The sequence below is a fragment of the Variovorax sp. WDL1 genome, from assembly GCF_001541225.1.
Taxonomy (GTDB): domain Bacteria; phylum Pseudomonadota; class Gammaproteobacteria; order Burkholderiales; family Burkholderiaceae_C; genus Variovorax.
In genome coordinates, this window is record NZ_LMTS01000087.1 from 52700 (window position 1) to 99717 (window position 47018).

General features: G+C 62.4%; 49 protein-coding genes (1 of these 49 cut by a window edge). 32 read left to right on the forward strand and 17 right to left on the reverse strand.

The genetic code is table 11. From position 1 onward, the window contains the following. Positions 1-1342 carry the 5' portion of a phosphoadenosine phosphosulfate reductase domain-containing protein gene (locus APY03_RS12575; RefSeq protein ID WP_162487204.1) on the reverse strand. It extends 398 nt beyond the left edge of the window, so 1342 of the gene's 1740 nt are visible here — the first part of the coding sequence; it begins with the start codon at positions 1340-1342; its stop codon lies beyond the left edge, outside the window. 272 nt (positions 1343-1614) lie between these two features. On the opposite strand from APY03_RS12575, the gene APY03_RS12580 reads away from it, so the two are divergent. Further along, a complete protein-coding gene (locus APY03_RS12580; RefSeq protein WP_068677311.1) occupies positions 1615-2274 on the forward strand; it encodes an HD domain-containing protein in 660 nt (219 codons plus the stop codon). Between the two features lie 112 nt (positions 2275-2386). On the opposite strand, the gene APY03_RS12585 is transcribed toward APY03_RS12580, so the two are convergent. Beyond that, positions 2387-2932, reverse strand: a complete 546-nt coding sequence (locus tag APY03_RS12585; RefSeq protein ID WP_146039500.1) for a hypothetical protein — start codon at positions 2930-2932, stop codon at positions 2387-2389. Positions 2933-3232: 300 nt separating this feature from the next. On the opposite strand from APY03_RS12585, the gene APY03_RS12590 reads away from it, so the two are divergent. After that, positions 3233-3817, forward strand: coding sequence for a hypothetical protein (locus APY03_RS12590; protein WP_146039501.1), 585 nt, complete (start codon positions 3233-3235; stop codon positions 3815-3817). Between the two features lie 45 nt (positions 3818-3862). Here the strand turns inward: APY03_RS12590 and APY03_RS12595 are convergent, their stop codons facing one another. Next, positions 3863-4195 carry a hypothetical protein gene (locus APY03_RS12595; RefSeq protein ID WP_068677317.1) on the reverse strand — a complete coding sequence of 111 codons (333 nt, stop codon included), beginning with the start codon at positions 4193-4195 and terminating at the stop codon, positions 3863-3865. A gap of 11 nt (positions 4196-4206) precedes the next feature. Further along, on the reverse strand, positions 4207-4722 hold the full coding sequence (locus APY03_RS12600; RefSeq protein WP_102905919.1) for a hypothetical protein: 516 nt from the start codon (positions 4720-4722) through the stop codon (positions 4207-4209). Positions 4723-4945: 223 nt separating this feature from the next. On the opposite strand from APY03_RS12600, the gene APY03_RS41405 reads away from it, so the two are divergent. From APY03_RS41405 to APY03_RS12620, 5 genes are all read left to right on the forward strand, one after another. Further along, on the forward strand, positions 4946-5377 hold the full coding sequence (locus tag APY03_RS41405; protein ID WP_146039502.1) for a hypothetical protein: 432 nt from the start codon (positions 4946-4948) through the stop codon (positions 5375-5377). A 147-nt stretch (positions 5378-5524) separates the two neighbouring features. Next, positions 5525-5908: a hypothetical protein gene (locus APY03_RS12605; RefSeq protein WP_068677320.1), complete on the forward strand. Its 384-nt coding sequence runs from the start codon at positions 5525-5527 to the stop codon at positions 5906-5908. Between the two features lie 162 nt (positions 5909-6070). Beyond that, positions 6071-6895 (forward strand): AAA family ATPase, encoded by an 825-nt coding sequence (locus APY03_RS12610; protein WP_068677322.1) that lies wholly within the window; start codon positions 6071-6073, stop codon positions 6893-6895. 525 nt (positions 6896-7420) lie between these two features. After that, positions 7421-7759 (forward strand): hypothetical protein, encoded by a 339-nt coding sequence (locus tag APY03_RS12615; RefSeq protein WP_068677323.1) that lies wholly within the window; start codon positions 7421-7423, stop codon positions 7757-7759. 115 nt (positions 7760-7874) lie between these two features. After that, entirely contained in the window at positions 7875-8981 is a 1107-nt protein-coding gene (locus APY03_RS12620) for a hypothetical protein (protein ID WP_068677326.1), read from the forward strand. A 500-nt stretch (positions 8982-9481) separates the two neighbouring features. Here APY03_RS12620 and APY03_RS12625 read toward each other — a convergent pair whose 3' ends face one another. Further along, positions 9482-9871 carry a thiol-disulfide oxidoreductase DCC family protein gene (locus tag APY03_RS12625; RefSeq protein ID WP_068677328.1) on the reverse strand — a complete coding sequence of 130 codons (390 nt, stop codon included), beginning with the start codon at positions 9869-9871 and terminating at the stop codon, positions 9482-9484. Beyond that, positions 9868-10398, reverse strand: coding sequence for a DUF4166 domain-containing protein (locus APY03_RS12630; RefSeq protein ID WP_068677329.1), 531 nt, complete (start codon positions 10396-10398; stop codon positions 9868-9870). Before APY03_RS12630 ends, APY03_RS12625 begins: the two co-directional genes overlap by 4 nt. A gap of 167 nt (positions 10399-10565) precedes the next feature. Here APY03_RS12630 and APY03_RS12635 point away from each other — a divergent pair, with 167 nt between their 5' ends. Continuing rightward, the gene (locus tag APY03_RS12635) at positions 10566-11318 is read left to right on the forward strand and encodes a DUF3223 domain-containing protein (protein WP_068677331.1); all 753 of its coding nucleotides are present in this window, start codon (positions 10566-10568) and stop codon (positions 11316-11318) included. A gap of 275 nt (positions 11319-11593) precedes the next feature. Here APY03_RS12635 and APY03_RS12640 read toward each other — a convergent pair whose 3' ends face one another. Then, positions 11594-11998, reverse strand: a complete 405-nt coding sequence (locus APY03_RS12640; RefSeq protein WP_068677333.1) for a DoxX family protein — start codon at positions 11996-11998, stop codon at positions 11594-11596. A gap of 2652 nt (positions 11999-14650) precedes the next feature. Between APY03_RS12640 and APY03_RS12655 the strand changes: the two genes are divergently transcribed. The 6 genes from APY03_RS12655 to APY03_RS12680 all read left to right on the forward strand — a co-directional run bounded on the left by APY03_RS12655 (position 14651) and on the right by APY03_RS12680 (position 21091). Beyond that, positions 14651-15106, forward strand: coding sequence for a hypothetical protein (locus APY03_RS12655; RefSeq protein ID WP_068677340.1), 456 nt, complete (start codon positions 14651-14653; stop codon positions 15104-15106). A gap of 136 nt (positions 15107-15242) precedes the next feature. Next, positions 15243-15758, forward strand: coding sequence for a hypothetical protein (locus APY03_RS12660; protein ID WP_068677341.1), 516 nt, complete (start codon positions 15243-15245; stop codon positions 15756-15758). Positions 15759-15834: 76 nt separating this feature from the next. After that, complete coding sequence (locus APY03_RS12665; RefSeq protein ID WP_068677343.1) at positions 15835-16245, forward strand: hypothetical protein; 411 nt, start codon at positions 15835-15837, stop codon at positions 16243-16245. Between the two features lie 264 nt (positions 16246-16509). Next, on the forward strand, positions 16510-17793 hold the full coding sequence (locus APY03_RS12670; RefSeq protein WP_068677345.1) for a hypothetical protein: 1284 nt from the start codon (positions 16510-16512) through the stop codon (positions 17791-17793). A gap of 425 nt (positions 17794-18218) precedes the next feature. After that, a complete protein-coding gene (locus APY03_RS12675) occupies positions 18219-19112 on the forward strand; it encodes a hypothetical protein (protein ID WP_068677347.1) in 894 nt (297 codons plus the stop codon). 503 nt (positions 19113-19615) lie between these two features. Beyond that, on the forward strand, positions 19616-21091 hold the full coding sequence (locus tag APY03_RS12680; RefSeq protein WP_068677349.1) for a Fic family protein: 1476 nt from the start codon (positions 19616-19618) through the stop codon (positions 21089-21091). A 141-nt stretch (positions 21092-21232) separates the two neighbouring features. On the opposite strand, the gene APY03_RS42460 is transcribed toward APY03_RS12680, so the two are convergent. Beyond that, complete coding sequence (locus APY03_RS42460; RefSeq protein ID WP_180988656.1) at positions 21233-21688, reverse strand: hypothetical protein; 456 nt, start codon at positions 21686-21688, stop codon at positions 21233-21235. 436 nt (positions 21689-22124) lie between these two features. Here APY03_RS42460 and APY03_RS12690 point away from each other — a divergent pair, with 436 nt between their 5' ends. From APY03_RS12690 to APY03_RS12715, 6 genes are all read left to right on the forward strand, one after another. Beyond that, complete coding sequence (locus tag APY03_RS12690) at positions 22125-22883, forward strand: hypothetical protein (RefSeq protein ID WP_068677351.1); 759 nt, start codon at positions 22125-22127, stop codon at positions 22881-22883. Further along, positions 22880-23410 (forward strand): hypothetical protein, encoded by a 531-nt coding sequence (locus APY03_RS12695; protein ID WP_068677353.1) that lies wholly within the window; start codon positions 22880-22882, stop codon positions 23408-23410. Before APY03_RS12690 ends, APY03_RS12695 begins: the two co-directional genes overlap by 4 nt. Before the next feature lie 107 nt (positions 23411-23517). Further along, a complete protein-coding gene (locus tag APY03_RS12700; RefSeq protein ID WP_068677355.1) occupies positions 23518-24666 on the forward strand; it encodes a hypothetical protein in 1149 nt (382 codons plus the stop codon). Positions 24667-24879: 213 nt separating this feature from the next. Next, positions 24880-25422, forward strand: coding sequence for a hypothetical protein (locus tag APY03_RS12705; RefSeq protein ID WP_068677357.1), 543 nt, complete (start codon positions 24880-24882; stop codon positions 25420-25422). Between the two features lie 346 nt (positions 25423-25768). Then, entirely contained in the window at positions 25769-26008 is a 240-nt protein-coding gene (locus APY03_RS12710; RefSeq protein ID WP_146039504.1) for a hypothetical protein, read from the forward strand. Positions 26009-26267: 259 nt separating this feature from the next. After that, positions 26268-27218: a hypothetical protein gene (locus APY03_RS12715; protein ID WP_146039505.1), complete on the forward strand. Its 951-nt coding sequence runs from the start codon at positions 26268-26270 to the stop codon at positions 27216-27218. A 129-nt stretch (positions 27219-27347) separates the two neighbouring features. Here APY03_RS12715 and APY03_RS12720 read toward each other — a convergent pair whose 3' ends face one another. Beyond that, the gene (locus tag APY03_RS12720; RefSeq protein ID WP_068677363.1) at positions 27348-27689 is read right to left on the reverse strand and encodes a helix-turn-helix transcriptional regulator; all 342 of its coding nucleotides are present in this window, start codon (positions 27687-27689) and stop codon (positions 27348-27350) included. 105 nt (positions 27690-27794) lie between these two features. Here APY03_RS12720 and APY03_RS12725 point away from each other — a divergent pair, with 105 nt between their 5' ends. From APY03_RS12725 to APY03_RS12750, 5 genes are all read left to right on the forward strand, one after another. Further along, positions 27795-28205: a hypothetical protein gene (locus APY03_RS12725; protein ID WP_068677365.1), complete on the forward strand. Its 411-nt coding sequence runs from the start codon at positions 27795-27797 to the stop codon at positions 28203-28205. Between the two features lie 398 nt (positions 28206-28603). Continuing rightward, positions 28604-30415 carry a type I restriction-modification system subunit M gene (locus APY03_RS12735; protein ID WP_068677369.1) on the forward strand — a complete coding sequence of 604 codons (1812 nt, stop codon included), beginning with the start codon at positions 28604-28606 and terminating at the stop codon, positions 30413-30415. Then, positions 30412-31683, forward strand: coding sequence for a restriction endonuclease subunit S (locus tag APY03_RS12740; RefSeq protein ID WP_068677372.1), 1272 nt, complete (start codon positions 30412-30414; stop codon positions 31681-31683). Before APY03_RS12735 ends, APY03_RS12740 begins: the two co-directional genes overlap by 4 nt. Before the next feature lie 128 nt (positions 31684-31811). After that, positions 31812-32120, forward strand: a complete 309-nt coding sequence (locus APY03_RS12745; protein WP_146039506.1) for a hypothetical protein — start codon at positions 31812-31814, stop codon at positions 32118-32120. Between the two features lie 3 nt (positions 32121-32123). Then, positions 32124-35219 (forward strand): type I restriction endonuclease subunit R, encoded by a 3096-nt coding sequence (locus tag APY03_RS12750; RefSeq protein WP_068677403.1) that lies wholly within the window; start codon positions 32124-32126, stop codon positions 35217-35219. 330 nt (positions 35220-35549) lie between these two features. On the opposite strand, the gene APY03_RS12755 is transcribed toward APY03_RS12750, so the two are convergent. From APY03_RS12755 to APY03_RS12770, 4 genes are all read right to left on the reverse strand, one after another. Next, positions 35550-36014, reverse strand: a complete 465-nt coding sequence (locus tag APY03_RS12755) for a hypothetical protein (protein WP_068677376.1) — start codon at positions 36012-36014, stop codon at positions 35550-35552. Between the two features lie 321 nt (positions 36015-36335). After that, positions 36336-36800, reverse strand: a complete 465-nt coding sequence (locus tag APY03_RS12760) for a hypothetical protein (RefSeq protein WP_068677378.1) — start codon at positions 36798-36800, stop codon at positions 36336-36338. A 314-nt stretch (positions 36801-37114) separates the two neighbouring features. Next, positions 37115-37609 (reverse strand): hypothetical protein, encoded by a 495-nt coding sequence (locus APY03_RS12765; protein ID WP_068677380.1) that lies wholly within the window; start codon positions 37607-37609, stop codon positions 37115-37117. A gap of 154 nt (positions 37610-37763) precedes the next feature. After that, positions 37764-38216, reverse strand: coding sequence for a 4-fold beta flower protein (locus APY03_RS12770; RefSeq protein ID WP_083944319.1), 453 nt, complete (start codon positions 38214-38216; stop codon positions 37764-37766). Between the two features lie 241 nt (positions 38217-38457). Here APY03_RS12770 and APY03_RS12775 point away from each other — a divergent pair, with 241 nt between their 5' ends. Together APY03_RS12775 and APY03_RS12780 are read left to right on the forward strand one after the other, a co-directional pair. Continuing rightward, positions 38458-38751 carry a hypothetical protein gene (locus tag APY03_RS12775; RefSeq protein WP_068677382.1) on the forward strand — a complete coding sequence of 98 codons (294 nt, stop codon included), beginning with the start codon at positions 38458-38460 and terminating at the stop codon, positions 38749-38751. Continuing rightward, positions 38748-38999 carry a hypothetical protein gene (locus APY03_RS12780; RefSeq protein ID WP_068677384.1) on the forward strand — a complete coding sequence of 84 codons (252 nt, stop codon included), beginning with the start codon at positions 38748-38750 and terminating at the stop codon, positions 38997-38999. Before APY03_RS12775 ends, APY03_RS12780 begins: the two co-directional genes overlap by 4 nt. A 99-nt stretch (positions 39000-39098) precedes the next feature. Here the strand turns inward: APY03_RS12780 and APY03_RS12785 are convergent, their stop codons facing one another. Beyond that, positions 39099-39548 (reverse strand): hypothetical protein, encoded by a 450-nt coding sequence (locus APY03_RS12785; RefSeq protein ID WP_146039507.1) that lies wholly within the window; start codon positions 39546-39548, stop codon positions 39099-39101. Between the two features lie 188 nt (positions 39549-39736). After that, positions 39737-40741, reverse strand: a complete 1005-nt coding sequence (locus tag APY03_RS12790) for an extracellular catalytic domain type 2 short-chain-length polyhydroxyalkanoate depolymerase (protein ID WP_068677387.1) — start codon at positions 40739-40741, stop codon at positions 39737-39739. Between the two features lie 416 nt (positions 40742-41157). Here APY03_RS12790 and APY03_RS12795 point away from each other — a divergent pair, with 416 nt between their 5' ends. After that, positions 41158-41850 (forward strand): hypothetical protein, encoded by a 693-nt coding sequence (locus APY03_RS12795; RefSeq protein ID WP_232324242.1) that lies wholly within the window; start codon positions 41158-41160, stop codon positions 41848-41850. Between the two features lie 174 nt (positions 41851-42024). Here the strand turns inward: APY03_RS12795 and APY03_RS12800 are convergent, their stop codons facing one another. After that, positions 42025-42330, reverse strand: a complete 306-nt coding sequence (locus APY03_RS12800; RefSeq protein ID WP_068677391.1) for a hypothetical protein — start codon at positions 42328-42330, stop codon at positions 42025-42027. A gap of 204 nt (positions 42331-42534) precedes the next feature. Beyond that, the gene (locus APY03_RS12805; protein WP_068677393.1) at positions 42535-42837 is read right to left on the reverse strand and encodes a hypothetical protein; all 303 of its coding nucleotides are present in this window, start codon (positions 42835-42837) and stop codon (positions 42535-42537) included. 390 nt (positions 42838-43227) lie between these two features. Between APY03_RS12805 and APY03_RS12810 the strand changes: the two genes are divergently transcribed. The 4 genes from APY03_RS12810 to APY03_RS12825 form a co-directional block, all read left to right on the forward strand. Next, on the forward strand, positions 43228-43689 hold the full coding sequence (locus APY03_RS12810; RefSeq protein ID WP_068677395.1) for a class I SAM-dependent methyltransferase: 462 nt from the start codon (positions 43228-43230) through the stop codon (positions 43687-43689). Further along, entirely contained in the window at positions 43655-45436 is a 1782-nt protein-coding gene (locus APY03_RS12815; RefSeq protein ID WP_068677397.1) for a hypothetical protein, read from the forward strand. Before APY03_RS12810 ends, APY03_RS12815 begins: the two co-directional genes overlap by 35 nt. Positions 45437-45524: 88 nt before the next feature. Next, a complete protein-coding gene (locus tag APY03_RS12820) occupies positions 45525-46379 on the forward strand; it encodes a type IV toxin-antitoxin system AbiEi family antitoxin domain-containing protein (protein WP_068677399.1) in 855 nt (284 codons plus the stop codon). A 56-nt stretch (positions 46380-46435) separates the two neighbouring features. After that, a partial coding sequence (locus APY03_RS12825; RefSeq protein WP_083944321.1) for a nucleotidyl transferase AbiEii/AbiGii toxin family protein occupies positions 46436-47018 on the forward strand: 583 nt, incomplete at its 3' end.

Below are 47018 nucleotides of genomic sequence, written 5' to 3' on the forward strand. Positions count from 1 at the left end.
TGAGCGTCGTGTTAGGGGTGCCATCCTGGTGCACCATCTCTCGTACAACGTCCCGCAGCCCTAGAAAGTCCAGGTTCTCGCCGGCTCCCCAGTCCGTGCCCACCCATAGAAAGCGCTCCTTCGGTACGCCGCGGGGCGGGAAGGCGACCAGATTCTCAGGGGGATGGTACCGGCGTCCACGCACATGCACGTCGAGCCAAATCTCCACCGCTGTAAATGGCCGCTCAAACTGGCCCTGCAGGCCCCAACTCGCGTCGATTGCCACCACTGCAGAGGGAGATACCAGCTGGAACCGCGGACTTGAGCCGACGCGGCGCGCTGCCACCCGCTCTTCGGCATCGGCCGTGAGGCAGTAGCGTAGGAGCTCCGCAAGCATGGCCGGCGAGTAGGTGTCCGGCTTGACGACAAGGAACCCGTTCCCATCGGACTGGCGCTGCAGCCAACTTCTGCGGTCGAAGTCGTACTGCGTGTCGACGATGAACCGCTGAATCCGATTCAAGCCACGCAGCCAGGCGTAGCCCGGGTCCGATTCAATCATCGCTTCCAGCGACTTGTCGCGCCCAACGGCCGCGCACAGGGAGCACCCGAACCTCGCTCCGCAGGCGCGTGACTTCTTGACCCCTTCTGTTGCCATGTCGGCCACTACAGCGCACGATGAACCCCCGCCAGCGGCGTAGACCTCGAAGACGTCTCGCGCGTTGGTGAACGCTTCAAGAGCGCCCCTGCGTATATGGCCCAAGGCCTCCCAGACGTCATCAGTAGTCCAGAACGCGATTGGACTGAGGAACAACTGGCCATTCTTCGACCAGGGGCGCGTCGCTGACTCGCCTCGTTCCTCCATCCGGGCAGCTCTGCCCGTCGACTCCTCAAAGCGGGTGCCGAGCAGTGTGACCGCCGCGGCAGCGTGCTTCTTGAATCGGGCGAGCAACTTCTTTCGAAGGCGGGCCATCGGGAGCACCTTGTAGCCGACCGTGCAGTCGCGGGATGCCGCATTGGCGAAGGTGGGCAGCTTGCGCCCGGAGAGGACGGAGACGGCCCAGGAGTCGTTGAGCGACGGTCGTGCGACCTCCGCGACCACGGTGATACCGTGCGCAAGGCCAAATTGCCTGGCCTTTTCCATTTCTCGCATTGCCAGCGCAGAAATTGTTGGGTTCTCAATACCGGTATCCCCGTGGGTAATCAGGATTGGTGGCACATCGCCGCCGGACCGCTTTAGGGCGAGGGCTGCGTTTAAGGCCAGCGCCAAGACCAGCGATGAATCCTTTCCGCTCGAAAAGGCGACCAACACCGCACGGCCTTCCTCCAGCAATCCACGAATCACGAACTCAACGTCTTTGGCCATCAGCTCGACCTGGGATACCTCTCCCTCACGCATGCGGTGCTCGCTCTCAAAAAAGTAATGTTTTAGAAGGGTGATTCGCCTTGCACCTTCTATAAGCTATCAGTTTAAAACGAATATGACTACGATGCATCAGGGGCCCTAAATTTGCACCTGCGGCTGTCGTCAGAAGTTCACGCCTGGCGCGAAGGGCGCCCGAGCTTGGGCACACGTCAGCCGCACGGCGAAGGGTTCGCTAGACGGCGAAGGTAAGAGAACAACTCAGAAAGGTACTCATGTCCGAAACCAACACGCTAGCTGCCGCGAAGGCCCACACCAAGAAGTACGTCTCAATCCTGCGCTCGCGCCTCCTGGGCGCCGGCAAGGTCGACCCCTCCTGGTACCTTGCCGTTGACGCGCTCGAGTGCTCGATTGAGGTCCATGCGGACCAGATTCGAAAAGGCACAGGCGGCCCGTACATCATCCACCCGGTGGAAGCGACGATGTACGTCATGACGCTGCCGGACCTCATCAAGCCCATCGAGACCATCGCGGTGACATTGCTGCATGACGCCATGGAGGACGGGAACCTTCGCTACAACGAATTCGTGAGTCGATTCGGCTCCGAAGTCGCTGATGGCGTCGAAGCCATCAGCAAGGTAGTTGACGGGGTCAAGAAGACGCCGGCGGAGTATCAAGCCGGCCTGGCGAGGTCCCGAACGGCCAGCATCGCGAAGCCGGCAGACCGCGGAAATAACCAGAACACGATGGGCGAGGCCTGGACGCCTGAGAAGCAGCTCAGTTATGTGCAGGAAGCGGAGGAAGAGATTCTTCCCATGATTAAGATTGCTCGGCGCCGCTTCTGCCAGCAAGAGCTGGCGTACGAGAATGCGAAGCTTCTGTTGCGGACGCAGATTTCGATGGTTCGCGCGATGCACAAGCAATACGCCGCCTAAGCTCGGCTGATTTTGATGCCCTGCGACCTTCTGGTTGCAGGGCATTTTCGTCCGGGGCAGCCAAAGAAAAGGACCCGCCTCGTTGAGGGGGTCCTTTCGCAATCAAGGCCTATCAGATTCTGTCGAAGTTCGGTGCCAAATCTCGCCGGATGCCAAACTTCGCAGCTGCGGCGACGTGTTCCGCTGCGGCTTCGATGGCGATGGACGTGCGCTGCGTCATTGCCGCTTTCTCCTTCTCAAGGTGTTCCTTGACAAAGCGGGCACGCGCCGCGGCGTGGCGTTCACGCTGCTCGGCTGAGGGTTCGTAGAGAACCAGGTCGCCGATGGGCTGCTTCTTGTTGGTGAGGCTTCGCGTTGCCAATAGCATGCGCAGCTCGGCGAGCTCCGACGGCCTGTGGGCGAGGTCCAGGTTCGAAACCAGCTCGTCGAGCGTATTGCCCGTTGCGCAGCAGCGGCGGTGGCCGTGGCTATCGGTTGGGATGGTCTCCACGTCTATGTACGCCGCGTAGTCGCACGGCGCCGAGTCGTACATGTGGCAGCTGAACTCGACGGGATGGCCGCCACGGGCCTCGCTGTGAGCCTGGAACATGTAGTGCACTTCCTGGGCGATGTTGAAGACGCGTACCCGGAAAGCGTCCGAAACCGAAATCTTGTTCACCGGGGGATGTTTTTGGAGCTTCATCGTTGCTTTGTGTGAGTAGTTGACCTACCTCCGTGTAGCCACAGCGCGCGCCCGCCTGCCGGGCACAGAACGCGCGCATGCCTAGACGTAGTCCCGTAGCTCTTCCTGTCCGCCGTGCCTTCATCGTACGCGCCCCTGTCGGCGCCTAATCTGTGCGTTCGCCTGCTTGCCGCAGCAATCCTCGCTGCCTCCGGGCTATCCGCGTAAGCCCAGCCCGAGCCTCCCGAGCGCTTCAAGGCCGAGTGCGAGCGGCGACTGGGGCTCGGCGAGGTCATCGTGGATTCGCTGCCCAGCGAGGTCGTCTACGAATTTGGCATGGGCGCTCAGGAGCTCACGCGAAAGGCGCCTCTGGGCGGCGCGGCTCACATCACGTTAGGGCTCACCCAAGCCAACTTTCAGTTGTCGTCGAGCTGGGAAGGTCAAACCTTGGTCGACCGAGCAACCGGACTGGCTTGCGCCAGACCAAAGGTGAAGGTGCAGGTTCAGGTGGGGCCCCAATGTGTGACCGTGGCCAAGGAGTTCCCGAAGGGCACGTGCGCATTCTGGGAGATTGCGGAACACGAGCTTCGCCATGTAAAGGCGAACCAGGCTCACGCGGAGAGGGTAGCTGACGAGCTCAAGGCCGCGCTGAGCCGCTCCTTCGGAAACCGCGTTTTCTACGGAACGCCGGGCGAGCTGCGGGTCGTGTTCACCGAGAACCTCAAAAGCCAGTGGCTGCCGTGGGGCAAGAGCCGGTTCGATGGGGTAAAAGCTGCGCACCGGCAAATCGACTCACTCGCGGAGTACGCACGCAACAACACGATGTGCGATGGAGAGGTGCCCCGGGCGCTCGGGGCTCCGTTCGCGCGCCGGCAGTCGTGACGAAAGCCCTACGGTTTCCGCAACTGGCCGGCGGCGCGGCAGCCGCTAGAGAAGTGCGAACCCTATCGCGGTGTTTATCGCAGTTCTGACGGCCTTCAAGCCGGCGTTGAGCGCGTCCTCAATGATGAGCTGGGTCAGCCCTTCGACTGCGAGAAGGACTGTCTCAAATGAGTTCTTTTGAAACTGAACCAGCTCTTTCGCTCGTTGCTCCGAGATTTTTCCCTCGATGCGAAGCTTGGCGATGGTCGCAAGCCGCTGCGCCAGCACCTTTGACTCGGCCTCGAAGTACTCTCGCACTGCAGGCCACTTTGCCCCTACCGCGCCTTTGAAGCCGCTGACGATGTCAGCTCCAAGCTGGTCGACGTCGATGCCGCTCATTTCGTAGCTCCTTACTTCGCAGGTGTTTTGACGGGCGTGGGGGGCGCGACCGCCTTCGATTCATCTGGATTCTCTGTGCGACGCTTCGCGAGTTCGAAGGTCAAGATTGCCGTGAACTGAGAGTTGAACCCATCCCGGACGAGCGGAATTTCAGCTTTCGAAATGCCGTCCTGGTGCATCTTCTGGAAAAGGTCGTAGTTAGTCTGCAATGTGTCGAGCTGCCGGACTGTCAGGCTGTTCCGGGACGTGGCGTCTGCGCGCACGCGCAAGGAACTGACAGCCACCTTGGTCTCGCCGTAGAACGCCTCGTTGCCCTTGTACGGCAGCGCTTTGTCCCCCGGTCCGGACGTCAGCTTGACCAGGTACGTCTCGGTGCTCTTTTGCAGTGCGGTGACGCCGTCATCGATTTGCTTGTCGTAGGTCCCTACCAGGCGGATGTCTGCACAGCCAGCGAGGACCGACAGCACCAAAGCGATGAACCAGATGCGTGTTGCCTGTGCGTACGCGAGAGGAGAGGATGTTCGCATTGTTTTGCCCCGATTTCTGTGCCGAGCTGACAATACACGCCGCTTTCGCGACGTCAATCCACATTTATGAGGAGGGACGTTGGCGAAGGCGCCGAGGTACACCTGCCCTGGGGGCGAGCCGCCTGTCTTCAAGTTAGCCGCCGGCGCTAAGCCGCCCATTTGGGGTCCTGGGCGGGGCCATCGCTAAACGCGGAAGGTCAACTCAACAGAATAGGACGCTCTCATGCCCGATAGCAAACGTTCCCCCATCGACGCCACCACGACGGGCTTCCAGGCCCTCCCTCGCGGCACAAAACTCGTGAAGGGAGCTGACGGGGTTGGAGTGCAGCTTCCGCTTCCCGCAGAATCGGCTCGCCTCAGCGCTTTGCCACTTGCCCGAACCCTGGCAAGGTTGGGCGTGCCCGTCGCTGACCCGGAGGTTGACAAGCGCGTGAAGGATATCTCGCGGTTCGTGTCGAGCTTTGGCGCGGGCGTAGTTCGGTACGCTCTCCTTGGCTCCTCAATGAGCCGGTTCGTCTCCTCATCCCCGAATTTCGAGGGAATTCCTCGATTCGGCGGCGAAGGAACCGCGACCGGTCGGATTTCCTCCCACCGCGCTCGACAAGCCAGCAACTACCCGCAATCAGCCGAAGGTGCGCGCTACTACAAGCGCTGAAAGCCCACACGTCATTCCAGGGCCTCCTGCGTACGCACGGAGGCCCTTTCTTTCGAGGAAATGGAACGGGAGGCGAACAACACCGCCGCCCCGGGGCGTCAGAGCTGGGCCAAATGAAGCGCTAAAGGAGCCTTGCTATAGGCGCCCATGAAAGCCCCAACCACCTTTGCCGTCAGCCGGGCCTCGAGCTTCGACGTCTTCTACCGATACGAAGATGTCCGCTATGCGCCATCGCTCGACGAGTTCGATAACCCAATCGGGGAAGGTCGAGTGGACATCCTCTGTCGAGAGTTCCGGGTGACCAAGCAAACTGCGAAGGGCGTCTGGCTAGATGTTCACGGCGCGCCGAAGTTCGTTCGGCTGTCTGCCAACAAGCGGTACGCCTGCCCGACCAAGGAAGAGGCCGCGGCATCCCTCATTGCTCGCAAGCGGGCGCAGGTCCGCATCTACGAAGGCCGCGCCATGGCGGCACGGAAAGCGCTCGACCTGGCCGAGATGCTGCTTGCGACGCCGGACCCGGCTGCTGACTAGCTCGACTGCAGGCCGCGGCGGATTCTTACCCCTGGCTGCGCGCGAGGGCGCATCTTCAAGGGCCGCCGCGTTGGTCGTTGCATGCGGGCGCGCCGCCGCACCGGGCCTGTGCGGCCAGGCCCCGATTGCTAGACCAAGCAGGCAAACTCTGAAAACCGAGACATGTACACATCTATTTCGTTCACCGGCCTCAAAAGGTCCCCGCTGTTCGGCTACGCGGCCCAGCTTCCATTTTTTGCTGGACGCAAGAAGCTTGACTTCAAGCCGGGCCTGAACATTCTTTTCGGCCCCAACGGTTGCGGCAAGAGCACAGTCCTGCGCATCCTCAGCGACACGATGTGCGCCACACAAGGTGGGGTATCCGCCATCACAGAGGAGTCGCTTCGCTCGACCATCGAGGCACCGTTCCAAAAGGCGGCCGTGGACGGCATCGGGCTCAAGGTGACACACGACGGGCAGCCCGCGGTGTTCGTTGACAGCCGGAAGCAAATTGGCGTCAGTGGGGGCTCCTTCGATGAGGACTTTCTGAGGGAGGGCATCATGTCGAAGCTTTCGGAACGCGAGGCCAGCCACGGCCAGGTGTCGGTCCAGCGCATCAATAGGGCCCTCGCTATCCTGGCGGGGAAAGCCAAGATGCCGACGGATATCGTCCGAAAGGTGGGCGCCGGCAACCTGAACAGTGTCTGGAAGCCCAAGCTGGAATTGATTGAAGGGAGAATGGCCGCGTCCATCGAGCCCGGGCAACCGAGCATTCTGCTCGACGAACCGGAGAGCAACTTCTCGATTGAGTGGCAATCACAGCTGTGGCATGCGTTTGCCCAGGAGCGCTCTACGGCGAGCTTTCAAATCATCGTGGCCACGCATTCGGTTTTTGCGCTGGGCATTTCCGGCGCGAACTACGTTGAATTCACGCCTGGCGCGCTAGCTAAAGCTAAGGACGCACTACTTGCAAAGGCGCGTGGCTTGAGCGCCGAGCCCACTGCTTAACATTCAAACGAACGCCGGCCGAGCCGGCGTTTTCTTCGTTTGCGAGTGATGCGTGGCGGCGCAGCCAGTGGTGTTGCGGGCGTGTTGGGCGCCCTAAAGCGAGGGGCAGGGAGTTGGTTGGTTTCAGGGGCTTGGTTGTTGTAGAGAAGCTAAAAGCTATTGCTAAATTCTAAAACCTTGCTACAATTCGCATCATGGAACTTCAATACCTCCTCTGCGCAGTCGTCGTTACCGGACTTTTCGTGTTCCTGTTCCCGAATACCTTTGGAAACGGCAACGAAGAGTTCGACAAGAGCATCGGCTACTGACCGCCCCGGGGAAGGTTCCCCCTCGACGGCCCCGCCTTTGCGGGGCTTTTTGTCGTCTGGCGCGTGGTTGGTGCGACTGCGTCGGGTCGCCGCTAGCTATACAACGGATGAGCAGCTGTTGCTCATCGGGTCGACGGACTCGTTAACCATCCGCCGGGCTTCGACCACTTCGAGCCCGAGGGGCTCGGATGACGCGGCAAGGCGGACATTCTCGAGAATGGAAAACATGCAGGAACTTGCAAAGGTGTTGGGGTCGATGAACTTCTTCCTTCAGCTCGCGCTGTTGGCAGGCGTCATCTACGCATCGCGCGATGCCATGGAACGCTTGCTCGCTCTGCGTGCCCAAGGGTTCGTGAAGACGGCGCCCGCGGTCGCGCTCATCGCTGGATGGGCATTCGGCGGCTATATGCTGGCCGGCCCGCTCTGCGCATTCGGTGCAGGCCTGGTCACTGCCTTGGGCATCGGGGTGTACGGCAGCGTCAAGCGCGAGCTGAAAGCTCGGGCCGCTCAGCAGCAGTGGCGACCCGCCCAGGACGCGGACATTCACGACAGGTAGCGCTGTCTGATTCGGGGCCCTCATCATGAGGGCCTTTTTTCGGCCCTTGCCCTCCCGCCTCGAGCTAAACCGTCCTTTCTAGACTGTGCAGGACAATCATCAATGGAGATTTGACATGGGCGGAAACGCACTAAATGGCATCCGGCATACGCGGCGCTTCAGCGCCGCTGAGTACCACCCCCTTGTTTCCGACGTGTTGGGCCGGGTGCAAACCATCGTGGGCCCCAACCGGCGCGCTGCAGTCATCCCGGCGTACCGGGCCAAGGAGTCGTTCGGAGACATGGATGTCCTCGTAGAAGTGACGGACGGCTCTGCGTTCGACTTTCGGCATTCCCTTGCCCGCGCATTCGGCATCGACTACCTGGTCAGTGACGGCTCGCCGGTAAACCAGCTTGATGCGCCGGTCGAAGCTGAAGTCGCGGTTCGCACCGTTGCTCAGCTTGCGGCATCGGGCAAGACGTACAGCTTTGCCTTCAACGAGCTTCAGGTCGACATTCTGCCAACGTCGCCGCTGGCGTTTGACACCTCGCTTTCCTACTACGGGTACAACGACTGCGGGAACCTCCTGGGACGGGTCGTGCACTCCTTCGGGATGAAGCTCGGGCACCTGGGCTTGCTCTACCCCTTCAAAAGCGGAACCCACGAATTCACAGAACTGCTGGTGGAACGCGACTGGAGGACCATCCTTCCCGCGTTCGGATGGCAGTACGAAACCTGGGCGGCTGGCTTCGACACGCTCGAGGACATCTTTCGCTTCGTCGCGAGCACTCCGTTCTTCAACCCTGACATCTTTCAGCTGCACAACCGAAACGCTAAGAGCCGGGTGCGCGACAGAAAGCGAACCAGCTACAAGGGTTTCCTTGCCTGGCTCGAAGAGCAGCCCGCTGGGAGCTTGCCCGCCTATCCGTATGAAGCTGCGAAGGACAAGTACCTTCCGATGTTGATGGAGCGGCTGGAGGGGTGCGGCTTTCGCGAGCGCTACGCCGCAACCGCGGCCGAGTTCCGGAACTGGAATGAAGCGCGAGCGCGGTTTTGTGGCGAAGTGGTGCGCGATTGGTCGGGGCTGGACGGGCGAGACCTGGCCGGCTTGATGACCGATGTGCGCACTGCGATGGGGAGCAACCCTGCCGAAGTCCAGGCGTACGTGCTGTCGCACAGCGACGCGCAATTGAAGGAGTTGGTCACCCAATGGTCTCGCCAGCGCTTGAACGCCGCAGTTTGATTCACACCACGAGTGCAGCCCAGCCTGTTGCGCGCGCTCACCCTTCAACGCCGACCATGAACCTGGTCGGCGTTTCCTTTTTCCGAGTTCGGCCCGTAGGCGGACCTGTCCGACGTCGCACACAACTTGCTCGCGCCCCGGAGGGTCCGCGCAGCTCTTGTGGTTCTCACCATGTGTGCGCTTCGTGGTGTCGCCGTTCTCGGGGCAACGCCGTTCTACCATGCCCCCTGGGCGCGATTTCTCGGGCTCATTGCCGGACAGCACTGGGCGTACTGGCCGTCGTCTACGGTTCAGTGTGGCTGCTCTTGCGTGGGCGCGCGTCGGGAGCTTGGCCTTTCCTGGCGGCCGCCCGGTAACCGGCCGGTACCGTAATCATGTTCAGGCCTGTGGTTGCTACGACCTACTAGGAGCTCTGGCTGCTATAGCACTCTCCCCGGCCACTCAGCAGTCACTGCGAGGCGATTGCACGGTTATCCCGAATAGACGCGCGCGGGCGGACGTCAGGTAAGGAATCGCTCGGCGTGGAGCGGTGACGGAACCAGGCAGACCGCGGAGCGGCCAAAGATTCGGTAACGGTTGCGGGCGACAAAGCGGTAGACTGCATCCCGAACCGGTGCAGGCACCAGCCACGCCGCCCACGCGAGCCGCCATGCCCCGCCGACTACGTGAAGCACGCGCAGGATGGCCGCCGTATGCTGCCAAGTCTGCGTCCCGTCCACAAGCAGAAGTGTTTCCAGTCCACTGACCTTCAGCCCGGCTGTCGCCAGCAGGCGCCGCCCGGTCTCGCCTTGTATCGAAGCGAACTGGAACACGGCGTCCTTGTCGTGCTTCAGGAGGAACTGGACCCAACCATTGCACAGGAGGCACTGTGCGTCGAAGACGACAATCACGTCGCCTCCTGGGTGGGAAGCACGAGGTAGCCTCGATACGCGACAACCAGGCCCGCGCCCGGCACAGTGGCGCGCACATGAAAGTTCAGCCTGTTCGCCGTCCCCGTTTCTTCCGCGGTGACGCGCGGCATGAGCCACGTGGGGCAGCGAATGCCTGCAAACCACAGTTGCCGCAGGCGCATGACGAGCTTGCCCTCCACAGCTTCCAGTTGGAACGCCATGCGCGCAGTGCCCAGCTGCTCGACGATGCCTGGCGTGTCGAGTCGCAACGTTGAGCTCATCGCTGAGGCGGGAAACCTCCGCGTCCAGTGCTCGGTTGTCGGCGAGGCGTCCAGGCTGAATACCAGCGACCCGTGATTCTGACGACGCGGTGTACCGAGCATTCGGGCAAGCAGCTTGCCGGCCAGCGTGCTGGGTGCCTCGGTCTCAACGGCGCCGCGCAGCTCGTGGCAGCCCGCGAGCGTATGGAAGAGCCGCACCTCCGGGTCGAGCGTGGTGAAGCTCGGCCCCATCGCGCGTTCATACATAGAGGGTGTTCCTGTCAAGGCGCGGACCCCTGTCGAGCGCCTTGCTCGAAAATCGGTGCGGATGCTGCGGGTGGACGTTTCAGGTGCATGCCGAAGTCTAGCCATCCGGGCTACGGCTAGCAGGGGCGCGATGCCTGCGACAATTCAGCCCTTGACCGGGACAGAGCGTGGCGAAACCGATTCAGCTATCCAACGGCCGAACCTGGCCAACACAGCGGGCAGCCCTAGACCATTTCAAGGCGATGCTGGCGCGCTATTCGGACGACGAACGCGTCGACAACCGGATGGACCATCTCGACTTGGTTGCGCTCCTAGACCGCTTCGACCTTTCGGTTACCGACGACGCTCCGAAGACCGGCGCCGGCGCGCGCTACTTCATGCGCAGGCTCAACGTCGGAGATGGCTACAGCTCTTCAGGCTTCTGGCTCGCCCGCATCGACGCCGAGCCGACTGACTTCAGCTACATCGCTGCCCTCAAGGGAACGCCACGCTCGGACGCGAAGGAGTTCTACGACACCTGCATGGCCACGGTGCGGCCTGTGCTGACCGAAGCAAAGCTTGAGTTTTTCGCTGCCCACGCAGGCTTGGACGGACAGGTGCCCTGCGAGGTGACGGATGAGATGCTCACGCCAGAGCAAGCATTGATTGACCATGCATGGCCAACGTTCGGCCAAATCGTCGGTGCATTCAGAGTCCATCAGGGATGGGCGACCGAGATTCCGGCAACGGCAATCCGCGCGCCTCACGGGGACGAGCGCCAAAGCTCGTTCTCCGACCACGTTGTTGCGCAGGCGTTCTGCGATTTTCATCGCAGCGTCGCGACGCTCCGAGTGATTTCCGCACGGGGTGGTCCGGCGATGGAGGCTGAGAAGCGCAGAACAGTTGTCAAGCGCCCCGTCCCGCTCCCGCCGCGACCGTAGGGTAACCGAGCCGCCGCCTCCTTGAGCAAGCGCCAAACTATGAGCCGTGAAAAAATCGCGCAGAGTTTTCCACCGAACCCGTGCATCACTCTGTGGATAACCGGTGTACTTCGCGCCGAACCCGCATCAGCGCTTGGTTTGAACAGAGTGCCTCCAAATCGAGCGGTCGACGTTCTGGACAACAGCGTGCACTTGACAAGGCTCGAAGTACTGCGCCCAGAAAAAGCTGACGGCGCCCGAAGGCGCCGTTCTTGTTCGGGGCTACGCCCCTGGCGTCATGCCCACCACGCCTTGCGCTGTACGCCGATACGGTACTTGCCAGCGCCGAACACGGCGATGACAACAGCGGTCAGGAAGAAGAAGGCCTGCAGCTCGAGCGACCAGCCGCCCGACTTGCCGAGCGCGAAGAGGTGACTCGTGTGGGCCAGTAGTACGGCGACGACCATGTTGACGGCAATCACAATCGCCGCGGGGCGGGTGAACAGACCCAGGAGCAAAAGCGCGGGAGCGAGCACTTCACCGACGAGGACGAGGTTGGCGAACGCCGCCGGCAGTCCAGCTGCCGACAGCATGCGCTCAATTCCGGCGGTGCCGTTGAGAATCTTTGCGGCACCGTGGAAGAGCATGAGGCCGCCCAGGGTTGCGCGAAGAAGAAGTTTTCCGATGTGGTCTGAGGTCATGGGTAGTCCTTGGGACGTTTGCGGCGGGCGCCGAGATGCGTGGGCCTGGCTCGGGCGAGCAAGTCCTCCTTGTTGCATAGGCACAGGTTTTGTATGCGCGGGTCCGCCGTCCGCCTGCAGCACAGTGCACGAGCGCAACCCGGCCTGAAGCCCAGTGATGAGCAGCACGCTCGCGTATAAACCCGTGAGAGCGGTTGTGTGCAGCGCCGTGAGCGCAGGCGTGCGCACACAACTGTGATGGGGTGGGTACAGGCATCAAAGAGAAAGCGGCCTGCGGGGCTCGGGAAGGCCTCGCTGCGCCCGGTAACGCGATTTCTTAACCCCCTGTTTCCGGGCCCGTTTAATCGATGACTAACAGGCAAAGAAACAGGGGTAGGCGAGGTTCTTCGGGGTACAAGAGCCCCTCATTTCGGCCGAGGCCTCCGTAAGCTACTGATTTCATGGGTGAAATCGTCGCTAGGCGTGAGTCCCTGGGGCGTACCAGACCTTGCTCGGTTTCGGCCTTGCGGCCGGCTAGCCTCTTCGCCTCGATGTCGCCGGACTCGCTTCGCTCCTCCGACGCCATTCGGCTCGAGCCAGCACCTTCGCAGGTCTGGTACGCCCCATCGATTTATTCTCCGAGGTCCCGAAGCTCTTCCCGTTCGTACCCCGTCCCACGGCGGCTCAGGATGGACTTTTCTGCGCCCTGTAGGGGCGCGCGGATGGACGGCGGGAGGGTAGGCGGGGGGGCGGCAGGGAGAGGGGAAGCCCCTAGGCGCCGGATGTACTCACGCCTGCCTGCGCAGGTAGACCCAACTCTCGTATCGCAGGAGGGAGCGGCCTGCCTGCTATCAACGATGAGGCTGCGTCCGGCGTAGAAAGGCTTGGGTCTTCCGGGGCGGCTTAAGCCCCGGGGCGCCGGTAAGGCGCGGCCTTCACCCGCACAGGCGGAGGTTGGTCTCACGCGGGAGCGCGGCGTTTATGTAGCCCTGCGGGCGCCGGAAGGCGTCGCCTTCTTTGCTCACAGGCATACCTTGCTGACAAAGGCTGCTGGCTTTGCTGAGGGGCTACGCGGCTTGCTGAGCTGGTGGTTTACCGGCGCAGGAAGGGTGCATGGACTGCTTCTGCGCAGGTAAGGTTTGTGAGTCATTCCGGCGCAGGTAGGCTTGAACTGCTGGGGCGCCGGATGAAGTCACGGACTGTTTGCGGCGCAGGAAGGCCTGGGGTTTACCGGCGCAGGAAGGGTGCATGGAGTCCTCCGGCGCAGGTGAGGTTTGAGAGTACTGCCGGCGCAGGAAGGGTTTGGTGTGGGGCTCGAACGTAGCCTTGCGCCGCGCAAGCGCGGCGTGAAGTCCCTGGGGCGCAGGCAGAGTCTGGGGCGCCACGCAGGCGTGGCGGTGAGGCCTTAGGGCGCAGGGGCGGAGCGTGCGGGGGACTCGAAAAGCCTGGGCATGCTCCGCAGGTCTGGTACATCCCTCGGTACTGACGGCCGAGGTCCGGAAGCTCATCGCGTCCGTACCCGTCCCACGGCGGCTCAGGATGGACCTTCCTGCTTTCTGCTCCTTGGGGCTTCGCCCTCTGTGCGTTCTGAGCACTCTGCGCATATACGTCTGCGGGCTATTGGGGCGGCGGGTCTTGGCCTGCTATGTGTGCTCCCTTTATGGAATCAAGGAGAGGTGGAGGTCTGGCTATGGTGCGCAACGTAGGTTCGGAGTAGCGGATGAGGGGGTAGGAAGGACTGGGGCTTCCGCTGGACTTAAGCGCTGCGGATGCATGTCGGCATATACAGCTCCCCCACACCGGTGAGCTTCGCTTCCACTTGCCTGCGGCGCGATGAACTCCCTCGCGGGCAGGACTGCCGGCTCCGTTTTTGAAGGCAAGGAGGGGCTGCGCGAAGGCTTGGTCATGCTCCTGGCGGGGCTGGTGCTGCTTGTGAGGAAGGGCGGGGAGGCGGTCGGTCCGACGTTGGATTTGACGCGCGGGGGGAGTTCGAGTTGCCACCGGGAACCGCGGGGCGGCAGGCCTGCGGGGTGGCGCGGGGTGGCGCGGCGTGGCGCGGCGTAGCGCGACTAGGGGAGAACAAGTTCTCTAAAGCGTAAAAGGGTGACGGTTCTTTTCGGCCCCGACCAGGGGCTTGGCTGGAACGCCTGCATGCTGGCGGGGGCACTGGGTGCTGGTAGCAAGGAGGGCCTGCCGGCGCACATACTTCATCCTGCGCAGATAGGGTTTAGGGTTTACGGATGGACCGCCATCTGTTATAATGCAAGAGCCGTAGGCCGTCTTTCAAGAAGTCTAAACAGATAGCCGCCAAGCCCACCGGGGCCTCACCTGACCACTTCTCGAGTCCGGGTACGCGGTCCCCGCGCGTGAGGGGTTTGGTCTCCTTCGCATGCCCTGGCCGACACCCGCCGGGCGCCTCGACTCCCCAGAACTTCCAGCCTCGCGGCAGCCGCATCTGGCCACCCCGACGGTGTCTTCTTCCTCCTTCGGCCCGGCTCGACTCCTGGGCCTGGGGCCTTGCGCTTTCCCGCCAGCGACCCTCGGCGTCATGGAGCCGTGAGGCATAAACACGCGCGCTAGACAGTCTTCGGGTTGGCCGCCACCTGGCCTGGCCACTCGTCCGGTGCAGCGCGCCTGGCGCTGCAAGCCCATCCTTCGAGGACCTGCTGAACCATGACCGCCAATCCGCCTTCCGCTCCCGACAACGCCTGGCCGACGGCCGACCCTGCCGACGCGGACTTCGCTGCGATGCTTGCTGAGTGCCATGCACTGGACCGGGACGAGCCGGATTTCGAGGCTCGGCGCGACGCTCTGACCGAACGCGTTTTCCGCCTGCTGCTTGCCCGAATGGCTGTGCACCGCGAGCTATTTCCCACGCTTTGGGCGCAGGGCTCGCCGCATTCCCGCCACATGGAATGCCTCATCTGCGCCAGCCCGCTGGAGTCGATGCCTGATGACAAGCTGGTCTTCTGGAGCATCTTCGACGGCCGGTTCGAGTGCACCATCGACGACCAGAAGCGGCCGCGCGCCTTCAAGACCGTGAGCATTCCCGAGGCCTACCTGGGCGTCGACGGCGTGCAGGTCATGCGCGCTGACGCTGCCACCTTCAACAGCGGCGCCGCGGCTTGAGCCTCCCGACTGGCCGGAGCTGGACGAGCGTCTGCAGGCCTCGAACTGGTTCCTTGCCACCTGTGAGGCCGGCCAGGCCCTGAGCGGCGAGCAGTCCCTCCGAGCAGCAAAACATCTTCTTCCTTGGACCCTGAGCATGACCTCGCCCACCCACATTCTCGACGACGCCACCGCCGACGCAGGCGAGGCCTCCTCGAACTCTCGCGCTGCGGCAGCCCCGGGGCTCGAGGCTCTGCGGGCATACGCCTTCGCCGGCTTCTTCCTGCCTGAAATCAAGGCGGAGCACGAGCGCCTGAACGAGCAGGCCGCGGCCGTCATCGCACGGCGAACCGTGCTGCGGGACCGGGTTTGGGAGTTGTTGAAAGCCCGGGTCGCGCTCCACCGCGAGCTGTTCCCGACCCTTTGGGCTCAGGATTTCCCGGTGACTGAGCACCTGGCGTACGAGTACTACGAGTGCCCGCCGGACGACTGGTCGAACGACGCGCTGGACCACTGGAGCGTGCGCGCCGGCCGGTTCGAGGCCACGATTGCCGACAAGGACGTGGACGCCAAGTTCAAGCTCCTGAGCATCCCGGAGGTCTACATGGGACCCGACGGCGAGCGTGCGATGCGCGACGACGCCGCGCTTGTGAATGCGCATCTGGATGCCTGACCCAACTGGTCTGCCGCAGAGTCCGCTGGTTTAAGACGGCGCTGCTACACGCCGCGCGAACTCAAAAAGGACCACGATGATTGACGCACGCACAATCGAAGAGCGAATCGCCGAGCTGGCCCACCAGGCGGGGCTGCGCTATGTCGACGCAACTATGCCAGGGGCGCGGGTGGTTCAGATGCCGGGCTTCCTCGTCCGTTTCGGCGGACTGGACGCCCCTGAGTGTGACGGCTTCAAACAGGCTCGATTCGTACGCCTGGTGGCTACGCAGTTCCGCAGGCCCTTCCGCCTGCGACGCGACCGCACCCTCGACTACCCAGCGTACGGCGCCTGCTTTGAGCCGCTGAGCGACAAGAAAATCCTGGCCGAGGTCAAGCGGTGGGCGCTCGCGACTTCCTGGAAAGACAGGCACATCCGCCGGCTCCCGCTGCCCCAGTCCGTCCGGAAAAGCTTGCTCGCAGAGCTCGAGCTGGCACTCCAGGCTTAGCCGTCCGAGCAACAACTCGGCATCTGGCCAAGCGCACCCGCGCGGCGCCGGTCAGGCGCCGAACTCCCTCCGCCCACATTCCCGAGCGCGCGGCCGGCCGCCCACCAGAGCGCCCGCCGCACCTGCAACGCCTTGCCTTCCCGCTCTCCCGTCCTTCACCTGGCCATTGGGCAGGCAGTCGGCTCTTGCGCTAGGGCCTAAAGCGTTTCTGGGCGCGCCGGCTTTCTACACCTGCTCAGGACCTCACTCAACTGGACAGGACATATGAAGCACGTCGACTACAGCAAATACCCGGTGGCCGAAGCCCGCAAGCCCCGCGCGCACTTCACCGAAAAACTCATCCGCGCGTGCAAGCGGCTGGTCGAAAGTTCGGAGCGAGTGATGTCGTTTACCCCGCTTCTCCCCTCCCTTCCGGACCACGCGTACATCCGGATTTCCCGCCTCTGGGTCGTCGGCTCGTATGCCCGTGGCGCCACGACCTGCGGTGACCTGGACCTGGTCGCCGAGTGCAAGACCCTCGACGGGATGCAACCTTTCCCCGCTGTCATCAAGAAGAACTTCTTTGGTCCCGTGCCCAGCGTCAGCCTGTATTGCGGCACGCCGCAGGACAATACGTCGGGCGTCGCGTTCGCGGATGCCGTGCTTGTTTGGGAGCAAGGCCTGGACTGGCAGGCCGCCATCAAGGCAATCCCGAAAGTCGCCAACGCCGGTCGATTCTGGCGCGAAACCGATGAGATTCCCGTGCGCTTGCAGCAAACGACCCTGGACTGGGCGATTTTGAAAGGACTGCTGGAGCTGGAGCGCGATGGCAAGCTCACCTGGAAGTTCGTCCCGCTCACGCGCGTGGAGTCGGTGTTCGACCCATCGGAGGACGAGAAGGAGGCTGCCGAGATGCTCTGCGAACAGAGCGAAGCCAAGCGTCAGCTGGCCCCGGCCGTTCTCGGTCTCGCTCGCCAGCTGCGGCGAGAAAAGGGAGTCGACGAGGCCCCCTGTCAGCGTTGCTTCGATGACCGCCACCTCTGTTTCGGCGGCGTGGAAGTTCATGTCGAGCGAGCCAATTTCGACCACCGAACGCTGGACAGCATCCGCAAAACCTGCATCGTCTTCGCACCAAAACTCAGCACCCGCGGGCCCAACGGCTTCTGGGTCATCGAGCGCGGGCCGGAGCATCCGCTGACCAAGCAGTTCGCTGAAGCGAGCGCTTGGATTCAAGAAGTTGGAGGCGGCCGGTCCGTTGAGACCCTCTTCTGCTACGACGCTTTCGAGGCGTCAGGCCCGACATTGTTCGCAACGCAAGAGGCTGGACTGACGGAGGTCGCTGGATGGATACAAGACGACCCCGAGGCAGGGTATCGGCTGAGGGAGCTTCGTGGCTCGCAGGTCTTGGAAGCAATCGCCGGCCACGACCTGGTTGAGTGCTGGGATAGCAGTGGCGCGTTTCCCCTCACCCAACGGGGTAAGGAGTACGTCCGTGCGTGCGAGGATGAGGCCTTGACCCTGGCGCAGTTCTCCGACTACGCGCACGGCAAGACGACCGAAGCAGCCTGAGCCGGCCGCGGCGCCGGCAGGGTTGGCCGTCCGCTGAGGGGCGTTCCCTTCACCCCACCCGGCGCCGACTCCCACCGCCCTTCGACCCTGTCGGCAGTTGCTGGCGGGGTTTTCTCGTGTGGGCCGTGTCACTTCCTTCCCGCTCAGGGCTGTCACAGTCTCATCTGGCCACTTCCGGCGGCGCGCCAAGGATACGTTTTAGCTGCCCGTTGCTAATGCTGAACCGGTTCCCCGAGCCGCTCTTCCGGCATCGTGCCCGGCTTCCGCCAGCAGCTTCGGGCTCCTTGCCTCGGAGGAGGCTTGCGAATGCTGCAGTAGGGCCGGCAGAATGCTCACACTGAGATTGCACGAGGAGGCTACCCGTGTCGAAAATTACTCCCCGACCTAGGGGGCCAAGCCCTTTGGCCGTCGCAGCAGCACTCAGCATGGCAAGCGGAGGCTGCTTCGCAGACATTGGCAAGCACTCTGAAAGCAGTCCGGAGGTGCAGGTGTACCGTGCTCTGCAAAAGGAGTTCTTGGAGGGGCCGCAGGGCAAGGAGCTCTTTGCCCGGTTGGGCGCGACGCTTTGCCAGCCGAAGTCTGAGCGCCGGGGTGACATCTACAGGTTGGATTCCGCGAGCAGTTTTTCAACAATCACCGGTGCCGCGGCTGACGCATACCCGTGCGCTCAGCTGATTGAGGGCACACCGGTCTGCGGGCAACTGGAGGGCCCCCCGTACTTTCAGGGCCCGGCAGATTCGGTCTGGCGCTTGCCAATGCATGGCGTGGCGTACGCGACCTACGTACGAGAACTTGCGCGGCGCGCCTCAATACCTCCAGGGGAGATTGAAGCTGAGCTAGCAGACATCGAAGAAGGCACGCTGGCGAGCATCCAAAGAACGTTGTCGCCCTCGGCCGCCGGCCCTGATTCCATGCGCACTCGCCTCGTGAACAATCCAGCGACCAAGGAGTTGAGCCTCATGGTCAAGTGGAACGCCTATGTCCTGGCGTTGCCAGATGCGCAGCGGGCAACGACCCCCGTCCTGTTGTCGGCTCGCCCTGTATGGGGCCAGTGTTACAACTCGCCCGGGACGGAGTACTTGGTGCGGTCGGTGCCGCCCGGTGCGATGATTCGCATCATCCAGGACTTCGACTGGAGGCTGTGTGGTGCGTTGAAGCAGGACCCCTGGGGCGATAAATGTGTGGGATGGACGGTGGTCGTCGCCAAGCGCGTCCTCATCGGAACATATCGGTACGAAGCACAGTGGCAGGACGGCAAGCGTTCGCGGCAAGTCTTGAACGTGGATGGGCGAACCGGAGACACACTGGACTTGCCTTGAGGCGTCTGGCTCCGGACGCAGGGACTCGAGTAAAGCCCCTTGCGAACTGCATCGTGCGCATACCGGCACCGGCCAGACGCCCGAGGCCTGGCCGCACCTGCCTTTGAGCACTCCGCAACCTCTCCCTGGCCAATTCGCGATGTGTTCGGTCGAGATGCGCTTCAAGTGGCCGCGCATCCCCGCCACTTTCCAGGAGCGGCGCGACAACCTGGCCGTGGCTCATCGTCCAGGCACTTACCTCCGGCGCCCCTAGCAGAACGCCCTCCACCCGGAGCTGGGCACCTCGACCCGGCAACACGAGCTGGAGCGCCGTCCTGATTACTCCGGAAAAGAGCGACATGTTGACCTGTTGTTCAGCAAAAACACGACACAGATGGCTTAACCCGGCTCCGAGAACCAAAAAACACGACACGTCGCTTGGCGCTAATGGCCGAAAAACACGACAATAGAAACTAATTGCACACCAAAAACACGACATTTCGCGCAACAAGGCTCGCTTGACCATGAAAAAAACGACAACGGTACTGGACGACACCCTCGTTCTGTACGCGGAGCTCTCGTCAGCGCAGGTGCGAACTGCTCAACGGCGACTCGCGGCGGGGGACCTGAAGCTTGTGGCCAAGGGCTTCGCAACCTCCTTGCCCGAGGGTGACTGGGAAGCCCTGGTCGCACGTCACCGAACCCGTGTGCTGGCCGCGTTCTTCCCCGGCACCGTCGTGAGCTTTCGAACCGCGTTCGACGGCGGTAGCCCGAGCAAGGGCACCGTCTTCCTGGTGGGCACGTACCGCCGCACCGTAGAGCTGCCCGGCCTTACGGTAGAGGTCTGGAAGGGACCGCCGCCGCAGGCTGGCGATGGCCAGATGATGGGGCGACCGATTTACTTCGCGTCGGAGCCTCGGATGTTGCTTGAGAACCTGTCACCAAGTCGAGGGGAGAGCCGCAGGAGCGTTGGCGCCGAAGCCGTGGAGAGGCGGCTGCTGGACATCTGCCACTCTCGTGGCGAAGAAGCCCTGAGCCAGTTGCGAGAGCGCGCGCGTGAGCTCGTGCCCGAACTGGGCCTCGAGGACGAGTTTTCCCAACTCGACGGCTTGGTGGGCAGCATCCTGAACTCTCGCCCGAGCGTTCTGACCACTCGAGAGGGAAAGGCTCTGACCGCGGCCATCCCTTACGACAGTGCGCGCTTGGAGCTATTCGAGAACTTCGCCCAACGCTTGCGCGCCGTCCCATTGCCCATCCCTGCCTCGTCGCTGACCACGGACCGTGCTCGGCGAAACTTCGCTTTTCTGGAGTCCTACTTCTCCAACTTCATCGAAGGAACGGAGTTTGCCGTCGAGGAAGCGCGCGGCTTCGTGCTGGAGGGCGTTCCGGTGGTGGCGCGACCCAAGGACTCGCACGACATCATCGGCGTGTTCGAGCAGGCGCTCAGCCCCACTTGGTCCACGCTTACGTTGCCCGCGGGCGAGCCGGTGCTCGAGCAGCTGCGCGCACGTCACAAAAAGCAGATGGAGAACCGGCCTGAGGTGGGCCCAGGGGAGTTCAAGCTGGTTGCCAATCGAGCAGGCAACACAGAGTTTGTGCTGCCGCCACTGGTGAGAGGAACCTTGGTTGAAGGGAGCAAGCTGCTATTGAGCGTCCCTGAGGGAACAGCTCGTGCGCTTTTGGCAATGTTCCTTGTAGCCGAAGTGCATCCCTTCAATGACGGCAATGGACGCCTGGCTCGCTTGGTCATGAACGCAGAACTGTCCGCCGTCGACGGTTGCCGCATCATCGTGCCGACGCTGTATCGCGAGGAGTACCTGGACTGCTTGCGCGTGCTGACCCGCGAAGGCGACCCAGCCCCATTCATCAAAGTCATGTGCCACATCCATGACTGGACATCCCGCTTCAGCTATGACGACATTGACCAGGTCATTTCGGACATGCGGCGCTGCAACGCCTTCGAGCGTTCGCGGAACCAATTTGAGCTCCTGATGCCCTAGAAACTCGGCATCGGCACCACGGCCTCTGCCAAGGCCAGAGGCAATATTCGAGAGCGCAAGTCGCGCCGTGGCTTAGTCGGCCCCAAGGAAAAGCTCCGCCGGGTGACGGCGGAGCTGGAATAAGCACAGGGCGGGCGGCGCTTAGGTCGCGCTGCTTGCAATCACGAGGTCGCGCTCGGCACGTGCGGCGTCATCTCGGGTCCGGAAGGTGTAGTCGCCTTCCTCGTCGAGTTCACCACGCCGGTCGTCGCAGACAATGCGCCACTTCTTGTCCGGGTAGTTGTTGCTGACGCAGCCACAGGCACCGGTGGGGTAGTGCAGGTTGGTGACGTACCAGCCTCCGTTGCGCCAGGGCAGGTATTGCGGCTCCCACGCGAAGACACCAATGGCGAAGCGGTCGGGGCTGCCTTCGATGGCGGCGCTCTTAACCAGAACCACGGGCTCACCGGCGAAGCGCTCGGCGGCCTCGTTGACGGTGCCTCTGAAGTCCTCGCGGTGGGTGTAGTCGGCGGGCACGACCTGCGGGGCGGTGCCAAATTCGTGAACGACCGCGGGAAGCTTGGCGGATTTCGCGTTGCGCGGGGTAGTTTGGGTCACAGGTTTCCTTTGAGTGATTTGGTGGCAGCACAGCTGCGCGAGTTTCTAAGTCGTATAGCTCCGCCAGGCCAAGCCAGAGGATGCGCGGGCCCCGTAAAACATGTTCGCGGTGGCGCGCCAAGCTACTACGCAAGACACAACGCCCAACTGAGACGGTGGTCATCGAGCGTGGAACCGTTCCTGCCATGAGACTGGCCAAGCATCCTCAAGAGTCTATAGGCTCTGCTCGCAAATAGAAGCCTAAACAGTTTAGGTTGTCCGGCGGGCCTCAACTCTGCTAAAATGGACACACCCAGAACGCTTTTAGAACCATTCGGAGTCACGCAATTTAAAGCAGGTGCTCGATGCAACGAGCACTGTCACCGCGGCAGCTTGCGGTTCAACAGAAAACCTGTCGTACGCTCTTCCCATGCAACTTCACTCATCCACTGAAACGTTGGCGCCGGCGGCACAAGCAGTCGCTGCCTCGCCGCCCGACACCCAGGCCCCAGACGTAGGCGGCGCGGCGCGCGCGGGCGTCACCCCGACCGTTGTGCGCCCCGCACTCAAGAAGCCGTACCTGCCACCCTTCGACGTCCTGATGAAGATGGACCTCGACATGCACCAACGCCGGGGCGGTGGCTCTGGCCGCAACAACCTGCTGCGCGACCTCGGCAAACGGGCCCGGTACATCCAGAGCATGCACCAGGAAGCGTTCCTTCCCACCTGGCGAGAGCATCAGACCCGAAGCTACAAGCGCAACTTCCCGTCTGTTTTCGGCCTGGACTACTTGGCGGAGTGGTGGCTCGACGGGGACCTTTGGGTTGGCCAGTACGCGCGCCCCGAACTCCAGAACGCCGCGGCGAAGCAGTTTTTCCTCGCCCTTCCGCTGGCCTACCTGAACGAAGGTGGCGAGGAGCTGATGGCACGCGACGTCGAGGCCCGTGACTTCAGCCATGTCGCCACCGTCATCGCCTGCCTGGAGAAGCTCAAGCGTCCGCTGCGGTCCATGCGCATTCCGGCCGACTTCGCATTCCCGCCGGGGTACGTCAAAGCGCTCGAGAAGCGAAAGGCGCTTGCCTCGGCAAGAGAACCCGTGGCCATTGCGGCTCCTGCCCGTGCCAAGACGCTCTCATCGGCTCTGGCGGCAGCTCTCGCCCTGAACAACAAAGACAAACCCTGCGGCATCCCTGCTGCGCCACCTGGAAAAACATGACCAACGAATCCGCACCTGAGGCCATCGAATCCTCGCCCGTCCTCTCTCCGGCAGAGGCGGAAGCGCTCGCCCAGGACATCGTCGCCCTGGCCGACTACACCCGCGGCTATTTCAGCCGCATCCCCGGCCCGGGTGAATTCCTGGTGACCGGCTTCCAGCAAGGCCGCCGCGATGCCTTGAGCCGCATAGGCTTTTGCGTCCAGGTACGCAAGGGCGTGGGTCAGTTCAGCAGTGACATCGTTTTCATGCGTCACGCCGCCGGCAAGCTGAGCACCCACGAGAACCAGAGCTTCATCCCGATGAGCCCGTACCAGCTGAAGCTGGCGCGAAAGCTCTTCGCGGGAATTCCGGAGTCGAACCTTCCCGAGGACGAAGACATGACCCACGGATACCGCTGCCAAGCCGGCATCCACGAAGTGGGCCACATCATCGAGAACTCGGCCTCCCGTGCTGCGCCCACCGCCGGCGTAGTGCTGCTCAACGTGACCGAGGCCAACGGCAGCGTCAGCTCCACCGCGTTCATCTGAGCCTCGCGCTCACGCTCCCTATTTCTGAATCGTTCGTTGCCTGGCGCGCGCCGGCGACGCTTCAGGCTCCGCCCGCTGTTGGGCAACACACCGGAAAACTCGTCCTCATGTCCAAGACCGATACGCTCCTTCGCGCCGAGAACCTGCGTCTGCGCGGCGCCCTTCAGCAAATTGCTGCCATCGAGAACGAGATGGTCGGAGGAGACTGGGATGAAATCGACCACGCGCGCACTGTGGCGCTCGACGCGCTGAACACGCCTCCCGTCACGTTCGACCAGGTGCCCACGAAGTTCATCGACCGGTTCCAGGAGGTCCTGACGCTGCTGGCCGGCGGCAAGGCCCCCTCGCTCGAGCACTGCGACATGTGGCTGCGCAACATCCAGGCCGGCGCCGTCGACCCCCTGCAGGAGTGGGCTGCCAACAATGTCGTGCTTCCCTGGGCCCAGGGCATCGGCGCCATCGACGCGGCCCGCACGCTCGCGGAGCAGCCGGAGGAGGGTGTGGAGCACGAGTCTTTCGAAGAAGCCTATCCCTCAGAGGTCGAGGTCACCGAGTTGGATGCTGAAGCGCAGGCTGCGGAAACCGACGACGAGTGGCTGGCGCGCATGCACGTTGCCATCAAGCAGTTCCACACCCACGACTTCGGCTCCGGCCCGCAGCTGCACGCTGACTGCATCTCCGATGCGCTGCGCAAAGGCCTGGCGCGAAGTGCGGAACGCGCCAGCAATGCCGAAGGGGCAGACGGCGCGGCCGGTGCAGATTCGCTGGAGCAGAACGTTCGCTACCTCCTCGAGAGGTGCCCGTTCACGGTGCGTGACCTCTCTGGCGAGCTCACGGGTGTTCGGGGTATCGAGTCCCTCACCGGCTCCCTGGCCATCACCTTCCTGGCCATGCAATCGCGCCTGACCGGCGCCGCGCAGCAGCAAGCGGCGACCACGGGACGTGGTCTGAGCGTCGACCTTCCCGAACGTGTCGCGGACGTTGTCGCCCAGACAGCTGGCATCTCCGGTGTCTTCACGCCGCAGTTCTACCGGTTCGCGCAGGACTTGAAGGACGAGGTCCTGGCACGGGTTCCGAGCTCGGCGTTGGCCACGGGCGGACAGTCGCAGGCGGCCCAAACCCTGCACGAATTCAAGAATTTCCACCGCAACCTCTGCATGCGCTTCGACTACGTTCACGACGAGCGGGATTGGAAGCGCGACCAGGCCTCCCTCGAAGAGCACATCGCGGCGCGGTTCACTCGTAGCCCGGCGTGAGTGCGGCGCAACCACCTGGCCCATGGGGCGCGCATCCGGTGAGCAAGTCATGGTGTGTCTGGCGCGAGTGGCCCTGTGGCAGGGTTGAGTACCTGCTCCGAGCCGACGGGCAGATGCGCCGGTTTCGTTCCGAAGAAGGTGCATGCGCCACCATTGCCAAATCATCAGTTGCTATCAACGGCGCCTCAGGCGCGGCACCCAAGGATTAAATACATGGCCAACCACATCGAGAACCTTCTCGAGATACTGGACGAAATAAAGGAGCATGGGCTCTCCTGGGACGACCGGTACGACGCCGTCATGGACAAGGCGCGTCAGGCGAGCAAAGGGGCGGGAGGCCGGGGGCCTGCCAGCAAGCTGGAGGCCGAAGAGACCGCGGTGGTTCCGGAGGACGTGGTTCGGCACATCTTCACCCTGGCCGAGCGCTGGGCCGACGCTCGCGTCGATGCCATCCGCAAGCGGGCCTGGGGCCCCGAGGTGCGCAAGGCGCAGGATGCCTTGTGGGAGTTCTGCAGAGGCCTGGGCAAACAAGCCTCCGCTGCAGCGCCGGCGCCCGGCTCCGACCCGGTGCCTGGCGGCCAAGTCATGATGTCGATGCAGCCTGAGCTCGAGCTGGGCTGGGTCCGCTACGAAAAGGCGCGCAAGCTCAATCCCCAGCAGTGGGCGGACCTTCATGCCCGCAACCTGGCGGGCGAGAACTTTGACGACATGGTTGACGCCCTGCCCGTGCCCTCGACCCCGCGACCTGAAGGCTGAGGCCTTGTTCCCTGCGTGCCGGCCGAAGTGCTCGCGCGCCCTCGAAGACCGAAAAACCAATGCTCAGACGACCTGGTACCGCTGACGCAAGCCTTCGGCACCGTGAACTCCTCGGCTTCCCTTGGTGAGCTGGACCGCAAGCCCAACGAGGTATCCCATGGGTGCGTCTCGTTGCGCCATACGTGCCGTATCGCAGCCCGCCCCCTCGAACACTCTGCAACCGTGACCCTGATGCGACGACCCGGACGATGGAGAACCTGTGGCCTGAATGCGTCCGCGCCGCGAAGAAGCCGTTTCCGACGCTTGAATATCTCTGAACCCCATCATGCCTGACAGCAAATTCATCGTGAGCTTCGTGCTGCTGGCCTTCGTGGTCCTGGCGCAAAACGCTGCAACCCTTGCGGGGGCCACCCTCATTGGCGAACTCGGGCCACAGACCGCAGCCGCTGCAAAGACCCTCAACCTGGTCCTCTCCATCGCTTGCATCGGGGCCGCCACGCAATTCTTCTTTCCTCACTGGTGGGGCGAAGGAAACGAGGAATTTCGCCGTGAGCTCGAGGAGCGCGAGCGCAACCGTCGGGATTGACGACGAGCCCCGCAATCAGTGGGCGGACAGCGCACGATGCGGACAAATGAAAGGCGCTACCTGGCCGACGTCCCTGCCAGCGCGGGTAGACGCAGCCGAGGACGCCGACAAGGAAGTGACGCGCGAGCCCTCAAGGCCGGCGGCCCCCGGCCGGGACAGGCGCGAACCCGGCTTCCAGGACGCGGAAGTCAGGTGCTTGGTGACGCAGGGAGGGCTCGGCTGCACAATGCGACCACCACAGGCAAAGCAGGAGGGCGCCATGCCGAAAGCCACAGTCCTCAGAACGCGTTTTCGCTGCCTGGCCGCCTCTATGCTTTTGGGAGCCGCCGGCTCCGGCTGTCTGGCAGACATCGGCAAGCACCCAGAGGCGAGCCTTGAAGTACAGGTCTACCGGGCGCTGGAGAAGGAGTTCCTGCAAAGTGCGTCAGGCAAAACGCTGCTTGAAGAACTTGCAAAGACCCGGTGTGCCCGCTCACCGGTAAGCGCCTATAACTATGCGCCAACCGAATCGGACACACGCGTGCGAGAGATGGACGCTGCTGCGGGCAAGGCTTTGCCTTGCAACCAGCATCTGTATGGCGTGTGCGGCTATGCGAACATCACGGGGCCCAGGCCTTTTAGCTCCACCTGGGCTAGCACGATGAAGGGCGTGGCTTTCCGCTTGTACATGGTTGAGCTCGTCCGGATGACGGGCATGCAAGTTCCGGAGCTTGAGAGGGCATTGCAGGCCTTGGCAGAAAGGGACGTTCAGGACATCGCCGCGAGGTTGAGCGGCACTGAGGCCGACCCAAAGGCTGCGGCGTTCAAGGGTCTCTACCGCGAAGGTGATTACGGTGAGCTTGAGGCTTCGCTTGCGAAGAAATGGAACGGGCTGGTTCTGGCGCTCCCGGAGAGCCGTCGCCACGAGGTTCCGCTCCTGCTGTTTGGCGGCGGCATGTGCCACTTTCTGCTCGGCGACCCATTTGAGGTCAGGACAGAGCCGTCCGGGGCAACGGTGAGCTTGATTCTCGATTTCGACTGGCTGTTATGCCAGGCACTCGGGCGCGACCCGTGGAATCAATCCGACTGCCCCGGCTGGTTCGTGCTTGCATCTCCGGGGCATCGACTGCTGGGAACCTACCGCTACGAAGCCAAATGGCCGGGACGACCCGTGTCGCGGAACACAATTCGAACCGAAGGCGCGGTGGGGAAAGTCCTTGTACTGCGATGACGCACCGCACCGAGGAGAGTTGGTTCACGGTTTGGGGCACCTCACGGGTAGCGCTCTAGCGCCGGTCGCCCGTCTATGGACACAGCGGCGTGACCTGACACTCCGCGTCGGACTGCGCAGTGCGAAGCGTCAGCTGGTGGCAGCTGGCGTCGTTTGAGGCCTGCGTGGTCGGCGCGCAGCCGACGGCTCAAGACCCAGGTCCTGCAGCTTCCGGCCGAGTACGTCATCCTTTGCAACCAGGTCAAGGTCCTTCTCCAGGCGTAGCACACGCAACGCTCGAAGATAGGTTCCCAGGGCGATGTTCGGTTCGCCTTTCTCCAGCCGATGTAGTGTGTCGCGCGAAACTCCCACGCGCTCTGCCATTTGGACGGCCGAAATCTTGCGGCGTAGGCGCGCCATGCGCAGACGGTCGCCAAGCGCCTCCATCTGGCGAGCTACAGAGGGAAACGGTCGTTGGAAGGTTCTGCTCATGGTGTCCGATACTTCAGGCTCAAAGCTGTAATCTGACGATAGTATCGGACGTCGACCGGCTTAGAGCAGGGCTTTCCCGCTAAATTGCCTCCCTAGACGGAGGCAATGCGTGTCTTCATCTACCTCAATCTCCACCGGCGGTGCCTCTCCGTGCGCAGCGAGGACCGTGAGACCCGTGGCCGCGTCATCGCCCACGTCGACGCTGTCGAGCTGGAGAACGCGTCTTTCGTGGTCTCGCAGGCCGGCCGGCAGCGCGCCCTGCGAGAGAAGCGCAAGAACGTCCACGCGGGCATCCGCGGTGAGCTGGTGGGCTGGCTGGAGTCAGGCGCGAGCATTGCTGACAAGCGGCCCTGGCAGCAAAAGGTACGCAGGATGCGCGGGGTCGGCGTGACCTACGACCCGTACCGCTACAGCACCTTCGTGGACCGAGCCACGCGAGAACCTGTTTTCAAGAGCGCGCGTGTGGTGGCACTGGGGAGCTCGGTCGTTGCCCGCAAGACACGCGTGCCGACCTGACTGGGCTCACGGCGGGCGAAGCGATAGTGCGAGGCTACTTCCCGCTTGCGCCCTCGTATTGTGGTGCGCAACCATCGAAAGAACATGTTCTTCGGAGTCGCCGCTTGTGACACTGCTCGACGACTGGTAACGTATAGCGGTTTGCGGTATCTAAGCAAGCGGCCTCTACCTCTCATGCCCCGCCCGCTCCGAAAGACCTCGGCCACGTCGCTGAAGCTCACCCCCGAGGTTCGCGACCTCTGGGAGCAATGTGCGGCGGCGGAGAGCCGCAGTTTGACCAACATGTTTGAGGTCCTGGTGCGCGAGCATGCCAAGAGGTTGCATCTTGCACCCGCGCCGGCTCCCCCAGCGTCCGCCAAGAAAACCAAGCCGTCCAAGAACTAACAGGGAACCAGCTCATGGCCCAGAATTTTTCCGAACTCGCGAACTTCCTCTGGTCGGTCGCCGACCTCCTGCGCGGCGACTACAAGCAGGCGGACTATGGCAAGGTCATCCTCCCGTTCACCCTGTTGCGCCGCCTGGACTGCGTGTTGGAGAGCACGAAGGAGGATGTGCTCGCCGAGTCCAAGAAGCGCAAGGATACTGGCATCAACCTCGACCCCTTTCTCAAGCGCAAGAGCAAGCAGGCCTTCTACAACGTCAGCCCGTTTACCTTGCCGGGCCTGCTCGCTGACCAGAAGCACATTCGCCAGAACCTGGTGGCCTACCTGGGCGACTTCTCGGAAGACGCGCGCGACGTGTTCGAGCGCTTCAAGTTCACCGAGCGAGTGGCGGAGCTAGAGGAGAAGAACCTCCTGTTCCAACTGGTGCAGAAGTTCGCCAACGTCGACCTCCATCCGGACGTGGTGCCTAACGAGACCATGGGCCTCGTCTTCGAGGAGCTGATTCGGAAGTTCGCGGAAGCCTCGAACGAGACGGCCGGCGAGCACTTCACACCCCGAGAAGTCATCCACCTCATCGTGCAATGCCTCTTCGCGGGTGATGACGAAGCGCTGGCCAAGCCGGGGGTGGTGCGTTCGATGTACGACCCTACTGCTGGCACCGGCGGCATCCTGTCGGTGGGCGAGGCCGTCGCGCGCTCAATCAACAACTCTGCCGTCATCCGCCTGTTTGGCCAGGAGCTGAACGACGAGTCGTACGCCATCTGCAAGGCGGACATGCTCATCAAGGGCCAGGACCCGAAGAACATCGTCCGCGGCAACACGCTGTCGGCCGATGGCTTCGCTGGCGACAAGTTCGACTACGGGGCTGCGAACCCGCCATTCGGGGTGGACTGGAAGAAGGTCCAGGACGTCGTGAAGGCCGAGCACGAGAAAAAGGGATATGCCGGCCGTTTCGGGCCTGGCCTGCCGCGCGTCTCGGACGGCTCGTTGCTCTTCCTCATGCACCTGATTTCGAAGATGCGCCCTGCTGCCGACGGCGGCGGTCGCATCGGCATCGTCCTGAACGGCTCACCGCTGTTCACGGGCGATGCCGGGTCTGGCGAATCAGAAATTCGCCGGTGGATTCTCGAAAACGACCTCTTGGAGGCAATCATCGCGCTGCCTAACGACCTGTTCTACAACACCGGCATCGCGACCTACATCTGGCTGCTGTCAAACCACAAAGGCGCTGAGCGCAGGGGCAAGGTACAGCTCATCGATGCGACGCGCATGTACAAGAGGATGAAGAGCCTTGGCAACAAGCGCGTGTTCATCACCGACGAACAGGTCGAGGAAATCGTGAAGGTCTACGCGGGCGCTGTCGACCAGGCCACCTTCGCGGGTGAGTTCGCCGAGACGGGCAAGAACGGCAACGGGAGGGGTCAGGCCGAGCCGGCGCGCATTGTGTCGAAGGTCTTTGAAAACAAGTTTTTTGGATACCGCAAGGTCACCGTTGACCGACCGCCGCAGGAGGGCAAGGCGCCGCCCAAACTCAAGAAGGGGCAGAAGCCGTACGACCCAGACCTGCGCGACACCGAGAACGTGCCGCTCTCCGAAGACGTCAAGGCATACATGGTGCGCGAGGTACTGCCGCACGTGCCCGACGCGTATGTTAACGAGGACGTCTGCGACGAAAAGGACGGCCAGGTCGGCAAGGTCGGCTATGAAATCAACTTCAACCGCTACTTTTACGTGTACAAGCCGCCGCGCAAGCCGGCCGTCATCGCCAAGGAAATTGGCGAGATGGAGAAGCGGTTCATGGAGCTGATGAAGGGAGTGCTCGCTTGAGTACCCTGACGCCCTTCGTTACGAAGCATCCAACCAAGCCGCTGAAGTTCCTTGCCGGCCTGAGAGGGACCAAGGTTGACAGCGTGCCCGCCGAGGGCGTTTATGTCGGCCTAGAACAAATCGAATCTTGGACGGGCCGCTTATCCGGCATTGAGCTACAACAGCAGCCGGAAGGCAGTGCGAACGTATTCGAGCCAGGCGACGTGCTCTTCGGAAAGCTTCGCCCCTATTTGGCCAAAGGGTGGGTGGCCGAAAGTCACGGATTCAGCACGACGGAGTGTCTGGTCCTGCGAACTGAGGGTGTAGACGCACGTTTTCTTAGGTATTGTCTTCTGTCCACGGAAAATATTTCCGCCATCGATGGTTCAACCTACGGGTCAAAGATGCCGCGAGCTGACTGGAGCTTCATCGGAAGCGTCAACTTTCCAGCACCCGCTCGCTCCGACCAAGTGCGCATCGCCAACTTCCTTGACGAAAAGACCGCGCGAATTGATGCGTTGATTGCAGAGAAAGAACAACTCCTGGTGTCACTTGACGATGCACTTGAGGCCTATGCGTTCGACTTCGCGAGCGAGGGACTTCAGCGCAAAGGAACTTCCAGTGGACGCAAGGAAGGCTGGCTCGCCCGCGTGCCAGCCCATTGGTCGACTCCGAAGCTGGGCTATTTCGCAGATGTTGGAAACGGCTGCACGCCGAAGAGAGAGGTGCAGAAGTACTGGTTGGACGGAACCATGCCTTGGGTCACCAGCACCGCCATCAACGACAGAGTCATCAAGGAGACGGCAGAGTGCGTGACCGACTGCGCCCTGTCCGAAACCGGACTCCGTGTGGTGCGGCCAGGAAGCGCCATAGTTGGCCTTATCGGCCAAGGACCAACGCGGGGCATGACCGCTCGGCTGGCGATTCCGGCCACGGTGAGCCAGAACGTCGCATATGTGACCTCAAGGAGTCCCGAGGTTTCAGACGACTACCTGGTTGTCGTACTAACAGGGCTGTACACCGCACTGCGCTACCTTAGTGACGGGAGCGGCGGTGCTCAAGGGGCGATGAACTGCGACACCCTGAGAGCCTTCCGAGTACCGATTGCGCCGCGAAGCGAACAAGACGCAATCGTGCAAGCGTTCATCGCAAAAAAGCACGCGATTGAAGGCTTGCAGGAACATGCCAGAGCGCATATCCAGCGCTTAAGCGAGTACCGCTCTTCGCTGATTTCCGCGGCGGTGACCGGCCTCCTGCAGGTCGGCACTGTGCTCAAGGGGGCTATCTGATTCCCAAGCCGCTGCTGGACGTGAAGAGGCGGACCTTCTTGCCTTCGTTGAGCAGGAGGCCGGGGAGGGTCCTCAAATCACCGCTACTCTAGAGAACGACATCGCTGGAGAGGAACGTGCACCACATCTTGAACATCATGAACTATTTTGCTTCGCTGCGACCGGGTCGGCGCGACGACCCGCTGACTGCGGAGTGGAAGGGAAAACAGCTACGAGCATGGGCAAACCTCTTGATTCTGCTCATCGGATTGGGGCTGAGCGCAGCTATGGCGAGCTTCCTTGACACGATGGATGGCAACCCCGGTCTGAGTACGATGTCCGAGCGGTGGCGCCCCGCAGTCTCGTGCATGGTCGCCGGAGGACTGGGACTCGTGCTCCTCTTCACCGTATGCTCCTGGGCGGTCGGTCGCTCGCTTCTTGAAGAAGCAGGGGATTGAGTGATGCCGACCACGTCCAACATTCACACCGAACGCGTTTTCGAGAACGAGCTCTGCACGCAGCTCGAGGCTCACGGCTGGTCGGTCAAAACCCATCCCAAGCAGGCCTCCAGCTACTCGAAGGAGTACGCAATCCTGGCCGAGGACCTGCTGGCTTTCGTGCAGGATACGCAGCCCACCGAGTGGGCCAAGTTCAAGAAGTGGCACAACGGTCAGTCCGACGCTGTCTTCGTCAAGCGGGTTGCCAAGCAACTGGACACCCACGGCACGCTGCATCTCCTGCGCCATGGCTTCAAGGACGTCGACGCCAAGTTCTTCCTCTGCCAGTTCAAGCCAGCCCACAAGAAGAACCCCAAGCTGCTGGACCTGTACCAGAAGAACCGGCTGACGGTGGTCCGCCAGCTGCACTACAGCCTGCACAATGAGAACAGCATCGACCTGACGCTGTTCGTCAACGGCCTGCCGGTCGCCACCGGTGAAATCAAGACCGACCTGACCCAGAACGTCAAGGACGCCATCAGTCAGTACAAGAAGGACCGGTTGCCGAAGGACCCGAAGTCCAAGGAGCTGGAGCCTCTTCTCCAGTTCAAAACCCGCGCGCTGGTTCACTTCGCCATCTCCAGCGACCTGGTCTTCATGACCACGAAGCTTGCGGGCGACGATACCCAGTTCCTGCCCTTCAACATAGGCAGGCCGGATGGCGTCGATATGCTGAGCGCAGGCGCCGGAAATCCGCCCGCGCCGCCCGGGAAGGGTTACCCTACTTACTACCTGTGGGAGTACGTCTGGCGACCAGATGTCTGGCTCGAGGTGCTGGGCGAGTTCATGCACCTGGAAGCGAAGGAGGTCGAGGGTTCTGACGGCAAGAAGGCCACCAAGGAATCCCTCATTTTCCCGCGGTATCACCAGCTCGTGGCCGTGCAGGAACTGATTCGCGCGGCGGCCGAGGAAAGCCCGGGCAAGGACTATCTGGTCCAGCACTCCGCCGGCTCGGGCAAGTCGAATTCCATCGCCTGGGTAGCGCACCGCCTTTCCAACCTGCATGACGCGGCCGACAAGAAGACGTTCGACACAGTCGTCGTGGTAACGGACCGCCGCGTGCTGGACAAGCAGTTGCAGGACACCATCAGCCAATTCGAGCACAGGGCCGGCGTGGTGCAGGTCATCTCCGAGAACAGCGCGCAGCTGGCCATGGCCCTGAACGTGGGCGCGCCGATTGTCGTAACGACTCTGCAGAAGTTCGGCTTCATCCTGGACCAGGTCGGAGCGTTGGGGCAACGCAAGTTCGCCCTCATCGTCGACGAGGCACATTCCAGCCAGACGGGCACCGCGGCGCGCAAGCTGCGGGAGGCCCTCACCAAGGGCAAATCGAAACAGAAGGCGGTCGAAGTCATCGACGGGGTGGAAGTCCAGGTCGAGGCTGACGTCGACATCGACCCGGAAGACCTAACGTCCGAAGACATGGTCGCCCTGGCAATCGAGGGACGCAAGCGCCCCGAGAACGTCAGCTACTTCGCCTTTACGGCCACCCCAAAGTCCAAGACCTTGGAGCTGTTCGGCCGAAAAGGGCCCGAGGGCACACCGGTGCCATTCCACGTCTACTCGATGCGCCAAGCCATAGAGGAAGGCTTCATCCTGGACGTGCTGAGGCACTACACCAGCTACAGCACCTTCTATAAGCTGGGCGCGGTAGCCAATGAAAAACTTGTGCCGCAGAAGAAGGCCAAGATGGCGCTGGCTCAATACGCCAAGCTGCACCCGCACAACATTTCGCAGAAGGTCGTGGTCATCGTGGAGCACTTCCGCGAGCACGTGGCGGCCAAGATTGGCGGCAAGGCGAAGGCAATGCTGGTGACCGACAGCCGGAAGGCTGCGGTCCGCTACAAGCTGGCCATCGACCGGTACATCAAGGACCAGAAGTACACCGACCTGCGTACGCTGGTAGCATTTTCGGGCGCCGTGCTGGACCCGGACTCGGGGGCCGACGAGTTCACCGAGTCGAACATGAACGACGTCAAGGGACAGGAGCCCTCGGAGGCGTTCAAGCAGGATGAGTACCGCATCCTGCTGGTGGCCAACAAGTACCAGGTCGGCTTTGACCAGCCGCTGCTGCACACGATGTACGTCGACAAGCGCCTGTCGGGAGTGCTGGCCGTCCAGACTCTGTCGCGCCTGAACCGCATGTACCCCGGCAAGGAGGACACGTTTGTCTTAGACTTCGTGAACCGGCCCGACGAAATCCTCGCGAGTTTCCAGCCCTACTACCGCACCGCGCAGCTCGAGGACGTCACCGACCCGAACGTCGTGCACGAGCTGTTCACAAAGCTTGACAAGGCCGGCGTGTACTACTGGACCGAGGTCGAGCAGTTCGCTGCGGCCTTCTTTGACCCCAAGGTCAAGAGCCAAGGCGCCCTGCATGCCGTTCTCAAGCCCGCATTTGACCGCTATGAAGGGCTGGAGGACGAGCCACAGGAGCTGTTTCGGAAGGACCTGGGCTCGTTCCTGCGCCTTTACGAGTTTCTGTCGCAAATCATCCCCTACGACGACCCCGAGCTGGAGAAGCTTTTCGTTTTCGGAAAGAACCTGATGCCGCGCCTGGCCGCCCACGGCAAGGACAAGCACAAGCTGGAGCTTGACGCCGACGTGAAGCTGACGCACTACCGCTTGCAGAAAGTGGGCGAGCAGCAGCTGGACCTGGAAAAGGCCGAGGTCGTGAAGCTTCCTGGCATCGGCGAAGCCGGCACGGGCTCGGCGCCCGAGGACGAGAAGAAGGCGCTGCGCGAGATTGTGGCCAAGATGAATGACCTGTTCTCCGGGCACATCACCGAGTCGGACTTCATCGGCGCGGTCACCACCTGGCAAGGTCACCTGGCCAAGAACGAGAAGCTCGCTGCCCAGGCCCGCAACAACAGCGAGGAGCAGTTCGCGATGGGTGACTTCAAGGATGCCTTCACGGACGTCGTCATCGAGGCCCAGGACGCTCACAACCAGATTGCAGAGCAGTTGCTGAAGGACGAGCGCATCTTCGGCATGATGCAGAAGATGGTGGCCAAGATGGTTTGGCAGGGGTTCCAGCAGGGGCCAGCCGCCCGCACCTAGTGCCGACGCACATGCCTGAAGCCGACCTGCGGGCCGGCTCGAAACCTCCGCGCGCGGGCCGATACTGAAGCGCGCCGGACGGACGGCAGGCAACAGTTGCCGCGGGAGGTTTACCGACATGGCGAGACCGAGGCTGGCAAGCTGCAGTCGAGTTCGCAGGTTCCAAGGAGAACGGTCATCTCCTGCGCGGAAGCTGCCGCAGGGCGCCCGCGGTCAACGGAGGTCCCCCAGTCCGCCCAAAGAAAGACCGCACAGCGTGAGCTGTGCGGCCTTGAACAAGGTCTTGCGGCGAACCGCATAGTCCTGGAGGGTTGCTTGTGGGTCAAGCAATCAGGCAGCTGCTTTTATCGCGCGGCGGGCGCCGGTTACGACTTGGTCAATGCCAGGGTTGAAGAACACCGGTTGCGGCATTCGCTTCATGACACGCCAAGTGACTGCATTGAGCAGCCTGAGCGTCAGCCTTCCACGAATCTGCAATGCCGCGAGGGGCACCCAAGCGAGCCTGTCGCAGTCGATGTACAGCAAGCAACCGTGCTTCCAGCCAGCGGACTCTGCCGAGACCCGGTCCCTCGGGAAAGGGATGTAGCCAGGGCGGCGCTTGTTGTTGCCGTGAGCGTCGGTTCCGGCGTACGCGACCAGCGCCATCTCACCATCCACTTGCAGAAGGACGGAGTGGTGGTCGGCAAGATTGCGGTACTTCTCGATGAGGCGGCCTTCGATGACGGCGACCGTCTTCACGGGGAACATGCCAAACACGGTGGTGCCGGCGGGGGTGTTCTTGGTAACTTCTGTCATTTCTCTCTCCTGATGAAGGGAAAGAGGGGCGGGTGCCCCTCCGGTTGAGGGGCAACGCCGAATGCGCTGTCCTATGACGCCTATAGCGATTGAGCCGACGCGCTGGAGTCTGGCTGCCGCCGGCGAGATGGCGTCCGCGAAGAATCGGGTTTTCGCTCTGACCGCCGACGTCACAAGGGCTGGTCTCAGGCGCTGACCGCACGACGAAAGCCGCGGGACCAAGAGAAAAACCGCACAGCGTGAGCTGTGCGGTCTAGAACAAGAGTTGCGGCGAACCGCATAGTCCGGTGAGGGGTGCCTGAATGCTTGTGGGTCAAGCAATCAGGCAGCTGCTTTCATCGCGCGGCGGGCGCCGGTCACGACTTCATCATCGAGCTCGCTGTAAACGACGGGCTGGGCCCGGCGCTTCATGACGCGCATCGAAACTGCGTTGAACAGTGCATTGGACAGACGTCCACGCACTTGCAGCGCTTGGACGGGAACCCAAGCGAGCACGTCGCAGTCCACGTAGTACTCGCTGCCGAACTTCCAACCAGCCTTCTCCGCCGAGACCACATCTCTCGGGAAAGAGATGTAGCCCGGGCGGCGCTTGTTGGCTTCGTCAGCGTCGGTTCCGGCGTATGCCACCAGAGCCTTGCTGCCATCGACGCCCAGAAGGACGCAGTGATGGTCGACGAGGTTGCGTTGCTTTTCGATGAGGCGGCCATTGACGACAGTCACCGTTTTCACGGGGAACATGCCGAACACGGTGGAGCCCGCGGGGGTGTTCTTCGTAACTTGGGTCATATCTCTCTCCTTGTGATGGGAAAGAGGGGCGGGTGCCCCTCTTGGTTGAGGGGCAACGTGCGCTGTCCTATGACGTCTATAGCGAACTACCGCCCAGCGGCCGGCCGAGCTTCTTTACGCCCGTGGTGGGCCCTGACTGAGCCAGCCGTGGCCAGCTGGGCAGTCGCCCTCGGTAGACCGGCGTGCCGCGACCGGAGAACTCGTTCTTCGAGCTCGGCTGCACCAGGGAGACGGTGGGTCCACCTTCAGGACGCTGGCCAAGAAAAAACCCACCGGAAGACACCGGTGGGTTGGAAGTAGGGCTTGAGCGCGAGCTACAGAACCTGTCGAAAGTCGAAGGTCGTCGGGTTGATGGCCTTGAAGGTCGACGCAAGCACTTCAGCCAGGTGGTGGGCCTTGCCTGACAGGTCCGCATAGTCGGTGGCCACGAGGATGCCCTGGAGGACCTCGTCGTTGCGTTCGACCGAAATGCTGCCGCTTCCCATCATGTGGAAAGGGGCGTTGGCGGCGTAGAACGCCTCCTTGCTGTCCTTGTCGGGGAAGACGTCGACCCCGTCCGTGCCGATGGCGATGCTCTGGGTCACCTTGAAGTCGAGGGACGTTTCCGTGTCCTGCGCCTCCGGCTTGGCAAGTACTGTGAGCTGGAATCGCGACATGCTCTCGTTCTCGCGGAACAGCTCAGCAATGCTGAGCGCCAGTTTCGTGAAGCACGCGGCGCGGGGGTACACCACTTCGTTTTGGAGGTTACGGCTGCTCAGCAAGGTCAGGTCTGCCTGGCCCTTGAGCAGCGGAAAGTTGAGGTTGAACATGTGGTTTTTGTCTTTAAGAATGTGGCCTGGCATCCTCTATAGAGAACCGACAGGGGATGGGTTGCCCAACGAGACACCCAGTGTCGCCGAAGACGCCCTGGCCGGGTTGAGTGCGACGGCCGTGTCCTGTGGCGGAGGCCGCCCCTTTGCTGCTTCAGCCAGCGCCGCCGGCGCCCAGCAGGAAACGGCAAGGCGTCTCGCCGAACGTCGATGTAAGCGAAGGTCGGAACGGCGCAAACTCCTTGAAGGCCTTGAAAGGCTTGAACTCTTTGAAGCTTTTGAATGGCTCGAAAGCCGTTGTCTTCAATGCTTCCTTCGTCGCGCAGGAGGCGTAGCCCTCGCTGTCCCAGACCACACCCTTCGTGAACCATCCGAGGTGTTTGCCGTTAAAGCCGTAGACGTGGTAGCCGCCGCCGGTGTCGTTCTTCTCCAGATAGGCGACAGGCTTGCCGCCCCAGAGGTAGATTGTGAGCTCTTCGGCGATTGCGATGTACGCGTCCGCCCTTCCTGAGCCGCTGAAAAGCGCAACTTCCTCATCGTCGGCGTGCGCCGCAGGTGTGACCAATGCCAGGGCAAGAAGGCTGGCGGCAAACAGGGAGTGCTTCATTGGGGCAGGGCTTGTGTTGTTGTGGTTGACCAGATTCTCGCCTCGACGGAAGCCTCGGCGCCGGCGACTCGGCCTGCCGGTCCGCCCGGCGGTCGAAGAAGACGTGCTTTGGGTGAACTTTTCCGCGATTTGCAGCCGGGCGTCACCCTCACCGAGCCTTTGCTGCACGCGGGCAGCATCACGGGCCGCGGGGCATTGGCTATACGTTGCCAGGAAAACTCACGGCCTCGGCCAATCACCCATGCAAATCCATATCACTGAGCATAAGAGCGTTGGCACGCTCGACCCCCGTCCCAACCGTACCGTGCGCGTCTTCGTGGACCGTGACTACCAGTACGGCTACTTCGTGGACGAACACAAGCTGTTCGGCCTGCTCACCCCGGAGCAGCAGCTGGTCTACCTGGCCGGCGGCGAGGCGAAGCTGGATATCGAACCGGCGACCGCTCAGGTCATCATCGACGACGGTACGACGCCCTACGCGAAGCCGCAAGTGGCGGAGCCTATCCCTCCCGAGCTCGCTGATAGGCCGCAATGAAGCGCGCCACGCTGGTCGCGCTCGCGCGGGCCTCCTCACTGCACGAAGTGCAAGACGACGGTTGCCGCCACATCATCACGAACAAGGAAACCGGAGTGGCCGTTGCTGTCTATGAGAACGGCGCGCCCCACCGGGCCGACGTTGACCTGAGCATCACCACGAACATGACGATTCGTGCGAGCGCCGGTGTACTGGACCTGCCGGCAGACAAACAGGGCGCTCCCGCGGCGTTCCAAAGCTCGAGTTAAGAACTCATTCTTCCAACCAGCCCCACCGTGGGCTGGTTTTTCATTGCCTCGATGTACGAAGGCGGGATTTGCGGCTTGGAGCACCGCGGGTGCGCCGGGCTATTCGCCGGGTTCGACTGCCCCTGCCGGCTCCGCAAGCGCCGGGGGCACCAGGCCGTCTCTGGCTTGGTGGCCGTCGTCCCCAAACAGCTCCGCCATCCGGCGCTCGAGTCGAAACCGCTCAAAGTCCTGGATGTCCTGGGCCTTGCCATCAGCACGCGGCCGGCGGGAGGGGCTGACTTTCATGAAGAAGTGCAACAGGCCGCTCGTGGGCTGCTGCTGCGCTGCTTCGATGAGCTCGGACCTGGTGAAGAGCCAGATGCGGGGTGTCGACATGTCGACGAGCGCAACGAGCTGCGCCGGCGTGGTCGACGGGACCCACCAGTCGAGCAACAAGGCCCCCTTGCCCCCGCCAGGCTTGGCCGCAAACACGGTCTTCACCTGGACGGTGGCGGGCTGTGCCGAAGCAGACGAATAGGTGACCAGGTCAATGCCCGTGTCGGTGCTCATGGGAGCAGATTCGACGCCTCGAGCAAGGAGTTCGTACTGGACCAGGAGCTCGCCGCATCTTCCAATCTGCGCTGTCGAAAGTTTCATGACCGTCCACGCTGTTGACCGCGCATTCTGCCAATCCCGGGAGTTCGGCAAAAGAAAACACGCTCCACGGGCAGGCCAGGGAGCGTGTGAAGAAGGAATCGTTATGCCAACCAAGGGCTCAAGTGCGAAGCGTCAAGCACGTCGCGAAGAGCGCCGTTGGAGGAAACCTGTTTTCCGGTGAGCCGGTCGACCATTCCGAGGATGGCGCATTGCTGGCGTCCTTGTCGCGTGCAGTAGGCCTGGTCGAGCATCCCGAACCAGTCCCAGCTTCCCTTGGGGTTGAACAGGAAGGGGCTCATCGTCGGGTACGCCTGAGGGTACAGGACGATGATGTCGTTCGCTTCCGCCCACTCGTTGTAGCCAGCATGCGTGGCGAACAGCTCTCCCAACTTGTACTCGGACTGCTCGCAACCGTGGAGGGCGACATGCAGCTTGCAGCGCTTACCGCGCAGGGCAGCGGTTGGGTAGTAGACCAGCCCGGTCTCGCCCATTCCGTACAGCGTCGGATGTCGCAAGAACTCGTTCTGGCTGAATCGCGCCAGGAGGCCTTGAGGCGTCGTTCGCGACCTCAAGGGCCCGTACAGGTGCTTGAGCATCTGGCCAGCCGCATCGAAGCCGACGTTGCTGATGTACGACTCCCGATAGGGCGACAGTGCCTTCGCGTCGAAGGAATCCGTGGGCATCGTGTGCGCGCACGGCACATTGTTTACGTAACGAACATTTCCCTTGGCGGTGAACCGCTCGCAGAATTCCACCAGGCCGTCGGTCGGACCCTGAAGGACCGTCTGGTCTTCGGTGCCGCGGAACACCCAAATCCGGGCGTCTACCAGGTTCTCGAGGTCGGCGATGGCGCCGACCGTTTCGAGGTACCGCGCCTTTGAAGCCAGGCGAGCCACGTCGAGCTCGGGTCCGCCGCGCATGCCCGCAGAGAGTGCCCCGTACAGAGAGCCGTTCGAGCAGAGGAACGGACCGCCGGCGATAGAGCCCATCCCGGAAAACACGTCGCTGTAGGCGACCAGCAACTGATGGGCCATGTACGCGCCGGCGGACAAACCGGAAACCGTTACTTTAGAGACATCGACAGCCGCTTTGGAAAGCTTGTCCATATTCGTATACCTTTGATTTAGTCCTTCGAGGTATAGGAATCGGGAGCTCGGGCCTAGCCGTTGGCGAAAAGCGGGGCCGGAGGCGTTAACTGGGAACGTCGCTCGCGGCGTCGCAGGTGAGTACTCGACGGAGAAGCTCACCGTCAAGAACATGACCGCCAGTGCGGCTGGCACGGTCGAAGACCGGGGCAAGCGAGTTGCCCACAAGGGGGGCCGGAATCGATAGGTTCTGGACACCGCTCGTTCACGGCGGGCTGCCCGAAGAGTTAGCCAGCGCCGCCCAGGGGGTGGGAACCGTCCTCCGGATGCGGCGCGCAAGCTAGGAGGGTCTGTGTGTACAAAAGTAAGCAGGCTGCACTATAGTTCACGACCACAACGACGAAATGATTTAAGCCGTGATTCATCTAAAGGTTCGCTTGCCCACTTTCGCGCTGCTTCTGTTTGCATCCGTCCTGGTCACGAGCGCGCGCGCCGACGACGAGGTAACTGCTTCCGACGTCGCCGACTCTCGAGAGGTGTTCACGCGCATCGGCAAAGCGTACCTAGTAGCCAAGGACAACGGGTACATGACGAAGGCGGCCTTATTTTTCAATTTGCGGCTCGCTCGATTCACGCCCCGGCCGACCACCAAGTGCAGCCCCGAATGCAAGGATGCTATTGCGCTGCCGGCGCGCCGTGAGTTCGTTGTAGAAGCGGTGGTGGCACCCGATGACGAACGTAAAGACGTGAGGCTCACGTGCCGCGCAAACAGCATGTTCTGCCACTACCGGGTGCGCTTCACTGACGGGCAGGTCGCCTATGTGGAGGTGCACACTTTCGAGGAGTCCGTGAGCCCCTCCACGGCCATCGCATTGGACATGCCCGGCTTGTACTCAATACGCCCGAAGGTGGCGACCGCCGCGTCGCGCAAACACCAGGTGGAGCTCGACAGGCACTTCCGCAAGATTGGCATTAAGCCGGGGTTCACAATGGCTGAGGTGCTGCGCAGCGACTGGGGCAAACCTGAATTCAAGACGTCGGGCAACGGGCGAACCGCGGTCTGGGCGTACCGGACCCGGATGGTGTCCTTCATTGATGGTGTTGTTCACGAAATCAAACCCCTGGATTAGGCGTTCGTCGGCCGCCGCCGTTAACCCCGCTTCAGTCAGCCCCTTGTGGGCTGGCTTTCCTTTGCGGGCGGGCGCCGTCATCATCTTGCGAGTGCCTTGCTGTCGCACAAATGAAACGAGCCCCACAAGAGGGGCTCGTCTGCATCAGGACCTGCCTGCGCCAGCGCTTTTGCGCTAATGAGGGTGTGGCTCCTGCACGGCGGGGTGCTTCAGCCCGTGGGCAATTTCCAAGGCAGTGATGCCCGCGAGCAGTTCCATCAGCCCGAAGGCGGCGACGCTGCCCATCAGGCCGAGCTGCGGGGTGTGCCAGGCCCACATGATGAGTGGACTGAGAATCGCGCCTTGCGCGAGGCAGTCCGTGATGCCCCAGAAACTGCCGAATCGAATCTGGGCCGGCGGCAGGACGCTGCGTAAGATGCGGCCAACCTTGCCGGCCCATGCCGGCGTGTGCGCTCCACGTCGTGCCAGCCTTGCCTGCAACGCTTCCTTGATGGGCTCGCCCCGCCAAGTGAACCCCGACTTTCACGGCAACGTAGACGGACAACACGGCGTGGAGGTCGATGACAGCGGTGGTGTCCGCCAAGTTGTTACAGGCCAGCAGACCCTTGGCCACGCCCACGACACCTGCGCTGTGCGCACACTCGGCCATGAGGGTGGCGGCGTTCCAGAGGGTAATACGGGAGCTCACTTTTCATCTCCTTGGGTAGCGTCATGGTTGACGGCCGTCTTGCGCGGCGGGCCCTCGAGACGCGCCTCGAGGCGCGGCGGCACCACCGGCTCGACGTGCTTTTCGATGTGCGCCGGCGGCGGGGCGGTGTTCGGCTCGTGGCCACCGGCATGGCCGCCGCCGTGACCACCGCCGAAGATAGTTCCGATAGCCAGGCCCGCCAGAACGACAACGCTCTGGACGGCGCGCGCGACGGCGCGGTTTCTCAGTGCCAGGCCGAGGACTCGGCCTGCGAAGCGGAGGACTTGAGGATTGGGCATGGTGGCAATCTCCAGTTGGGTGGTGCGTGCTGGAGAGAGCCTAAACAGCTTTTCGGAAGCTCGATAGCCTTTAGTGGGTTCGCCCGACCAACCTAAAACTACACGCTGTCCCGCTGTGCCACCTAAAACGATTTGGCGTGTCGCGACAGCGTGAGGCCCCGGGCGGGAAGAGGCGCTGCAGGGAGTGGTTATCCAGGCAAACCCTTAGACGGCGGGTTCCGGAGGAGGCGTCGCGAACGAGCGCGAGCCAGGCGCTTTGGATGCGCGGGCCGGATTGTGCCACACGAACTCCCCCGCAAGCGCGTTCGCCGGAGAACTTTCGTTATCAGAAAACCAGTTCTCTCGGCAGAATGTGCCGCTTGGACCTGACATCCGTGGAAGGAGATTGCGATGGCGACGCGCAAAGCGAAGACCGGCAAGGTTTCGGCCGGCGCCGGAGAGTGCGGGGGTGACGTGAAGGCGCAGGCGGCGGGCAAGGTGAAAGAGGACGTCACAGACAATTGGAGGCGCCTGCTTATCGACCACATCGTCTTTGGCCTCCTCTCGTACGACATCCAAGGTAGGCGCGAGGGCACCTCGATTCACGGCGCGATGAAGCGCTGGCGCCGGCTTTGCGAAGAGGGGCTTCGGTTCGGCCGGGGTCCAGACGAGATATGGCCGACGCGCTTCTGGTTGGGGACGCAAACCGACGTCGTCTTGGACCTTGGTTGCGGAGACGCGTTTCTGGGGACGCGGCTGACCCAGGCAGGGCACGTCGAGTACATCGGCATCGACTCCTCCGCCGAATGCTTGAAATCCGTCCAGCTGACGAAGCACAATGACGGTGACGGTTCACAACCTGGAGGGCGATGACCCGCTGGCCCCTATTGGGCATCTGCGACAGCGCCCACAGTTCATTTTGGCCGTCCGACTCTTTGACCACATCAAGGACCCGGCAAAACTCTTGGCTGAGATTGGACAGCGCTACGAACCTGGCAGGTCCGCGTCGATGCTGGTTGTGACGAGTAACTTGCGCTATTTCCGTAAAACGGGGCACCCCCCTGACTTCGGAGAGCAGCCGCAGGTAGGGGGGCTTACTGAATGCCGAGACGGCCAGCAGCGCTTTCTGAGGTCCCGCACGGAGATGCGCAGGCTGTTTCGTGACGCAGGGTTTCTTATTTACGACGAGGCATCGCCCTTGCTTCCCGCCGGCGCGCAGGACCTGGACGGCTTCACTTGGCGAGAAGGTGACCATGCGGTGGCACCGTTTCACGTCTGGCTACTTGGTATCCACAGCACGCGCCGAGAGCCGGCCAATGCAACCCAGATTGAGAAATGGCTGAGCGAACTGACGTCAGAACGCGACGCGCACGGTACGGCCCACCTGCTCCTGGAGGCCATCAAGGAGAACCTTGACGGTGTTCACTGGCGCACGATTCCTGCAGATTCGCCACTCATTTACAAGCACAACACCGGAGGTCAGGTCTTCATCGTGCGCACCGGCAGGTTGGGTGCATACATGCCTGGCACCGAACCCGGGGCCGTCCGGAGGGTGGCAAAGTCGAAGGGGACGGCGGCAGAGGCGGAACTACCGCAACCTCCCGCCCCGCCCCCTCCACCGCGACAGCCCAGGGTCGTCTTAGACCCGAACGAGGCCTTTGGCGAGCTCGAAATTTTCGACCACGAGACGGAGCACGACCGACGTTTCGTCTCATCGGTGTATGGCATGCCTTTGGACAGGCGTGTACCTCTGTCGGATGTACTCGTGCTGCCCCAAGAGACGGTCCAAATACTAATGAAGCTTCCTAAAGTGCTGGGCAATCCCATGCTCGTTGACCTGCGGACGAAAAGCCTGGAGTCGTCGTTGCGCTATGAGGCACCCTACGTTGGCACGTCCAAGCTCTCGTTTCAAATCGCTGGTGCCCCCCACCCGCGTGTAGTTGAGCCGGTCAACGTCAGCATGGTTGCATCCCTCCTGGCCTTGGCCCTGGAAGCAGACCGCGAGAAGGCGCTTTACGCGCTTGATGGACGGCGCGTCATCTACATCGACCGCATTCACGAGGCGCCGTCGCGGCTCTTCCAGCGATTTCCGGGTCGGGATGTCCGGGCCGCCATCAATGGCGCACTCGAGTACCTGCAGGCAGCAGGTGTGCTTGGCCTCATGCGGCCGGTCCCGCTAATGGCGACTCCAAAGGAGAGGGAGGAGCGCTATGCGCGGCTACGCGAAGTAGCCAAAGAACGAAACGTGCACAGTGCGCTGGCCACAATCGAAAAGTCCGCGCCTGCCAGCGCCGCGGTCTTCGAACGGTTTCTGAAGAACCCGTTCTATTGCCTGATTATCGTCGAGGCCGATATGTCGCTTCGCAAGTTCGTGCTGGAGCCGACCGAGGAGCTTTTCACAGATACGAACGCTTCAATCGTAGCGAAGGGGAAGCCGAGCCCTGAGTCGTTGGCGTTCTGGCACGACGAAATGGTCAAGGTCAGCATGGACTTTTGGAGAACGCGCATCGAGGCGGATGCCTGGTGGTACGACAGTCTGGGCACCCCGCTCGCCGTGGGCCGCCAAACCGCCCCGCACCATGAACCGATGGTCTCCAGCACTCCTGAGCCAATGCGGTGACGGTCGAGGCCTAAGGCCTTGCGGTGGGAGGCAGAATGTTAAATCGTTTGCGAAAAGCGCCTTAGTACGGTACTATTCGCATAAAATCATGAGACCCATCTCGCCCCTGTCTCAGCCAGACACTCGCCGTGCAGGTCTCGAGCCTGCCCTGCGCAAAATCCAGGCCCAGGCTCGTTACCTCGTGCGTGCCGACGAGTTGGCCAAGCTCACGGGCCGGGAGCCAGGTGGCGATGCGATGAAATCGGCGCTTCGGCGTGTCGCTCAACAAGGCCTCGTCACCCTGGCTACGAAGCGTCCTTCGACATGGCTCATCGTTCCGCCCGAGCACAGCCATTTTGGGGCGCCTCCGGTCGAGTGGTGGCTGGACGACTATTTGAAGGATGTCGAGCCACACTACTACCTTGCGTTGCTGTCGGCCGCCAGGCATTGGGGCTCCGCGCACTATGCGCTGCAAGCCACCCAAGTGATGGTTAGCCGGCCGCGGCGCGCCCAAACCATAGGCCGCCTGCGCCTGGACTTCACCGTGAAGAAGTCCATAGACAAGACACCGGTCGACTACGTCACCACGCCGGTGGCGCGTCTACGGGTCAGTACCCGCGAAGCGACGCTCCTGGACCTGGTTCGACATCAGTCCCAGGTTGGTGGCATCGAGTCGGTCGCTCGAATCGCCAAGGACCTCGCGCCGTCATTGAAATCCGATGCGCTCTTGCAAACCCTGGACGCGCTCGACCAGGTGCCGGCAGTTCAGCGCCTTGGCTTCGTCCTCGATACGCTCAAGTTAGGGGAGCAAAGCCATGTCCTCAAGAGCTGGTTGACTGGACGGCACCGGGCGTCGCAGCCCCTGGAACCAGCCAAGGTTGCGCCGTCGGGCGTGTTGCACGATTCAACGTGGGGCGTGGAGCACACCCTGCATCAAAGAAACAGTATTTCGGAGCTCGCTTGATACCCCTGAAGGAAATTGTGCCTTGGCGCTCCAAGGCACCATGGAGCGACGACTTGATGGTGGAGCAGGACTACCTGCTCAGCCAAGCCGTAGGCGCAATCTTCGCGGACGAGAAGCTGCGAAAGCAACTCGCCATGCGCGGCGGCACCGTTCTTCACAAAGGACACCTGGCTCCGGCGAGTCGATATTCGGAGGACATCGACCTTGTGCTCACGGCGAAACGGTCAAGGAGTGGCATCTCTGCGGACATTGCCACGGCGCTCAAGCCGCTGCTGGGCGAGCCCTCGGAGGTTGTTCGCACAACGGTAACGCTGGCAGTTCGGAACTTCCTCTCCAAGTCGGAAATTGCACGGGTCACCTACGTCTATGGGCCAACAAGCCTGTTGGCCGCCCAGGCCAAGCTAAAAATCGAGGTGAATCTGAACGAGCAGACGAGCCTGTACCCGCTGACCACCGTGCCTATCGAGATGCCGTTGGCAGGAGGCGGCGTCGGTTCGGTACTCGTCCCCTCGTACGACCTCGACGAGATGCTGGGGACGAAGCTGCGCGCATTACTGCAACGCGAGCACGGCCGCGACCTTTACGACCTTTGGTGGGCCTGGTGGCCAGCGACAATTATCTTGAGTGGTCGACGACAAC

Coding starts and splice junctions, on each gene's coding strand:
- APY03_RS12790 (WP_068677387.1), bottom strand. CDS start 40,741: ATGGACAAGCTTTCCAAAGCGGCTGTCGATGTCTCTAAAGTAACGGTT.
- APY03_RS12810 (WP_068677395.1), top strand. CDS start 43,228: ATGGCGACGCGCAAAGCGAAGACCGGCAAGGTTTCGGCCGGCGCCGGA.
- APY03_RS12760 (WP_068677378.1), bottom strand. CDS start 36,800: ATGACCCAAGTTACGAAGAACACCCCCGCGGGCTCCACCGTGTTCGGC.
- APY03_RS12720 (WP_068677363.1), bottom strand. CDS start 27,689: ATGAGCAGAACCTTCCAACGACCGTTTCCCTCTGTAGCTCGCCAGATG.
- APY03_RS12755 (WP_068677376.1), bottom strand. CDS start 36,014: ATGACAGAAGTTACCAAGAACACCCCCGCCGGCACCACCGTGTTTGGC.
- APY03_RS12605 (WP_068677320.1), top strand. CDS start 5,525: ATGAAAGCCCCAACCACCTTTGCCGTCAGCCGGGCCTCGAGCTTCGAC.
- APY03_RS12600 (WP_102905919.1), bottom strand. CDS start 4,722: ATGCGAACATCCTCTCCTCTCGCGTACGCACAGGCAACACGCATCTGG.
- APY03_RS12615 (WP_068677323.1), top strand. CDS start 7,421: ATGGAAAACATGCAGGAACTTGCAAAGGTGTTGGGGTCGATGAACTTC.
- APY03_RS12700 (WP_068677355.1), top strand. CDS start 23,518: ATGTCCAAGACCGATACGCTCCTTCGCGCCGAGAACCTGCGTCTGCGC.
- APY03_RS12785 (WP_146039507.1), bottom strand. CDS start 39,548: ATGAGCACCGACACGGGCATTGACCTGGTCACCTATTCGTCTGCTTCG.
- APY03_RS12640 (WP_068677333.1), bottom strand. CDS start 11,998: ATGACCTCAGACCACATCGGAAAACTTCTTCTTCGCGCAACCCTGGGC.
- APY03_RS12780 (WP_068677384.1), top strand. CDS start 38,748: ATGAAGCGCGCCACGCTGGTCGCGCTCGCGCGGGCCTCCTCACTGCAC.
- APY03_RS12715 (WP_146039505.1), top strand. CDS start 26,268: ATGCCGAAAGCCACAGTCCTCAGAACGCGTTTTCGCTGCCTGGCCGCC.
- APY03_RS12770 (WP_083944319.1), bottom strand. CDS start 38,216: ATGAAGCACTCCCTGTTTGCCGCCAGCCTTCTTGCCCTGGCATTGGTC.
- APY03_RS12630 (WP_068677329.1), bottom strand. CDS start 10,398: ATGTATGAACGCGCGATGGGGCCGAGCTTCACCACGCTCGACCCGGAG.
- APY03_RS12735 (WP_068677369.1), top strand. CDS start 28,604: ATGGCCCAGAATTTTTCCGAACTCGCGAACTTCCTCTGGTCGGTCGCC.
- APY03_RS12695 (WP_068677353.1), top strand. CDS start 22,880: ATGACCAACGAATCCGCACCTGAGGCCATCGAATCCTCGCCCGTCCTC.
- APY03_RS12750 (WP_068677403.1), top strand. CDS start 32,124: ATGCCGACCACGTCCAACATTCACACCGAACGCGTTTTCGAGAACGAG.
- APY03_RS12675 (WP_068677347.1), top strand. CDS start 18,219: ATGGCAAGCGGAGGCTGCTTCGCAGACATTGGCAAGCACTCTGAAAGC.
- APY03_RS12595 (WP_068677317.1), bottom strand. CDS start 4,195: ATGAGCGGCATCGACGTCGACCAGCTTGGAGCTGACATCGTCAGCGGC.
- APY03_RS12665 (WP_068677343.1), top strand. CDS start 15,835: ATGATTGACGCACGCACAATCGAAGAGCGAATCGCCGAGCTGGCCCAC.
- APY03_RS12775 (WP_068677382.1), top strand. CDS start 38,458: ATGCAAATCCATATCACTGAGCATAAGAGCGTTGGCACGCTCGACCCC.
- APY03_RS12820 (WP_068677399.1), top strand. CDS start 45,525: ATGAGACCCATCTCGCCCCTGTCTCAGCCAGACACTCGCCGTGCAGGT.
- APY03_RS12805 (WP_068677393.1), bottom strand. CDS start 42,837: ATGCCCAATCCTCAAGTCCTCCGCTTCGCAGGCCGAGTCCTCGGCCTG.
- APY03_RS41405 (WP_146039502.1), top strand. CDS start 4,946: ATGCCCGATAGCAAACGTTCCCCCATCGACGCCACCACGACGGGCTTC.
- APY03_RS12815 (WP_068677397.1), top strand. CDS start 43,655: ATGACGGTGACGGTTCACAACCTGGAGGGCGATGACCCGCTGGCCCCT.
- APY03_RS12725 (WP_068677365.1), top strand. CDS start 27,795: ATGCGTGTCTTCATCTACCTCAATCTCCACCGGCGGTGCCTCTCCGTG.
- APY03_RS12620 (WP_068677326.1), top strand. CDS start 7,875: ATGGGCGGAAACGCACTAAATGGCATCCGGCATACGCGGCGCTTCAGC.
- APY03_RS12670 (WP_068677345.1), top strand. CDS start 16,510: ATGAAGCACGTCGACTACAGCAAATACCCGGTGGCCGAAGCCCGCAAG.
- APY03_RS12680 (WP_068677349.1), top strand. CDS start 19,616: ATGAAAAAAACGACAACGGTACTGGACGACACCCTCGTTCTGTACGCG.
- APY03_RS12655 (WP_068677340.1), top strand. CDS start 14,651: ATGACCGCCAATCCGCCTTCCGCTCCCGACAACGCCTGGCCGACGGCC.
- APY03_RS12610 (WP_068677322.1), top strand. CDS start 6,071: ATGTACACATCTATTTCGTTCACCGGCCTCAAAAGGTCCCCGCTGTTC.
- APY03_RS12765 (WP_068677380.1), bottom strand. CDS start 37,609: ATGTTCAACCTCAACTTTCCGCTGCTCAAGGGCCAGGCAGACCTGACC.
- APY03_RS12660 (WP_068677341.1), top strand. CDS start 15,243: ATGACCTCGCCCACCCACATTCTCGACGACGCCACCGCCGACGCAGGC.
- APY03_RS12580 (WP_068677311.1), top strand. CDS start 1,615: ATGTCCGAAACCAACACGCTAGCTGCCGCGAAGGCCCACACCAAGAAG.
- APY03_RS12705 (WP_068677357.1), top strand. CDS start 24,880: ATGGCCAACCACATCGAGAACCTTCTCGAGATACTGGACGAAATAAAG.